This is a genomic window from Achromobacter xylosoxidans, assembly GCF_002192695.1.
Lineage (GTDB): Bacteria > Pseudomonadota > Gammaproteobacteria > Burkholderiales > Burkholderiaceae_B > Achromobacter > Achromobacter xylosoxidans_C.
Genome location: NZ_MTLG01000122.1, coordinates 1 through 54651 on the forward strand (window position 1 = coordinate 1; position 54651 = coordinate 54651).

Here is a 54651-nt window from a genome sequence, read left to right on the forward strand (position 1 = left end):
GCTCCGGACCGCAATCGTGGGCGCGAGCCGCCACGCCGCCCGCGACGACGGGCGACCTACGAAGAAGACCGAGCCCGCTCCAAGAATGCCCAGCAAACGGTCAAGATCATGTCTTAGCCGACCGATGCCGGCTAATACTCATCATGATCCCAAACGCGATCCCCATGGTGAACAAAGCCGTCCCCCCATAGCTCATGAACGGCAACGGCACCCCCACCACCGGCAGGATCCCCGTCACCATCCCCACGTTCACGAATACATAGATGAACAGCATCATCGTCAGCGCTCCGACCAGCAGCCTGCCGAATTGCGAAGACGCCCGCGACGCGATCGTCAGGCCCCGCGCCATCATCAGCCCGTACAGCACCAGGATCGCAATCCCGCCATACAGTCCGAACTCTTCGGCATACACCGCGAAGATGAAATCGGTGGTGCGCTCCGGGATGAAATCCAGGTGCGTCTGCGTGCCCTTCATGTAGCCCTTGCCGTAGACCCCGCCCGAGCCCACCGCGATCATCGACTGGATCGTATGGAAGCCCTTGCCCAGCGGATCGGAGCTGGGGTTGAGCAGCGTGCACACCCGGTGCTTCTGGTAGTCATGCAGCACCACCCAGTCCACCTCGGGCTCGCAGAGCTGGTCCTCGTAATAGATCAGCGTGCCGATGCCGATGATGCCGGCCAGCATGACCGGCACCAGCAGCTTGAACGACAGCCCCGCGAAGTAGATCACGAAGAAGCCGGCGCCGAACACCAGCAGCGCCGTGCCCAGGTCGGGCTGCAGCACGATCAGGCCGAAGGGCGCGGCCAGCATGGCGGCGGCGGCCAGGAAGTCGCGGATGCGGACCGCGCCTTCGTGACGCTGGAAGTACCAGGCCAGCATCATGGGCACGGCGATCTTCATCATCTCGGACGGCTGGATACGGGTCACGCCCAGGTTCAGCCAGCGGGTCGCGCCCTTGCTGGTTTCACCGAAGAACTCCACGCCCAACAACAACACCACGCCCACGATGTAAAAGGGCAAGGCCAGCTTCATCAGCCATTTCGGCGGAATCAGCGCCATGGTCCACATGGCGAAAAAGGCGATGATGAAATTGCGCGACTGTTCGGCGAAGCGCCAGTCGGTGCCGCCCACCGCCGAATGCATGACCGTCATGCCCAGCGCGGCGAACATCAGCAGGATGGCCAGCAACGGCCAATCGAAGGCCGTGAACACGCGCAGCAGGATGAGGCCCAGGCGTTTCATTGTTGGCGCACCACGTCGGTAGCAATCGATTCAACCGAGGCCAGGGGGTCGGCGCGCTCGGGCCGCACGATCTTGTCCTGACGGTCCTTGGCCAGCCAATAGTCGAACACCTTGCGCGCGACCGGCGCGGCGACGCTGGCGCCCCAACCCGCGTTCTCGACGATCAGCGCCACCGCGATGCGGGGATGCTCGAGCGGCGCGAAGCCCATGAACAGGGCGTGGTCGCGCAGGCGCTCGTCGATGGCGCTGGCGCGGTAATGGCCGCCGCGCAGGCTGAACACCTGCGCGGTGCCGGTCTTGCCGGCCGCCTGGTACGGCGTGTTGGCGAACGCGCGCCGCGCCGTGCCGGCCCGCACCACGTCCGCCATGGCGTTCTTGATCACGTCCACGTTGGCCTGCTTGAGGGGAATGCGGTAGTCCGGCGCGGACTCGGTCGGCTTGGCCTCGCCGGTACGCGGATCGCGCACCGCATGCACCAGGTGCGGGCGGCGGTACAGGCCGTTGTTGGCCAGCGTGGACGTGCCTTGCGCCAGTTGCAGCAGCGTGAAGGCGTTGTAGCCCTGCCCCACGGCCACGGAAATCGTCTCGCCGGCGTACCAGCGCTGGCGGTCCTTGTCCTTGTAGGCGGAGCGCTTCCAGTCGGTCGAGGGCAGCACGCCGCGTTTTTCGCCTTCCAGGTCGATGCCGGTGATCTGGCCAAAGCCGAACTGCTTGGTGAAATCGTGCAGCGCGTTCACGCCGATCTCGGGGCCCAGCGAATAGAAGTACGTGTCGGACGACACGACGATGGCCTTGTGCATGTCCGTCATGCCGTAGGCCGCGCCGCCGGCGTTGCGGAACTTCTGGCCGCCGAATTCGTAGTAACCGGGGTCGGAGATGCGGTCGGTGGCGCGGCGCTTGCCCAGTTCGAGCGCCGCCAAGGCCACGAAAGGCTTGTAGGTCGAACCGATGGGATAGGTGCCGTACAGCGGCCGGTTGATCAGCGGATGGTCCGGCGATTCGTTCAGCATGCGCCAGTTGTCCACGTCGATGCCGTCCACGAACAGGTTCGGATCGAACGAAGGCTGCGAAACAAAGGCCAGCACCTCGCCGGTGTCCGGATCGATGGCGACCAGCGCGCCGCGCTGTCCCTCGAAAGCCGCTTCGGCCACCTTCTGCAGGCCCATGTCGATCGACAGCATGATGTCGGAGCCGGGCACCGGATCGATGCGGCGCAGCGTGCGCATGGGCCGCCCGCCCGCGGTGACTTCGACTTCTTCCAGGCCGGTGCGGCCGTGCAGCTGCTCTTCCCAGGTTTTCTCGATGCCCTTCTTGCCGATGACCTCGGTGCCGCGGTAGTTGCCCAACTGGCCGGCGCGCTCCAGTTCTTCGTTGTCGCCTTCGGCGATGCGGCCGATATAGCCCACCACATGGCCCGCCGATGCGCCCTGCGGATACTCGCGGACCCAGCGCGCGCGCAGCTCCACGCCCGGGAACTGGAAGGAATGCGCGGCGAACCAGGCGGCCTCGGTTTCGTTGAGGTTGTTGCGCAGCTGCAGGCTGGCGTAGCGGCTGGACTCGGCGGCGCGGCGCTTGAAGCGGCGCTGGTCGGCCGGGCTGATGTACACGACCTCGGTCAGGCGTTCGAACAGCTGGCTCAGGTTGCCGGCATGGGCCGGCACGACCTCCAGCGTATAGGTGCGGTAGTTGCGCGCCAGCACTTCGCCGTTGCGGTCCAGGATCTCGCCGCGCCGCGGCGGGATGGGCACGACCGCAATGCGGTTGCGGTCGGCGCGTTCGGACAGGCCTTCGTAGCGGTCGACCTGCAGATACCAGAAGCGGCCGATCAGCACGCCGAAGCAGGCCAGCGCGAACAGCCCGCCCACCCAGGCGCGCAGGCGGAAACGCTGCTTCTGCTGCTGGCCGGTTTTCTTGAATTCGAACATGACGCGGCGCCGCCGTCAGGCGGAGGAAGACTCGGCGTCGTCGACACCGCGCTGCGGCAAGTGCAGGACCCAGCCCGCCAGCGGCCACAGGGCGGTGGTCAGGAGCACGCTGATGCCCCAGTCCCAGCCCGGCCACTTGCCGGCCAGCCACGCATGGATGATCTGGGTCACGAAGCGGGCAATGAAGAACACAGGCAGCATGTGCATGGCCTGGCTCCAGAGATCGAAGCGCTGCAGCCGGCGGTGCAGCACCACCGCGCCGTAGGCGACCAGCGTGTACGACAGCGCGTGCTCGCCCAGCAGGCCGGCGTCGTGCACGTCCATCAGCAGGCCGAAGAAGAAGGCGGTGAACAGGCCGATGCGGCGCGGCTCGTGCACGCACCAGAAGGCGATGATCAGCAGCAGGATGTCGGGCGCGCCCTGCCACAGGCGCCAGGGCAGCAGCGACACCAGCCAGGCCACCAGCACCGTGCCCCACACGAATACGCCGTGCGCCGGGCCGGAGAGCCGGTCGGGTTGCACATTGCTGGGCGTGCCGAGGCGGCGCGTGGCCTGCCCCGAGGATTGATTAGTCCGATCCACCGGAATCGACCTCCTGACGGTTGGACTCGGCGCGCTCCACATCGACCTGCAGGACCAGGAAGTGGCGGTAGCGTTCGGGATGGGCCAGCGGTTCGCATACGGCGCGCGCGAAGCCGGAAGCGGTATCGCGTTCGACCGAGGTCACCTTGGCCACGGGCAGGCCGGCCGGGAACAGCCCGCCGACGCCACTGGTGACGATGGTATCGCCTTCCTTGATGTCGGCGTTGGCGGCAAGGTAACGAACTTCCATCTTGCCCGGCGAATTGCCGCCGAACGCAATCAGCCGCAGGCCGTTGCGCAGCAGCTGCACGGGGATGGAGACCTGCTCGTCGGTGACCAGGGCCGCCTCGGCGGTCATGGGCGTGACGCGCACGATCTGCCCGACCACGCCGCCTTCGTCGATCACCGGCATGCCCGGGGCCAGGCCCGCCTTGCTGCCCTTGTTGAACACCAGGCGTTGCGTGAACGCGTTGGTGGGTTCGTACATGACCTCGACCACCACGGCGGATTGCGCCACGGTATCGGTCACGCCCAGCAGGCGGCGCAGCTGCGAGTTCTCGGCGGCGAGCTGGGCGCCATGCGTGGTGACCTGGGCCAGCTCGATGCGCTGGCGCTGCAAGGCTTCGTTTTCGCTACGGATGAGATTGGCCGCGTTGACCCATTCGTTCACTTGCTGGACGAGGTCGCGCGGCGCCATGACGGCGCGCTGGAAGGGGTAAAGCGCCACGGACATCGCCCGGCGCGCCGGTTCCAGCATGCGCCATTGCGAATCCATGACGATCAGGGCCAAAGCAAGGACGACCAGAACGACCAGCCGCACCTCCGCGGGTGGGCCGCGCCTGAATAGGGGAGGAGTCCCTTGTCGTTGCATGAATCTCAGCCCGGACGCCCGCGTCCGTCGCTCCGGCAGCGGCCGGAGCCGTGAAAAAGCGGGGCTCCGGGCTGGCGGGCAAAATTAGTCGTTGATGAAGATGGCGCCCAGTTTCTCAAGGTGTTCCAGCGCCTCGCCGCAACCGCGCACGACGCAGGTCAGCGGATCGTCCGCGACCACGACGGGCAGGCCGGTCTCTTCCTGCAGCAGGCGGTCCAGGTCGCGCAGCAGCGCGCCGCCGCCGGTCAGGGCGATGCCCTTGTCGGTGATGTCGGCGCCCAGTTCGGGCGGGGTCTGTTCCAGCGCGATCTTCACGGCCGAAACGATCTGGTTCAGCGGATCCGTCAGCGACTCCAGGATCTCGTTGGACGAGACCGTGAAGCTGCGCGGCACGCCTTCGGCCAGGTTGCGGCCCTTGACCTCGATCTCGCGGACTTCGGAACCCGGGAACGCCGAGCCGATTTCCTTCTTGATCAGTTCGGCGGTGGGTTCGCCGATCAGCATGCCGTAGTTGCGGCGGATATAGTTGACGATGGCTTCGTCGAACTTGTCGCCGCCAACGCGCACCGAACCCTTGTAGACCATGCCGCCCAGCGAGATGACCGCCACTTCGGTGGTGCCGCCGCCGATGTCGACGACCATGGAGCCGCTGGCATCGGACACGGCCAGGCCGGCGCCGATGGCCGCGGCCATGGGTTCTTCGATCAGGAAGACGTGGGACGCGCCCGCGCCCAGGGCCGATTCACGGATGGCGCGGCGTTCAACCTGGGTGGAGCCGCAGGGCACGCAGACGATGATGCGCGGGCTGGGCGCCAGCATGTTGCGCGGGTGCACCATGCGGATGAACTGCTTGAGCATCTGCTCGGTGACCGTGAAGTCGGCGATGACGCCGTCCTTCATGGGCCGGATGGCTTCTATATTGCCGGGAACGCGGCCAAGCATCTGCTTGGCTTCGTGGCCGACGGCTTGAATGATCTTCTTGCCGTGGGGACCGCCTTCATGACGGATTGCGACCACGGACGGTTCATCGAGCACGATGCCCTTGCCGCGGACGTAGATCAGCGTATTGGCGGTACCGAGGTCGATCGCCATATCGCTGGAAAAATAACTGCGCAGGAATCCGAACATGGGAGCTCAGCTAAATTCTGGGGGGGAATGAGGTACATGCCGCGGGGCGTAGGGCCCGTAAAACAACGGGTCCGCCTGTCATCACGGCGATTAAACCGTGAATCATAACTTATAATTTCCCCGGAAATAGCGCATAAATGCAGGCTATTCAAGCTTTGTAACGGGTTTGGCATATGCATACTGCCCTGACCCGCCCCTCGGCCTTCGCTTATCGATTTGCAATCCCCCATGGCGCTCAATGACACAGATGTGGCCCGCATTGCCCGGCTGGCCAGAATCGAACTGACCCCCGACCAGCGCACTGTCGCGCAGGCCGAACTCAACGGCATCCTCCACCTGATCGAACGGCTCCAGTCCGTCGATACCCAGGGGGTCGAACCCCTGGCTCACCCGCTGTCCGCCCACGAAGACATCGTGCTGCGCCTGCGTGAAGATGTCGTGACCGAACCCAGTTCGGAGGCCCGCCGCCAGGAGCTGCTGGCCAACGCCCCCGACGCCCAGGAAGGCCTGTTCCTGGTTCCCAAGGTCCTGGATTAAGTCATGACGAAACCCGCTCTGCACACCCAATTCAAGGGGATCGCCGCCCTGCGCGCGGCCCTTGCGCAACGCCAGGTCAGCGCCGTCGAGCTCGCCCAAAGCGGCCTGGCGGCCGCCGAAGCGGCCAGCGGCCTGAATTGCTTTTTACATATTGACGCCGAATTGACGCTGGCCCAGGCCCGCGCCGCCGACGCCGCCCTGGCTGCCGGCTCGGCCGGCCCGCTGGCCGGCATCCCGATCGCCCACAAGGACGCCTTCGTCACCCGCGGCTGGCGCACCACCGCCGGCAGCAAGATGCTCGAGGGCTACGTCAGCCCGTTCGACGCCACCGTCGTCGAGCGCCTGGGCGAGGCCGGCGCCGTGTCGCTGGGCAAGCTGAACTGCGACGAATTCGCCATGGGTTCCGGCAACGAGAACTCCGCCTACGGCGCCGTGAAGAACCCCTGGGACCACGCCGCCGTGCCCGGCGGCTCCTCGGGCGGTTCGGCCGCCGCCGTGGCCGCCCGCCTGGTGGCCGCCGCCACCGGTACCGACACCGGCGGCTCGGTGCGCCAGCCCGCCGCCCTGTGCGGCGTCAGCGGCATCAAGCCCACCTACGGCACCGTGTCCCGCTATGGCATGGTGGCCTTCGGCTCCAGCCTGGACCAGGCCGGCCCGCTGGCCGAAAGCGCCCGCGACCTGCTCGAACTGCTGGACGTCATCAGCGGCTTCGACCCGCGCGATGCCACCAGCCTGGAAAAATGCGACGCCGCCGCCAACGCGCCCGGCCGCGTCCGGCGCGACTTCGAGGCGGCCCAGGGCCGTTTTGACGCCGCCGGCAGCCAGCCGTTGAAGGGCCTGCGCATCGGCGTGCCCGCCGAGTACTTCGGCGCCGGCCTGGCCCCCGACGTGGCCGCCGCGGTCGAAGCCGCGCTGGTCCAGTTCGAGGCGCTGGGCGCCGTGCGCGTGCCGGTGTCGCTGCCGCGCACCGAGCTGGCCATCCCCGCCTACTACGTCATCGCCCCCGCCGAAGCGTCCAGCAACCTGGCGCGCTACGACGGCGTGCGCTACGGCCACCGCGCCGCGCAGTACGGCGACCTGAACGAAATGATCAGCCGCTCGCGCGCCGAAGGCTTCGGCGACGAGGTCAAGCGCCGCATCCTGATCGGCACCTACGTGCTGTCCCACGGCTATTACGACGCCTACTACCTGCAGGCGCAGCGCCTGCGCCGGATGATCGCGCAGGACTTCCAGCGCGCCTACGCCGACCAGTGCGACGTGATCATGGGCCCGGTGACGCCCACGGTGGCCAAGAACATCGGCGACAACCGCGACGATCCCACGGCCGACTGGCTGGCCGACGTCTACACCCTGGGCGTGAGCCTGGCCGGCCTGCCTGCGATGTCGATTCCGTGCGGCTTTGGAGGCTCGGGCGGAACTCGCCCGGTGGGTCTCCAGATCATCGGCAACTACTTCGACGAAGGCCGCCTGCTGGCCATCGCCGACCGCTACCAACAAGTGACGGACTGGCACACGCGTGCCCCGGTCCAGCAAGGCTGAGAACATGAACTGGGAAATCGTCATCGGCCTGGAAACGCACACCCAGCTTTCCACGGACTCCAAGATTTTTTCGGGTAGCAGCACCGAATTCGGCGCCGCGCCCAACACCCACGCCAACGTGGTCGACCTGGCGCTGCCGGGCAGCCTGCCGGTCATGAACCGCGGCGCCGCCGAACGCGCCATCCGCTTCGGCCTGGCCGTGGGCGCGACCATTGCGCCGCGCTCGGTGTTCGCGCGCAAGAACTACTTCTACCCCGACCTGCCCAAGGGCTACCAGATCAGCCAGTATGAGCTGCCGGTGGTGGTGGGCGGCTCGCTGTCGTTCTTCGTGGGCGAGGAAGAGAAAACCGTCAACCTGACGCGCGCCCACCTGGAAGAAGACGCGGGCAAGTCCCTGCACGACGACTTCAACCTGGCCGATGGCGCCCCCGCCAGCGGCATCGACCTGAACCGCGCCGGCACGCCGCTGCTGGAAATCGTGACGGAACCGGAAATGCGCTCGGCCGCCGAGGCCGTGGCTTACGCCCGCGCCTTGCACAGCCTGGTCGTGTGGCTGGGCATCTGCGACGGCAACATGCAGGAAGGCTCGTTCCGCTGCGACGCGAACGTGTCCGTGCGCCCCGTGGGCCAGAAGGAATTCGGCACCCGCACCGAGATCAAGAACGTCAACTCGTTCCGCTTCCTGGAGCGCGCCATCGTCTATGAGGCGCGGCGCCAGATCGAGCTGATCGAGGACGGCGGCACGGTGGTCCAGGAAACCCGCCTGTACGACGCCGACCGCGACGAAACGCGCAGCATGCGCAGCAAGGAAGACGCGCACGACTACCGCTACTTCCCCGACCCCGACCTGCCCACGCTGGTGATCTCCAGCGCCTGGGTCGACGAGGTCCGCGCCGCCATGCCCGAACTGCCGGCCGCCCAGCGCGCCCGCTTCGAATCCGAGTATGGCCTGCCCGCCTACGACGCCGCCCAGCTGACCGTCAGCCGCGACCTCGCCGCCTACTTCCAGGCGGTGGCCGACGCGCTGCCGGCCGGGCAGGCCAAGCTGGCAGCCAACTGGGTCATGGGCGAAGTCTCCGCCGCCCTGAACAAGGACGAAAAGAGCATCACCGACTCTCCGGTCCAGGCGCCGGCGCTGGCCGCCCTGATCGGCCGCATCATCGACGGCACCATCTCCAACAAGATCGCCCGCGAAGTCTTCGGCGCCATGTGGGCCGGCGAGAACGGCGGCCAGGCCGACGCCATCATCGAGGCGCGCGGCCTCAAGCAGATCAGCGACACCGGCGCCATCGGCGCCATGATCGACGAGGTGCTGGCGGCCAACCCGGCCATCGTGGAAGAGTACCGGGCCGGCAAGCAGAAGGCGTTCAACTCGCTGGTGGGCCAGATCATGAAGGCCGCCCGCGGCAAGGCGAATCCGCAGCAGGTGAATGATCTGTTGAAGCAGAAGCTGGATAGCTGATCCCCTGTCGGGCGCGCCGCAACGGCTGCGTTCTGACAGTATCAGACCAAACGAAGGGCCGCGGCATATTGCCGCGGCCCTTCGTTTATCCAAGAATGATCTGGTCGACTTTTGCCCGGAGACTTGGACATGAACTACCTGGAAATCAGCACCAGCGAACTGCTGCACAGCTTTTCCGACCACCTGCAGGCGGTCCGCGAAGGCCAGCATTTCATCATTTCACTGGACGGCGTGTTCTGCGCCCGATTGACCCCGGTCCTGCCCAGCACGTCGCTGGATGCCCATGATGCGCTTGAGGCAATGAAAAGCTTCAAGCCAGCGCCGGCCGTCCCCCACGAAGTCATCCGTTCCTGGATCGAAGAGGGCCGGGAATGAATCCGATCCGCTTGATACCGGACGCCTCGCTTGCCCTGGCGTGGCTGGTCGACCGCGCGGACGCCCACGAAGCACTGATGGCCCGGCATCTGCTGGAAACGGCCCACGAATCTGAAAACACGGTGCCCCCCATCTGGCACACGGAAGTCGCCAACGGCATGTTGCGCGCCGAGCGCGGCCAACGGGCATCCACGGGTCAGCTGCTCTCGTTCAGACAGCTACTCGAACGCTTGCCCATACTTCCGGATCCGGCTGCCCCATCCGCCAGCGTCGCCCGCAGTTATCTGCTGGCTCGAACCCACGGCTTGACTGTCTACGACGCCAGTTATCTCGAATTGGCCCAAAGAATCAACGGCTATCTGGCCACTTTTGACCGCAAGCTGGCGGATGCCGCCCGGGCGAGCGGCGTCGCCGTCTTCGGCCAACCCCACGGCGTCGCCGAACCGGCGGCAAGCTACGGATAAAAAAAGGCAGCACCTGGCCGCCCCTTTCTGCTCGCCAAGGACGAGGCTTACTTCACCCCGTACTTCGTCCGATAGGCCAGCACCGCCTCGCGATGCTCGGCGAACGACGCGTCGTCCTGCAGCAGGGCCAGAATGTCCGCCAGCGACGCAATCGACACCACCGGCATGCCGTAAGTCTTGGCCACGTCCTGCACGGCAGAATGCGCCGACAGCGCATCGTCCGGACCCGCGCGTTCCATGCGGTCCATGGCGATAAGCACGGCGGCCGGCTCGGCGCCGGCGGCGCGGATGATCTCGACCGATTCGCGCACCGAGGTGCCCGCGGTGATCACGTCGTCAATGATGACGACCTTGCCCTTGAGCGGCGCGCCGACCAGGGTGCCGCCCTCGCCATGGTCCTTGGCTTCCTTGCGGTTGTACGCGAAAGGCACGTCGCCGCCCTTCATGTCCGGGTGGCCGGCCAGCGCGACGGCAGTCGCCGTGGACAGGGGGATGCCCTTGTAGGCCGGACCGAACAGCATGTCGAATTTCACGCCCGAATCCAGCAGCGCCTGGGCGTAGAACTGCGCCAGCTTGCCGACCGAGCGTCCGCTATTGAACAGGCCCGCATTGAAGAAATAGGGACTGATACGACCCGATTTGACCTTGAAGCTGCCGAAGCGCAGCACGCCCTCGTTCAGGGCGAAGCGGACGAAATCCAGGGCGGTGGCGGAAGATTGGGCGGCGGGCATGCGTAAAGGTCCGGTAGATGGCAAACGCCAGCATTTTATCCGCTGTCGGGGCTATTCCCGGGCGGCGGCGCCGAGTCGGTTAAATTGCTGCCATTGCCCCGGCCCTTGCGGCCGCTCAACAGGAGTTTCGCTTTGCTGCGCATCACGTCGATCAATCTCAACGGTATCCGGTCCGCCTTCCGCAAGGGCCTGCAACCCTGGATGGAAAAGCACTCCGCCGACGTGCTTTGCCTTCAGGAAATCAAGATATCCGACGAGGACCTGACCGACGACCTGCGCCACCCGCCCGGCTATACCGGCCACTTCCACCATGCCGTGAAGAAGGGATATAGCGGCGTGGGCATCTATCTGCGCGACGCGGCCGAGCGCGTGAACGCCGGCCTGGAATGCGAGGAATTCGATCCAGAAGGCCGCATCATCCGCGCCGACTGGAAGAACCTGTCGGTCATCAGCGCCTACCTGCCCTCGGGCTCCAGCGGCGACGAGCGCCAGCAGGCCAAGTACCGCTTCCTGGACCGCTTCGGCCCCTGGATCGACGCCCTGATGCACGAACACAAGACCACCGGCCGCGAGTTCATCATCTGCGGCGACTGGAACATCGCCCACAAGGAAATCGACCTGAAGAACTGGAAGGGCAACCTGAAGAATTCCGGCTTCCTGCCCGAAGAGCGCGCCTGGCTGACCGACGTGTTCGACAAGCGCGGCTTCGTCGACGTGTTCCGCACCATAGACGACCGCCCGGACCAGTACACCTGGTGGAGCAACCGCGGCCAAGCCTGGGCCAAGAACGTGGGGTGGCGCATCGACTACCAGATCGCCACGCCGGGCATCGCCGCCCGCGCCCGCAATGTGGCCATCTACAAGGACGAGCGCTTCTCGGACCACGCTCCCCTGACGATCGACTACGACGCCACGCTCTGAGCCGAATCCGCCGGACCGCCCGCCGCCTCCTGTAGCGACGCGGCGGCTTCCCGGCGCAACCAGTCCAGAAAGGCTTGCGCCCGCGGATCTTCCGAACAGGGCCGCGGCGACAGCAACACATAGGCCGAGCCGTCGCGGGCAAAGCCGCAAGGCGCCTCCAACCGGCGGTCGCGCAAGGCGTCGCACGCCATCAAGGCGGAACCTATCGCCACCCCCAGGCCTGCTGCGGCGGCCTGCAAGCTCAGATAGAAATGCTCGTAGGCCGGCCCGGACCGGCGCGGGGGCTTCACCCCTGCCGCCCGCGCCCAATGCCGCCATGCTTGCGGGCGCGTCGCACTGCTGAGCGCAGGCGCGCCGCCCCATTCACCCGCAGCCGGATCCGCGCCGACCAAGCCCGGCCGGCACACCGGCCCGGTCCATTCCTCGCACACCCGCTCGGCATGCAGGGCCCCGTCCCAATCGAAGTCGTTGCGACGCAGCGCCACGTCCACGCCCTGGGCGGCGAAATCCACCGGTCCGCCCGCCGCATACAGATGCACCTGCACGCCGGGGTGGCCGCGCTGGAAGTCCGGCAGCCGCGGGATCAGCCACATCATGGCGATGGTGGGCTCGCAGGACAGCACCAGCGGCGCGTCCGCGACCGGCTGGCGCAGCTTGGCCAAGCCCGTTGCCAGCTGCTCGAACAGGGCGCGCGTCACCTCGAACAGCTGCCTGCCCGCATCGGTCAGGAAAACAGCCCGGTTGCGGCGTTCGAACAGCGCCAGGCCCAACGCGTCTTCGAGCAGCCGGATCTGCCGGCTGACGGCGCCATGCGTCACGTGCAGCTCTTCGGCCGCCTTGCCGAAGGCCTGATGACGGGCGGCGGCATCGAATACCCGCAGCGTGTTGAGCGGTGGCAGCTTCATGGCAAAAGGTGATTTTTTCTCACGAATATCTGGCATTAGAAATCGTTTTTCCGGCGCGCGCCAGCACCCCACAATGCCGGCTCCGTTTAGCAACCCGCTGCCGCCATGACCGAACTGATCGCCGTCGCCCTCATCACCATACTTGCCGTCATCAGCCCAGGGCCTGACTTCGCCATGGTCACGCGCAACAGCTATCTGTTCGGCCGGCGCACCGGCCTGATCTGCGCGCTGGGCATCGCGCTGGGGGTGCAGGTGCACGTGTTCTATACGATGTTCGGCGTCAGCCTGCTGGCGCATTACGCGCAGCCCGTGTTGCAGGGCATCAAGCTGGCGGGCGCCTGCTATCTGGTCTACATGGGCTGGAAAACCTTCTTCAACCGCGCCCAGGTCAGCCGCGACCTGTCGGCCCGCCCGCCGATCTCGGGCTGGCAGGCGCTATACAGCGGCTTTCTAACCAATGCCCTCAATCCCAAGACCACGCTGTTCGTGGTCAGCACCTATACCCAGGTCGTGTCGCCCGGCACGCCCCTGTCGTGGCAATTCGGCTATGGCCTGTTCATGTCGCTGGCGCACTGGATCTGGTTCGGCGTGGTGGCGTGGTCGGTGTCCTCGCCGTTCCTGAGAAGGCTGCTGCTGGACCATCAGCTTGCGGCCGACCGCGTGGTGGGAGCCGTCCTGATGGCCTTGGGCGCGGCGCTGGCCGCCGCGCAGCTGTAAAGCTGCCGCCGGAGATGATTTCGCTCAAACAAATAATGGGGACACATAAAGACGAATATCCCCTTCATGCCTACCGGAGTAGGCCCGAAACCGGCCTTCCTTCCCTCGCTGGACGCCGCAAAGGCCCAATGTTTCCCAATGGAAATAAATGGGGACATATTTATTTTCCCAGTGAATTCAAGCATTTCCACTAAAAGTCCAGTCGCAAAGGCATTCCTCCCTCGATCGCCCTTATTAGTATGTCCCCATTAAAATAAAAGAAAAAGTGCTTTGATATCAAGGTGATGGCACTATTTTTCGGCTTTGCGCAGGGCAACATTTTGCCCCTACAATCCCCGCACCATACCGGTGCAGCCATGCACCAAAAAGAATTTTCGCGCCCCAATCCGGCGCAGTCCGCACCTATTCGAAGCACCCCCAAGGAGATCATGTTGAAAGTGCAGAGTCTGGACGACTTCCTGCGTGGCGTCGCCGCGCGCGACCCGCAGCAGCCTGAGTTCATGCAAGCCGTCCAGGAGGTGATGCTGAGTCTCTGGCCTTTCATCGAGAAGCACCCCCACTACGCCGAGCATGCGGTGCTCGAGCGCCTGGTGGAGCCGGAACGCGTGATCCAGTTCCGCGTGTGCTGGACCGATGACCGCGGCCAGGCCCAGGTCAACCGCGCTTTCCGCATCCAGCACAGCTCGGCCATCGGCCCCTTCAAGGGCGGCATGCGCTTCCATCCCTCGGTGAACCTGTCCATCCTGAAGTTCCTGGCCTTCGAACAGACCCTGAAGAACTCGCTCACCACGCTGCCCATGGGCGGCGGCAAGGGCGGCTCGGACTTCGATCCCAAGGGCAAGTCCGACGCCGAAGTCATGCGCTTCTGCCAGGCCCTGATGATCGAGCTGTACCGCCACCTGGGCCCGGACACCGACGTGCCGGCCGGCGACATCGGCGTGGGCGCGCGCGAAGTCGGCTTCATGGCCGGCATGATGAAGAAGCTGTCCAACTCGACCGCCAGCGTGTTCACCGGCAAGGGCCTGACCTTCGGCGGCAGCCTGATCCGCCCCGAAGCCACCGGCTACGGCACCGTGTACTTCGCTGAAGAAATGCTCAAGCGCGTCGGCAAGTCCTTCGACGGCCTGCGCGTGTCCGTGTCGGGCTCGGGCAACGTCGCTCAATACGCGATTGAAAAAGCCATGGCGCTGGGCGCCAAGGTCGTGACCGTTTCCGACTCCAACGGCACCGTGGTGGACGAAGCGGGCTTCACGCACGAGAAGCTGGTGGCGCTGATGCATATCAAGAACGACCTGCGCGGCCGCCTGGACACCTATGCCCGCCAATTCGGCCTGACCTATGAATCCGGCAAGCGTCCGTGGCATGTGCCGGTGGACGTGGCCCTGCCCTGCGCCACCCAGAACGAGCTGGAACTGGCCGATGCGCAAACGCTGATCAAGAACGGCGTACTGTGCGTCGCCGAAGGCGCCAACATGCCCGCCACGCTGGAAGCCGCCAAGGCCTTCATCGCGGCGCGCGTCCTGTACGCCCCGGGCAAGGCCAGCAACGCCGGCGGCGTGGCCGTCTCCGGCCTGGAAATGGCCCAGAACTCGGCCCGCCTGGCCTGGACGCGCGAGGAAGTCGACGCGCGCCTGCACGCCATCATGCGCGACATCCATGAAAACTGCGTGCGCCACGGCCATAGCGAGCGCGAGTACGTGAACTACCTGGACGGGGCCAACATCGCCGGCTTCGTGAAGGTGGCTGACGCGATGCGTCAGCAAGGGCTGTACTAGCCCCCCCCCCCCCGAAAGCGCTGCGCGCTTTCCCCCCCAGGGGGGCGCCGCTGCGGACCGGCAGAGCCCGGCTCCGCGCGGCCCCGATTGGGGCAGACCGGCCTAATGCGAGCGGGTCTGCCTCTTCTTGTCTGATTGGACGGACCTGCCGCGATGGCGGGGATCTACCTGAGCCGGCCCCTGGGCCGGCTTAGTCTTTCATGCGACGACAACCCGCGCCGTCAGGCGCGGGCAGCGCGTAGCGCTTAATGCTTCATCGCGCCGTGGTTCATGCTGCCGTGGTCCATGCCGGGGTTGTGCGAGGCCGGCTTGACCTTGAATTGCACGGCGACTTCGCCGGCTTTTTCGAACTTCAGCGTGGCCGGGACCGTGCCGCCTTCGGCGAACGGGGTCTTCAGCTTGATGAACATGACGTGGTAGCCGCCCGGGCTGAGCTTGACCTCGGTGTCGGCCGGCAGCGCGATGCCGCCTTCCACCTGGCGCATCTTCGAGACGCCGTTTTCGGTCTGGACCGTATGCAGCTCGACGCGTTCCGCCGCGTCGGACGACACCGACAGCAGGCGGTCGGCGGCCTTGGCGTCGTTGTCGATGTCCATATACCCCGCGCCATTGGACTGGCCGGGCGCGGATGCGCGCACCCAGAGGTCGTCGACCTCGATCTGGCCAACCTTGTAGTCCTTCGCCCAGGCCGAGCCGGCCGTGCACAGGCCCAGGACGGCGACGACAGCGAACTTGCGGATGTTCATGGGTTGTTCTCCTAGGGGGTTAACGCCGCCTGACCAGGCTGCGGGCAGCTGACAGGACCGAATCCGTCAGGGCTTCCATCGCTTCGGAGTTTACCCGCCAATGCTGCCAATACAGCGGCACATCCTCCCAGGCACGGCCCCGAAGCAGCATCAACTGACCTGCATCAAGGTGTTCCTGCACCAGCGGCAAGGGATTCATGGTCCAGCCCAGCCCGCCCAGCGTGGCCTGCACAAATGCGCGGGTGGACGGCACCCACCACACCGGCGGCTGCCAGGGCGCGGGATCGGCGATCTTGTGCGCGAAGCGCGCCTGCAGCGCGTCCTTGCGGTTGAACACCAGCACTGGCGCCTGCGCCAGCGTCTGGGCGTTGACGCCCTGCGAGAAGTAGCGCTTGTGGAATTCCGGCGTGCAGGTGGCCACGTAGCGCATGCTGCCCAGCGCATGGATGCGGCAGCCCTGGACCGGCTCGGCCAGGGCAGTCACCGCGCCCAGCACCGAGCCGTTGCGCAGCAGCGCGGCGGTGTGGTCCTGATCCTCGGACTGCATGTCCAGTGTGGCCCGGGTGCGGGCCGAAAACTGCACCGCCGCGTCGACGAACCAGGTCTCCAGGCTGTCGTGATTGACCGCAACCGGGATGCTGGCATACGGCACATCGTCATCCGCCACGCCCAGGCGGTCGAGCGCATCATGCTCCAGCAGCGCTGTCTGCTCGGCCAGCCGCACCAGCACCTGGCCATCCGCCGTGGCCACCGCCGGCACGGTGCGCTGGACCAGCAGACGGCCCATGCGGTCCTCCAGCGCCTTGATCCGCTGCGACACCGCGGATGGCGTGACGCTCAGCGACAGCGCCGCCCGCTCGAAACTACCTTCCCGCACCACCGCGGCCAGGGCCCGCAGGTTGCCGTGATCGATTTTCATGAGATTAGTTTTACTTAAGATAGTGAAGGAAAATTAGCTTTATTTCATCACCACCGCAAGCGAAAATGCCTCTGTCACCGGAGCGCCGAGCGCGCCCGGCGTTGTCATCCAAGCGCCGCCACAGGCGCAGCAGCACAGGTGCAGGTCATGTTCTCCACGTTGTCATCCCCCCTCTTCTTCACTGCCTGGGCCAGCGGCACGGCCACCGGGCTGGGCCTGTTCGCGGTCGTCGGCGCGCAAAGCGCGTTCATCCTGCGCCAGGGGCTGATGCGCGCGCACCTCTTGAGCGTGGTCGCCATCTGCGCGCTGATCGACGCCATCTTCATCTTCGCCAGCGTTTCCGGCCTGCAGGCCCTCACCGCCTGGTTTCCCTGGCTGACGACCGCCGTGCTGTGGTTCGGCGTGGCCTTCCTGTCCTGGTACGCGCTGCAGTCGGCGCGCCGCGCCTGGACCGCCAGCGGCGGCCTGGCCGCCGCCCGCGAGGTGGTGCCGTCGCGTCGAGCCGCCATGCTGGGCGCGCTGGGCTTTTCGTTGCTGAATCCGCACTTCTGGCTGGACATGGTGGTGGTCGGCTCGCTGGCGCACGGCTTCGAAGAAGCACGCATGGCGTTCGCCGCCGGCGCCTTCACCGCCAGCCTGCTGTGGCTGGCCGTGCTTGGCATCGGCTCGCGCCTGTTCGCCCCGTTCTTCGCCAGCGCGTCGGCCTGGCGCGTGCTGGACGGCCTCATCGCGGTGGTCATGGCCGCGCTGGCGGTCAGCCTGGCGCTGAAGGGCGTATAAGGGCACTTAGGCTACGCATCCAGCAGTTCCCCCGATCGGCCGCCCGGACCTCCCGGCGGCCGGTTTTCTTGCGATCCCAGCCGCGTCCGGAGTCCCATCATGTACAGCTCCACCTTCATCTTCGCCACCAAGCAATTCGACGATGATTTCCACCGCCTGGACCAGGCCATCGCCGCCGCCGCCCGCGCCATTCCTGGCTATCTGGGCGAAGAGAGCTGGGCAGACGCCGCGCGCGGCCTGACCTCCAACGTCTACTACTGGGAATCGCTCGATGCCCTGGAGCAACTGATCCGGCACCCGGCCCACCAGCAGGCCAAGGCCGCGCAATCGCGCTGGCTGGACGGCTATCGCGTGGAGATCTCCCAGGTGCTCAGGCGCTACGGCGAGGGGCTGGCGCCGCCGTCCTTATAATCAGCCGGTTGCCATTCTTTCGTCGGGCGCAACACCGGCCCGCCAGACGATCATGCGCAGTCCCTCACCCTCCAAAGATGTGCGCCTGCCGCCTCTGGCCGCCATCCAGGCCTTCGAAGCAGCCGCCCGCCTCGGTTCCTTCGAGCGCGCCAGCGAAGAACTCTTCGTCACCGCCAGTGCCATCGGCAAACGCATTGCCGCGCTGGAAGCCCTGCTGGACGTCACCCTCTTCATCCGCAGCAGCCGCGGCGCCACGCTGAGTTCGGCCGGGCGCGAATACCTGGACCAGGTCCGCACCGCGCTGGACCTGCTGTCGGACGCCTCCCTGCACAAGCGCGGCGAACCCAAGCTCGAGCCGCTGCGCGTCGTCTCCACCCCCACGTTCGCCCGCCAGGTGCTGATCCCGGCCCTGCCCGGCTTCACCGCCGCGCATCCCGAGGTGGAGCTGGAAATCATGCTGTCCATCCCCTACCTGGACATCATGCCGCCGAATGCGGACGTCTGGGTGCGCTTCGGCAGCGGCAAATACCCCGGCTTGAACGCGCGCCAGCTGACCGCGGATCCGGTGTTCGCGGTCTGCGCACCGGGCTACCGCGACCAGCACGGCCCCTTCGAGCGGCCCGCAGACCTGGCCCGGGCGCAGCTGCTGCGCTGTCCCATGGAGCCGTGGCGCCCCTGGCTCGCCGCCGCGGGGCTGGACTGGCCCGAGCCCGCGCGCGGCGTCTGGCTGGTGGACCTGGGCATCATGCTGGCCGCCGCGCGCGCCGGCCAGGGCCTTGCGCTCACGCGGCGCGCGCTGGCCGCCGAATGGCTGGACGAGGGCAAGCTGGTGCGCGTCCTGGACATCGAGATTCCCGGCGAAGCCCAGTATTACCTGTGCACCGAAACCTCGCGTCCGCCGAGCAAGGCGGTCCAAGCGTTTTCCCTATGGCTGGAAGACGTGTGCAAACAGGTCTCCCAATGGCCACGCGGCCTGCAAGCCGGTCAGGAATAAATTTCCAGGCCGGGGCGGAATGAAATTCCGCGCAACCCGCCGCCGCGCTGGCTAGGATGCGGCCAATGCAACATCCCGCCCATGCCCGCCAAGGCACGCAGCCTCCCTTCCCCTTCCCTACCCCAGGCTGCGCCGCAGCGCATGACAGGAATCCTCGTACGTCCGTACTAGGTATTTACGCGGAAAAACCCCGCCGGGTCAGTTTCGCGTAAGTGATTAGGCAGACAGTCACGACACGCCACACAGGAGAGCGCCGCAGCAACTGATTTCCGCCGCCTGGCGCCGGCACACGGTTTTCCACGCAGTCCTACCAATTACAACGGAGACATCCATGGATTTTCGTTTGAAGCTGCTCGCAGGAACCCTTGCATTTGCCGCAACGGCCGCGGCCCACGCCGCCGACCCCATCAAGATCGGCGTAGCCGGCCCCTACACCGGTGGCTCGTCCTCCATGGGCGTCAGCATGCGCGATGGCGTGCGCCTGGCCATTGAAGAAATCAACAAGAACGGCGGCGTCATGGGACGCCAATTGATCGCCGTCGAACGCGACGACGAAGCCAAGAACGAGCGCGGCGTGCAGATCGCGCAAGAGCTGATCAACAAGGAACAGGTGGCGGCCACCGTCGGCTACATCAATACCGGCGTGGCGTTGGCCTCGCAGCGCTTCTACCAGGACGCCAAGATCCCCGTGTTCAACAACGTCGCCACGGGCAGCGTGATCACGCACCAGTTCAAGGCGCCGGAATACCCGAACAACTACGTGTTCCGCAACGCGGCGCATGACAGCATCCAGGCCCCGATGATCGTGGAAGAAGCGGTGACCCGCCGCGGCTTCAAGAAGGTCGCGATCCTGGCCGACTCCACCAACTACGGCCAGCTCGGCCGCGAGGATCTGGAAAAGGCCCTGGACGCCAAGGGCATCAAGCCCGTGGCCGTGGAGAAGTTCAACATCAAGGACGTCGACATGACGGCCCAGCTGCTGAAGGCCAAGGCCGCCGGCGCCGAAGCCGTGCTGACCTACGGCATCGGCCCCGAACTGGCCCAGGTCGCCAACGGCATGACCAAGCTGGGCTGGAAGGTGCCGATCATCGGCAGCTGGACGCTGTCCATGGCCAACTACATCGACAACTCCGGCACCAACGGCGAAGGCGCGCGCATGCCGCAGACCTTCATCCAGGACCCGGACACGCCCAAGCGCAAGGCCTTCATCGACGCCTACCTGGCCAAGTTCAAGCCCAAGAACAACCGCATCGACTCGCCGGTGTCGGCCGCCCAGGGCTATGACTCGATCTATCTGCTGGCCGCGGCCTTCAAGCAGGCCAACTCCACCGACGGCCCGAAGGTCCGCGAGGCCCTCGAAAACCTGCAGACGCCCGTCGAGGGCGTGGTCATGACCTACAACAAGCCCTTCAGCGCAGACAACCACGACGCGATCACCGTCAAGGAAGTGGTCATCGGCGAGGTCAAGGGCGGCCGCGTGGTCAAGGCCAACTAAGGTCCCGCAGCGCATCCCGGCGGCGGCTGCCCGGCCGCCGCCAGTCGCGCCCTGCCTCCCAGGGCGCGGGCTTGCCGCCGCCTGAAAACCGCGTTCTGCCCAAGGGGGTTGGGACGGAACCACAGCGCTACACGACACACACCATGATTCTTCTACAGCTCATCTATAGCGGTATCGCGCTGGGCATGATCTATGCCGTCATCGCGTTCGGATACCAGCTCACGTTCGCCACGTCGGGCACCCTGAACTTCGGCCAGGGCGAAGCCCTGATGCTGGGCGCGCTGGTCGGCCTGACGCTGGTCGGCCTGGGCGTGAACTACTGGGTGATGATACCCATCGTCTGCATCTTCGGATTCGCGCAAGGCGCGCTGGTCGAGCGCGTGGGCGTCAGGCCCGCCATCAAGACCCGCTCGGAGTTCGGCTGGATCATGGCCACCATCGCGCTGGGCATCATCTTCAAGAACGTCGCCGAAAACATCTGGGGCCGCGACGACCTGCGCTTCCCCTCGCCGCTGCCGGAAGCACCCATCCAGGTGCTGGGCGCCAACGTGCTGCCCATGGAGCTGCTGGTGGTGTTCGGCGCCCTGGCGATGATGCTGCTGGTGGAAATCTTCAACCGCAAGTCCATCTACGGCAAGGCCTTCGTCGCGACTTCCAACGACCGCGACGCCGCCGGCCTGATGGGCATCAACACGGGCATGGTGATCACGTTTTCCTACGCGCTGTCCTCGCTGACGGCGGCGTTCGCCGGCGTGCTGGTCGCGCCCCTGACCCTGACCGGCGCCACCATGGGCGCGGTGCTGGGCCTCAAGGCCTTCGCCGTCGCCATCATCGGCGGCCTGTCCAGCGGCATGGGCGTGGTGGTGGGCGGGCTGATCCTGGGGATCGCCGAAACGACCACCGGTTTCTATCTTTCGACGGGGTACAAAGACGTGCCGGGATTGGTGTTGCTGCTGCTCGTACTGACCTTCAAGCCCGCCGGCCTGTTCGGCAAGACCGCGATCAAGAAGGTGTAAGCGATGAAACCCTTGCACCTTTTGCTATCCATCGTGGCCGTGGCCTGCCTGGCCGCCGTGCCGCTGGGCGTGACCAACACGTACTACCTGCACCTCATCGAAACCATCATGATCTATTCGATCCTGCTGTTCGGGCTCGATATCGTGGTGGGCTATACCGGCCAGGTGTCGCTGGGCCATGCCGGCCTGTTCGGCATCGGCTCGTATGTCGCGGGCGTGCTGTTCTTCCACCTGCAGATGCCCATCTGGGTGATCCTGCCCGCCGCCATCCTGATCGCGGCGGCCTTCGGCGCGGTGCTGGCGCTGCCGGCGCTGCGGGTCACGGGGCCATACCTGGCCATGGTGACGCTGGCGTTTGGCACCATCATCCAGATCCTGATCAACGAGATGACCTTCATGACCGAAGGCCCTCTGGGCATCAAGATCTCCAAGCCGGCCATCGCCGGGCACGTGCTGACCAAGAGCGAGTACTTCTGGCTGGTCGCCGCGTTGCTGGTGCTGTCGCTGATCGTGGTGCACCGCATCCTCAAGTCGCACCTGGGCCGCTCGTTCGAGGCCCTGCGCGACAGCCCCATCGCGTCCGACTGCATGGGCGTGTCGGTCTACCGGCACAAGGTGTTCGCCTTCGTCATCAGCGCCGGCTTCGCCGGCCTGGCCGGCGCGCTGTACTCGTATTCCGAACAGTACATCTCGCCCAATACCTACAACTTCGAACTGACCATCCTGTTCCTGCTGGCCATCATCATGGGCGGGCGCAAGAGCCGCACGGGCGCGCTGCTGGGCGCTTCCATCATCGTGCTGCTGCCCAAGATGCTGGACGACATCTCGACCTTCAGGCTGATCGCGCTGGGCGTGGCGGTCCTGGTGACCGTGGGCAGCGCCATCGCGATCTCCAAGGGCCGCACCGAACCGCGCCGCGTCGTGGTGCCGGTCGTCGGCACCATCCTGCTGGCGGTGTTCTCGTACTGGCTGGAAGCGGTCACCGACTGGCGCCTGACGATCTTCGGCGCCATGATCCTGTTCGTCGTGTACTACCTGCCCGACGGCATCGTGGGCTTCGTGCGCAACCTGTTCTTCTCCAACCGCCGCGCCGCGCTGTCGGTCAAGTCGGATCTGGTGAAGGCGCAGGAAGCGGTACCCGATGCGGCCAAGGGCAAGGGCGACACGCTGCTGGCGGCCAAGGGCGTGCTGATGCAGTTCGGCGGCCTGAAGGCGCTGAACCAGGTCGACCTGACCGTCAAGCGCGGCACCATCCATGGCCTGATCGGCCCCAACGGCTCCGGCAAGAGCACCATGATGAACGTGCTTACCGGCATCTACGTGCCGACCGCCGGCGCGGTGGAGTTCTCGGGCAAGTCGCTGGTCGGCATGACCCCGGCCGACATCGCCGAGACCGGCATCGCCCGCACCTTCCAGAACGTGCAGCTGTTCGGCGAAATGACGGCGCTGGAGAACGTGCTGGTCGGCCTGCACCACACCTTCACCACGGGCCTGGCCGGCATCGCGCTGCGCACGTCCAAATGGAAAGGCGAGGAACAGGGCGCCCGCGCCCGCGCCATGGCGCTGCTGGAATTCGTGGGCCTGGAATCCCTGGCCAGCGAGGAAGCGCGCAACCTGCCCTACGGCAAGCAGCGCCTCCTGGAAATCGCCCGCGCCCTGGCGCTGGATCCGCAACTGCTGCTGCTGGACGAGCCTGCGGCCGGCCTGACCGCGCCCGACATCGTCGAGCTGCTGGCCATCATCCGCAAGGTGCGCGACCACGGCATCACGCTGATCCTCATCGAACACCACATGGATGTGGTGATGGGAGTGTGCGACACCGTGTCGGTGCTGGACTTCGGCCAGAAGATCGCCGAGGGCCTGCCCAACGAAGTGCAAAGCAACGCCAAGGTCATCGAGGCGTATCTGGGCGGCGCGCCCGCCTGACGCCAAGGGGACAACAAGATGCTATCGATCAAGAATCTGGAAGCGGGCTACGGCAAGGTGAAGGTGCTGCACGGCATCAGCATGGAAGTGCCGAAGGCCAAGGTGGTGACGCTGATCGGCTCCAACGGCGCCGGCAAGACCACCACGATGCGGGCGCTGTCCGGCATGATCCGCCCCACCGCGGGCGAGGTCACGCTGAGCGGCAAGCGCATCGACGGCCTGGAGTCCCACCGCATCGCGCGGCTGGGCCTGGCGCATTCGCCCGAGGGCCGGCGGGTGTTTCCGACGCTGTCGGTCACCGACAATCTGCTATTGGGCGCTTTCCCGCGCCTGACCGGCAGCCGCCCGAAGGGTGACGTGCAGTCCGACCTGGGCCGAGCCATGGATCTGTTTCCGCGCCTGAAGGAACGGCGCGATCAGCTGGCCGGGACCTTGTCGGGCGGCGAACAGCAGATGCTGGCCATGGCGCGAGCGGTGATGCTGAATCCGGAACTGGTGCTGCTGGACGAGCCTTCAATGGGATTGGCGCCGATCCTGGTGGAAGAGGTGTTCCGGATCATCGCGCGGCTCAAGGATGAAGGGGTGACGATGCTGCTGGTGGAGCAGTTTGCTGCTGCTGCATTGAATGTGGCGGATTATGGGTATGTGTTGGAGAACGGGCGGATTTCCGTGCATGGGAGCGCGGATAAGTTGAAGCATGATCCGGCTGTTGTTGCGGCTTATTTGGGTGGGTCGCATTAGGGATGTGCTGCGCGGCAGGCTGCACTGTCTGAATCTTCACGGGCACTGGGGCGAGTGGCGTGCTTGGCGTTTTTTTCCGCATCGGGGTGTGGTGGCGTGTCTTGCGGGGCCCGCCCCAGGCCGGCCGCGCGGGCGGCCTCTTGGGGCTTACGCGGTGTCTTGCGTCGCGTGATGGCGCTGCGCGCAGTGGCTGCGGCATCACGTCTGTTCACCATCTACGTTTCAACTCCGGCGCCGGATGGGCGGCGCGCGCGAGACGCACTGCATGCGCACGCCACTGCACATCGCGCGCGCCGCCCATCACCGCCCCTTCCTCTGGACGGGGATGCATCAGAACGCAGCTATCTGCATTCGCGCCAGCGACTACTATCGAAATTAAAAGAATTGCGTATGTACTTTACGGCCGCCCGCGCGGCCGTAAAGTACGGGCGGCCTACGAACAAGACCGCCCGCCAATAGAACATCAACAAACCATCAACGATCAAACAATCGTCAACGTCACATCAATATTGCCCCGCGTAGCATTCGAATAAGGGCAAACGATATGCGCCGCAGCGACCAGCTTCTCGGCCTCGGCCCGCTCCATCCCCGGCAATGAAATCTTCAATTCGACTTCGATCCCGAACCCCGTAGGAATAGGACCGATGCCAACAGCGCCGTCGATCGTCGCGTTCGACGGCATGGCGATCTTGTCGCGGCCGGCGACGAATTTCATGGCGCCCATGAAGCATGCCGAGTAGCCCACGGCGAACAGCTGTTCCGGATTGGTGCCGGCCGCGCCCGCGCCGCCCAGTTCCTTCGGCGTGGTCAGCTGGACGTTCAGGTTGCCGTCGTCCGTGGCGCCCGTGCCTTCACGGCCGCCGGTGACGTGCGCATGGGCGCGGTACAGCACTTTTTCGATAGACATGATGCGTTTCCTTGTAGGGAAGTGGAGGTTGGACTGCCAGGCCTGGCGGGAACATCCCGCCGCGACCCTTACTATTTAAATAGTGCAATATTAAATAGCGCACTATTTATTTAACCTAACAGTAGCGGGCCTTGCCCGCCGCTTCAACTTCAAAGACTTGCGCTCAGCTTCTCCCGCAGCGCGTGCAGCGTTTTCATCATACCTTGCGCCTCTTCCAGCGAACACTGCGCGGCGCCCGCGATCGAATGCGGCACGGCTTCGGCCTGCGCGCGCAGTTCGCGGCCCTGGCGGGTCAGGCCGACGATCACCTGGCGCTCGTCTTCCACGGCGCGCTTGCGCGTCACCAGGCCCGCCGCTTCCAACCGCTTTAGCAGCGGCGTCAGCGTGGCGGAATCCAGGAACAGGCGCTCGCCGATATCCGTCACCGTAATCTCGTCGCCCTCCCACAGCACCAGCATCACCAGGTACTGCGGATAGGTCAGGTCCAGCCCGCGCAGCAGCTTGCGATACACCTTGTTCATCGCCAGCGAAGTCGAGTACAGGGCGAAACACAGCTGGCTGTCCAGCAGCAGCGGATTGAATGCGGCCTTGGCTTTGGATCTGGATTTCATTGTGCGATATTAAATAGCGCACTATTCATCGTCAAGCACTTTTTTCTTCAGGCCGCCGGCGCTCAGGCCGGTTCGCCCTCGGCCGTGGCGCGGTCCGCTCCGTAATGTTTCAGGCCGTCCAGGTCCAGCACCCGGACCGCGCCGTACTCGACATTGAGCAGGCCGGCCTCTTCCAGCTTGCGCAGCGCCTGATTGGCGCGCTGCCGCGACACCCGGGCCAGATAGCCTACCTCTTCCTGCGTAATCGCCAGGCGCATGCCCATGCCGGGATACAGCAAAGGGTTGAAGAGCTCGGCCAGGCAGCGGGCCACGCGCGCATCCGGATCCAGCAGGCGGTCATACTCCGCCTTGCCGATGAACTGCGCCACGCGCTCGTTCAATTGGTGGAGCAGATAGCGGTTGAACGGAATGCTGTTGTCCAGCAGCCAGTCGAACGTGGCGGCCGGCAGGCGCGCCACCACCGAATCCCGCAGCGCAACGATGTCGTACTTGCGGATTTCGCGCTTGAGCAGCGAGCCCTCGCCGATCCAGCCGCCGGCCGGCACACCCGTCAGCGACGCCACCTTGCCTTCGGCGTTGCCCACCGACACCTTGACCAGCCCCGCCAGCACCCCTATCCAAGCCTGTGCGAGTTCACCTTTGCGCTCTATGATCGAGCCGGCAACCACCTGCTGCACGGTCAGGTCCCGCTCGACGCGTTCTTGCTGATCGCGGCTGAGCACGCGGAACCAGGCGGCGGCGAGTTGCAGGGAGTCGGCTAGCTGCATCGGGAATACCCTAAAAGTTCCTTGAATGTCGCGATGGTGACAGTTGGTAGCAACCCAACCTTATACCTTAACTCCTGCCGTAAATCTAAAACCAACTGGTCAAGCGCTTCATCGCCACCGCCGCTCTTGCGGACTCCTGGCCCGATGCGTCCAAACCGGAGGAGACATCGTGGCACATACATCGCCCGCATCTGCACGGATGCCGGCTGCGCTGGATACCTTTCCAGGGCTGCTGTTCACGCATGCCAGCGTTCGCGGGTCGCGGCCCGCCATACGCGAAAAAGATCTGGGGATCTGGCAAACCCTTACGTGGTCCGAAGTGGCGGAACATGTCCGGCACGTCGCGCATGGCTTGGCCGCGCTCGGCATCAAGCCCGGCATGCACGTGGCCGTCATCGGCGAGAACCGCCCGCGCCTGTACATGGCCATGATGGCCGCGCAGTCGCTGGGTGCGATACCGGTGCCGCTCTATCAGGACGCCGTGGCGCAGGAAATGGTCTACGTGCTGCAGGACGCCGAGATCAGCGTGGCCATCGTCGAAGACCAGGAACAGGTCGACAAGATGCTCGAAGTCCTCGAGCAATGCCCTGCGCTCAAGCACGTGGTGTATGACGATCCGCGCGGACTGCGCCACTACACCGACCCCATGCTGCGCTCGTATGAGCAGCTCGAAGAACTGGGCCGCGACTATGCCAAGCAGCATCCGGGCTTCTTCGAGCAAGCCGTCGCCGCCGTGCAGCCGCAAGACCCGGCCGCCATGTTCTATACCTCTGGCACCACCGGCAAGCCCAAGGGCGTGGTGCTTACGCACCATGCGCTGATCGACCGCGCGCGCGCCGTTTCCGAGATGGAAAAGCTGACCGACCAGGAAGACGTGCTGGCCTATCTGCCGCCCGCCTGGATCGGCCAGAACATGTTCTCGTACACGCAGCTGCTGGTCACGGGCTTTACGGTGAACCATCCCGAATCGCCCGATACCGTGTCGATCGACATGCGCGACATCGGCCCCACCTATTACTTCGCGCCGCCGCGCGTGCTGGAAGGCCTGCTGACGCATGTGATGATCCGCATGGAAGACGCGGGGCTGATCAAGCGCAAGCTGTTCGCGGCCTGCATGAAGCTCGCGCGCCGCGTGGGCACCAGGATCCTGGACGGCGAGCAGGTCAGCGCCTGGGACCGCATGCGCTACGCGCTGGGCAACATGATGATCTACGGCCCGCTGCGCAACGCGCTGGGCATGAGCCGGGTGCGCGTGGCCTACACCGCGGGCGAGGCCATCGGCCCCGACTTGTTCGTGTTCTACCGCTCCATCGGCATCAACCTCAAGCAACTCTATGGCTCCACCGAGACCTCGGTCTTTGTCTGCGTGCAGCCCGACGGCAAGGTGCGCGACGACACCGTGGGTCCGCCTGTCGACGGCGTCGAGATCCGCGTGGCCGACAACGGCGAGATCCTGGTCAAGAGCCCCGGCCTGTTCAAGGAGTACTACCGCAACCCGGAAGCGACGGCGGAAGCGCGCAGCGCCGACGGCTGGTTCCACACGGGCGACGCGGGCTATCTCGACACCGATGGCCAACTGAAGATCATCGACCGCGCCAAGGACGTGGGCAAGCTGGCCAACGGCAGCCTGTTCGCGCCCAAGTACATCGAGAACAAGCTCAAGTTCTTCCAGCACATCAAGGAAGCGGTCGCCTTCGGCGCCAACCGCGAGGACGTGTGCGCCTTCATCAACATCGACCTGGAAGCCGTGGGCAACTGGGCCGAGCGCCGCGGCATGCCCTATGCCGGCTACACCGACCTGGCTTCCAAGGACGAGGTCTACCAGCTGATCGCCGAATGCGTGGAACAGGTCAACGCCGACCTGGCCACCGATCCCAAGCTGTCGGCCTCGCAGATCAGCCGCTTCCTCATCCTGCACAAGGAACTGGATCCGGACGACGACGAACTGACCCGCACGCGCAAGGTGCGCCGCGCCTTCATCGCGCAGAAGTACGGCGTGCTGATCGACGCGCTCTTTGGCGGCAAGCAGTCGCAGTTCATCGAGACCGAAGTCAAATTCGAAGACGGACGCACCGGCAAGATCTCGGCGGACCTGAAGATCCGCCCGGTCAAGACGTTTCCCGCCATCACCGCCAAGGCCGCGTAGAGATCATGAGCAACAACGACCGCGACCAGCGTATCGGCGACGTCATGCTGGACATGCAGAACATCTCGCTGTCCTTCGGCGGCGTGAAGGCGCTGACGGACATCTCCTTCAACGTGCGCGAACACGAAATCCGCGCCATCATCGGCCCCAACGGCGCCGGCAAGAGCTCGATGCTCAACGTCATCAACGGCGTCTACACGCCGCAGCAAGGCGGCATCGAGTTCGGCGGCGAGCGCTTCTCGCGCATGAATCCGCGCCGCGCCGCTGAAATGGGCATCGCCCGCACGTTCCAGAACCTGGCGCTGTTCAAGGGCATGAGCGTGCTGGACAACATCATGACCGGCCGCAACCTGCGCATGAAGTGCGGGCTGCTGGCCCAGGCCTTCCGCCTGGGGCCGGCCGAGCGCGAAGAGATCAAGCATCGCGAGTTCGTCGAGAACATCGTCGACTTCCTGGAAATCCAGGCCTACCGCAAGACTCCCGTGGGCCGCCTGCCCTACGGCCTGCAAAAGCGCGTGGACCTGGGCCGCGCCCTGGCGATGGAGCCGCGCCTGCTGTTGCTGGACGAGCCCATGGCCGGCATGAACATCGAAGAGAAGCAGGACATGAGCCGCTTCATCCTGGATGTGAACGACGAGTTCGGCACCACCATCGTGCTGATCGAGCACGACATGGGCGTGGTCATGGACATCTCGGACCGCGTCGTGGTGCTGGACTACGGCAAGAAGATCGGCGACGGCAAGCCGGACGAGGTCCGCGCCAACGAAGACGTCATCCGCGCCTACCTCGGCGTGTCGCACTAAGGCGGACAGACATGGGATTTTTTCTAGAGACCTTATTCGGTGGCCTGATGAGCGGCATGCTGTATGCGCTGATCGGCCTGGGCTTCGTGCTGATCTTCAAGGCATCCGGCGTCTTCAACTTCGCGCAGGGCGCGATGGTGCTGGTCGCCGCGCTGTCCATGGCCCGCTTCTCGGAGTGGCTGCCGCGCTGGTTCGGCTTTGACAACATGATCCTGGCCAACGTGCTGGCCTTCATCGTCAGCGCCATCGTGATGTTCCTGCTGGCGGTCGCCATCGAACGCTTCGTGCTGCGCCACCTGGTCAACCAGGAAGCCACCACCCTGCTGATGGCCACGCTGGGCATCAGCTACTTCCTCGACGGCCTGGGCCAGATCACCTTCGGCAGCTCGGTGTACTCCATCAACGTGGGCATGCCCAAGGATCCGCTGATGATCCTGGACTCGGTCTTCGAGGGCGGGCTGCTGATCAACCTGGAGGACCTGACCGCGGCGGTGATTGCCGCCCTGCTGGTGGCCGCGCTGGCGCTGTTCTTCCAGTACACCTCGACCGGCCGCGCCCTGCGCGCGGTGGCCGATGACCACCAGGCCGCGCAGTCCATCGGCATTCCGCTGAACCGCATCTGGGTGATCGTCTGGAGCGTGGCGGGGCTGGTGGCGCTGGTGGCCGGGATCATCTGGGGCTCGAAGTTCGGCGTGCAGTTCACGCTGTCCACCGCGGCGCTGCGGGCGCTGCCGGTGGTGATCCTGGGCGGGCTGACTTCGGTGCCGGGCGCCATCCTGGGCGGCCTGATCATCGGCGTGGGCGAAAAGCTGTCCGAGGTCTATCTGGGGTCGCTGGTAGGCGGCGGTATCGAAATCTGGTTCGCCTATGTGCTGGCGCTGGTGTTCCTGCTGTTCCGTCCGCAAGGGCTGTTCGGCGAGAAGATCATCGACCGTGTCTGAGCCCACAGGCCCTCTAGGATAAAAACATGTTCTATCGCGAAAACGGCCAATTCAAGACCAGCTATCGCGCTGACCAGCAGATCTTCCCGATCCGCCAGGACCGCATCTTCATCTGGCTGCTGCTGGCGGTGGCGTTCGTCGCCATCCCGGCCATGGCCAGCGACTACCTGCTGCGCGCCATCCTGATTCCGTTCCTGATCCTGGCGCTGGCCGCCGTGGGCCTGAACATCCTGGTTGGCTATTGCGGCCAGATCTCGCTGGGCACCGGCGCCTTCATGGCGGTGGGCGCCTACGCGGCCTGGAACTTCGGCGTGCGCTTTCCCGGCATGCCGCTGATCATCCAGATCCTGCTGGGCGGCTTCTTCGCCACCATCGTGGGCGTGATCTTCGGCATACCCAGCCTGCGCATCCGCGGCCTGTACCTGGCGGTGGCGACGCTGGCCGCGCAGTTCTTCGTGGACTGGGCGTTCCTGCGCATCCCCTTCTTCACCAACTACTCGTCGTCCGGCAACGTCTCGGTGCCGCCGCTGACCGCCTTCGGCCTGCCGGTGCAGAGCGCGCTGGAGAAGTACCTGTTCGTGTTGATCCTGGTCGTCATCTTCAGCTTGCTGGCCAAGAACCTGGTGCGCGGCGCCATCGGCCGCCAGTGGATGGCGATCCGCGACATGGACGTGGCGGCCTCCGTCATCGGCATCCGCCCCATGTACGCCAAGCTCACCGCCTTCGCGGTCAGCTCGTTCATCGTCGGCGTGGCCGGGGCCTTGTGGGGCTACATCCACCTGGGCTCCTGGGAGCCGCTGGCGTTCGACCTGACACGTTCGTTCCAGTTGCTGTTCATGGTCATCATCGGCGGGCTGGGCTCCATCATCGGCAGCTTCTTCGGCGCGGCATTCATCGTGCTGGTGCCGGTGGCGCTGTCCAATATTCCGCACGCGCTGGGCATTCCGCTGTCGGTGGACACGGCGGCGCATATCGAACACATGGTGTTCGGCGCGCTGATCGTGTTCTTCCTGATCGCCGAACCGCACGGGCTGGCCAGGCTGTGGAGCATCGGCAAGGAAAAACTACGCATCTGGCCGTTCCCTCATTGATTTCGCATTGATTTCCGCGGTCCGCGGCGGCACAAGCGCGGCGGACCCGCCCTGAATACCCGGCTCAAGACCGGGCCAATCCCGGTGTCCCAGGGTTTACTGACCCAAGCACCACGCAGGAGGTAAATGGAGATGAAGCGTCTTAACCTGAAGTTGGCGGCAGCTTTGATGGCCGCAGCCGGCGCCGCGGGCGCCGTGGCCACGCCGGCAATGGCGGCGGAAGAGCAGTTCGTTCCGTTGCTGGTGTATCGCACCGGGTCCTTCGCACCCTTGGGCATTCCCTGGGCCGACGGCAAGCTGGACTACCTGAAGCTGGTCAACGAACGCGATGGCGGCGTCAACGGCGTCAAGATCACGTACGAAGAGTGCGAAACCGCCTACGCCACCGACCGCGGCGTGGAATGCTACGAACGCCTGAAGGGCAAGGGCACCGGCGCATCGGGCTTCGACACCCAATCCACCGGCATCACCTTCGCCGTCAGCGACAAGGCCATGGTCGACAAGGTGCCGGTCGAAACGATGGGCTATGGCCTGTCGCAGTCGGTCGACGGCAGCGTGTTCGAATGGAACTTCCCGCTGCTGGGTACCTACTGGACCGCGGCCGACGTGATGATCCAGGACATCGCCAAGAAAGAAGGCGGCATGGACAAGCTCAAGGGCAAGAAGATCGCCCTGGTCTACCACGACTCGCCATATGGGAAGGAGCCGATCCCCCTGCTGCAGAAGCGCGCGGCCAAGGAAGGCTTCGAGCTGGTGCTCTATCCCGTGACCGCCCCCGGCGTGGAACAGAAGTCCACCTGGCTGCAGATCCGCCAGGCGCGCCCCAACTATGTGCTGCTGTGGAGCGCCGGCATCATGACGCCGACCGCCATCCGCGAAGCCCAGGCCAGCGGCTATCCGCGGGACAAGATGTACGCCATCTGGTGGGCCGGCTCTGAAGGCGACGTGAAGGACCTGGGCGATGTCGCCAAGGGCTACAACGCCATCACCATCCACAACAGCGGCGCCGAGCACGACAAGGTCTACGACGACCTGAAGAAGTTCGTCTACGACAAGGGCCAGGGTTCGGACAAGACCGGCAAGACCACGCTGGGCACCATCGCCCATACCCGCGGCATGATGATCTCGATGCTGCAGGTGGAAGCGATCCGCACCGCACAGGAAAAGTTCGGCAAGGGCAAGGCGCTGACGCCCGAGCAGGTGCGCTGGGGCTTCGAGAACCTGAACCTGACGCAGGAAAAGCTGGACAAGCTGGGCTTCGGCCAGATCATGCGTCCGGTCAAGACCTCGTGCAGCAACCACAAGGGCGACGACTGGGCCCGCATCGTGCAGTGGGACGGCGCGAAGTTCAAGGTGGTCTCCGACTGGTATCAGTCGGACAAGGCCATCCTGGACCCGATGGTGAAGGAAGGCGCAGCGAAATACGCCAAGGAAAAGAACATCACGCCCCGCACTTGCGAGAACTGATGTGAACCGGCCGCCGGTCCCGCATAAGGGGCCGGCGGCCACCAAGCCGCAGGAACAGCCATGACCGCTGCAACGACTTCCGCAGTACCCGCAGACACCCCCAAGGTGCTGCTCGACGTGAACGGCATCGAGGTGATCTACAACCACGTGATCCTGGTGCTCAAGGGCGTTTCCCTGCAAGTGCCGGAAGGCAAGATCGTGGCCTTGCTGGGCGCCAACGGCGCAGGCAAGACCACCACCTTGCGCGCCATCTCGAACCTGCTCAAGGGCGAACGCGGCGACGTCACCAAGGGCCATATCCAGTACCGCGACCAGCGCATCGAAAAGCTGTCGCCGGCGGAATTGGTCAAGCGCGGCGTGGTGCAAGTGATGGAAGGCCGGCATTGCTTTGCTCACCTGACCATCGAGGAAAACCTGCTGACTGGCGCTTACACGCGCAGCATGAGCCGCGCCGATACCGCGGCGGCGCTGGACCGCGTCTACCAGTATTTCCCGCGCCTGAAGCAGCGCCGCGCGAGCCAATCCGGCTACACCTCGGGCGGCGAACAGCAGATGACCGCCATCGGCCGCGCGCTGATGGCCAACCCGAACATGATTTTGCTGGACGAGCCTTCCATGGGGCTGGCGCCGCAGATCGTCGAGGAAATCTTCGAGATCGTGCGCGACCTGAACCAGCGCGAACGCGTCAGCTTCCTGTTGGCCGAGCAGAACACCAACATTGCGCTGCGCTATGCGGACTACGGCTACATCCTTGAAAACGGCCGCGTGATGATGGACGGCGCGGCGGCCGATCTGGCCCAGAACGAGGACGTGAAGGAGTTCTACCTGGGAATATCCAGCGGCGAACGCAAGAGTTTCCGCGACAACAAGTTCTACCGCCGGCGCAAGCGCTGGCTGGCGTGATCCCTGGCATACGAGAGGGTGTGATCCCATGTCCCAGTTTTTCGATGTTCTCGAAACCAGAGCGCCCGAGCAACGCGAGCGCGAGCTGATGGCCGCCCTGCCCGGCGCGATCGCGCGGGCCATTGCGCGTGCGCCCGCCATCGCCGAGCAGCTGCGCGGCATCGACCCCGCCACCATCACGTCGCGCGCGGCGCTGGCGAGCCTGCCGGTGCTGCGCAAGCACGAACTGCTGGAACGCCAGCAGCACAGCCGCGACGATGCGGCGACGCCTGCCGGACCGCAAAAGGCCTTCGGCGGCTTCTCCGCCATAGGCTGGGGCGAGGCGATGCGAGTGTTCGCGTCGCCCGGTCCCATCTATGAGCCGGAGAGCGCGCGCGGCGACTACTGGCGCTTTGCCCGCGCCCTGCACGCCGCAGGATTCCGCGCCGGCGAGCTGGCCTACAACTGCTTTTCCTATCACTTCACGCCCGCCGGCTCCATGATGGAAACCGCGGCGCATGCCGTGGGCTGCACCGTTTTTCCCGGCGGCACTGGCCAGACGGAACAGCAAGTGCGCGCGATCCAGGACCTGGCGCCCACCGGCTATACCGGCACGCCCAGCTTCCTCAAGATCATCCTGGAAAAAGCCGACGAACTGGGCGTGAAGCTGGATTCGCTGCGCCGCGCGCTGGTGTCGGGCGAAGCCTTTCCGCCATCCTTGCGCGACTGGCTGGCCGCGCGCGGCATCGACGGCTACCAGGCCTACGGCAGCGCCGACCTGGGCATGGTCGCGTTTGAAACACCGGCGCGCGAAGGCCTGGTGCTGGGCGAGGACATCATCGTCGAGATCGTGCGCCCCGGCACCGGCGAACCCGTGCCCGACGGCGAAGTCGGCGAGGTCGTGGTCACGACCTTGAACCCGGACTATCCGCTGGTGCGCTTCGGCACCGGCGACCTGTCCGCCGTCATGCCCGGCATCTCGCCTTGCGGGCGCACCAACACCCGCATCAAGGGCTGGATGGGACGCGCGGACCAGACCACCAAGGTACGCGGCATGTTCGTGCATCCGTCGCAGGTGGCCGACGTGGCGCGCCGCCATCCCGAGATCCTGCGCGCGCGGCTGGTGATCAGCGGCAGCACGGGTTCCGACCGCATGGTGCTCAAAGTGGAATCGCGGGTGCGCAGCGAAGAGCTGGGCAAGCGCATCGCGGAGTCGGTGCGCGACGTGACCAAGCTGCGCAGCGACGTGGAATGGGTGGATGCGGACGGCCTGCCGAACGACGGCAAGGTCATCGACGATATCCGCACCTACGAGTAAGCGCGACGGCTCGCGGCCTCATGCGGCCGCGAGCAGCGCCAGCACGCCCTTCACCAGCATCGCCACGGCCACCAGGCCCGCGAACAGCGCGAAGCTCTGCTGCAGGCGGCGCGGGGGAAACCGGTCGGCCACCTTGCGCCCGCCCAGCATGCCCAGCACCGCCGCCGCAGTAAACGGCGCGGCGATGCGCCAATCCAGATGTCCCCCCGCCGCCGCGGCCACGACGCCGCTGGCGGACACCAGCGCGATCACGGCCAGCGACGTGCCGACGATGGCCTGCATGCTCAGGTCGGTAGCGCGCCGCAGCGCGGGCACGATGACGAAGCCGCCCCCCACGCCCAAGAGGCCGGACAGGAATCCCGCGATCAGCCCCGCGCCCGTCAAGGCGCGCGCGCAGGGCGCGGTCCAGCGCAGCCGGCCGGTGCTGGCATCGAGCTGGCAGGGCGGCGTGCGCGGCGCAGCCTGCGCCGCCGGTTTGTTGCCTTGGTTCCACATGCGCCACGCCACCATGCCCAGCACGCAGGCGAAGATGATGGCCAACGGCGCGTTGGGCAGCCGCCGCGCCGCCCACAGGCCCAGCGGCGACACGACGATGCCGGTGACAGCCATGAAGCCCGCCGCGCGATAGCGCACCTGCCCCTTGCGCAGCCCCAGCGCCGCGCCCAGCGCGGCCGACAGCCCCACCGCCAGCAAGGCGATGGGCGCGGCCTGCGACACCTGCAGATGCAGGCCGAAGACCAGCAGGGGCACCGCCATGATGGCGCCGCCCGCGCCGGTCAGCCCGAGTATCAGGCCCACGCACGCCCCCAGCGCCGCGCTGGCGGCCAACACCGTATCGATCATGGAGGCGCTCAGTTGCCCAGCGGGCGGGCCAGCCATTCGCGGCCCTTGAGCATGCCGTTCCAGTAGATCCAGGGCAGCAGCGTGGCCTTGAGGAACCAGGCGCTCTTGCGCGGCACGGTCGGGTCCAGCGGGAAGGTGGGCAGCAGCTTGCCGCCGTAGCCGAACTCGGCCAGCACGATGCGGCCGCGTTCCACCGTCAGCGGGCAGGAGCCGTAGCCGTCGTACTTGACCGGCATGGCGTGGCCTTCGCGCAGCGCCAGCAGGTTCTCCGCCACCGTGACGATCTGCTTGCGCGCGGCCGCGGCGGTCTTGGCATTGCTGGTGCAAATGCCGTCGCCCAGCCCGAACACGTTGCCATGGCGCACGTGCAGCAGCGTGGACGGATCCACTTCGCACCAGCCGGCGGCGTCCGCCAGCGCGCTGTTCTTCAGGAAGTCGTGCGGGACCTGCGGCGGCACCGCGTGCAGCATGTCGAAGGATTTCTCCACGCGCGTCACCGCGCCGTCGGCGTTCTTGAGATCGAACCAGGCCTTGCGCGCCGCGCCGTCCACCGCCACCAGCGCCGAGTTGAAGGCCAGCGCGATACCGTAGCTTTCGACATAGCGCATCAGCGGCGGAACAAACGTCGGCACGCCGAACAGCGCCGCGCCGGCCAGGTCGAACTCCACGTCGATGCGGTCCAGCACGCCGCTGCGCTTCCAATGGTCGCAGGCCAGGTACATGGCTTTCTGCGGCGCCCCGGCGCACTTGATGGGCATGGCCGGCTGCGTGAACAGCGCCTGTCCGCCCTTCAGCCCGCGCACCAGTTCCCAGGTATAGGGCGCCAGGTCATAGCGGTAATTGGAGCTGACGCCGTTCTTGCCCAGCGTGTCGGCCAGTCCCTCGACCTTGTCCCACGCCAGGCGCAGGCCGGGGCAGACGATCAGCTGCTGATAGCTCACCGCGCGGCCGTCGGACAGCAGCACGCGGTTGGCCTCGGGTTCGAAGCCAGCCGCTGCCGCCTGCAGCCAGGTGGCGCGCCTGGGCATGACCTCGCGGGTCGGGCGCACGGTCTTGGCGATGTCGAAGGCGCCGCCGCCCACCAGGGTCCAGGCCGGCTGGTAGTAGTGCTTGTCGCTGGGTTCGATGACGCCGATCCGCAGGTCCGGACGACGGCGCAACAGGCTGGCGGTGACGCCTATGCCCGCCGATCCGCCGCCCACCACCACCACATCGAAATCGCGCTGCGCCTCTGCTGTCGGCATGCTTGTCTCCTCGCCGGTCTACCGGCTTTTGAATTTTTCCAGCACCGAAAATATCGCCATGCCTGCCGCCATGGCGGCCACGAAAATCAAGGCTTCCGGCACGCCGGCCGCCGCGGCCACCAGCGCCGGTCCCGGGCAGAAGCCGGCCAGGCCCCAACCCGCGCCGAACGCCAGGCTGCCCGCGGCCAGGCGCAAGTCCACCTGCGTGGCGGCGGGCCAGCGCAGCGGCTCGCCCGACAGGCTGACGCGGCGGCGGCGCAAGAGCGCAAAGCCCACCGCCGTGACCAGCACGGCGCCGCCCATCACAAAGGCCAGCGACGGATCCCAGGCGCCTGCCAGGTCCAGAAAGCCCAGCACCTTGGCCGGATTGGCCATGCCGGAGATGATGAGGCCCAGACCGAACACCAGGCCCGATGCGAAGGCGATCAATGCAGCCATGTCAGAGTCCCCCCAGATGGCGGGTGACGTAGACCACGGCGAAGCCCGCAGCCATGAACAAGGCAGTGGCGGTCAGAGAGCGGCGCGATCCGCGCGACACGCCGCAGACGCCGTGGCCGCTGGTGCAACCCGAGGCATAGCGCGTGCCGATGCCGACCAGCAGGCCCGCCACGATCAGGCGCGTCGTGCCGGCCTCCACCACGACGGCAGGCAAGGCGCCGCCCAGGCGGTACAGCCAGGGCGACGCGAACAAGCCGATCAGAAAGGCCAGCCGCCACATGCCGCCGCGCTCGGGCTGAAACAGGCCGCCCAGGATGCCGCTGATGCCCGCGATGCGCCCAACCCCCGCCATCAGCAGCACGGCTGCGGCCCCGATGAGCAGGCCGCCCGCGCCAGCTGGCCAGGGAGTGAAGGCGGACCAGTCCAGGTTCACTTGAGTGACTCCATGGCGCGGCCGCAGTACAAACTCGATAGCGTCTTCATCACCTGGCTGACCTCGAAACTGGCCATCTGGTAGTAGACGTACTTGCCCTCGCGCCGGGTCGCGACCAGGCCTTCATCGCGCAGCACGCCCAGTTGCTGGGACAAGGTAGGCTGGCGGATGCCGGTCAGCGATTCGAGTTCGCTCACGTTGCGTTCGTTCTGGACCAGTTGGCACAGCAGCAGCAGGCGGTCTTCGTTGGCCAGCGCCTTGAGCAGCGCGCAGGCCTGGGAGGCGGATTCGCGCAGGACAGCGACTTCGCACTCGGTCAGGGCGTCATTCATTTGATGCGTATCAATCGGCGTGGGAGAGTTTGATCATTATATTGACCAATATAATATCCAACAATATTATTGAAATGCATAGAGTGTTTCATCTTGCAGCGACTCGCTGCGACGCGAGCGTCCATGTCTCCCCAGATCCAGGCTTTTTTCGATCCCGTCACCGCCACCGTCACCTACGTCGTGCATGAGCCCGCGCCGGGCGGCGCCTGCGCCATCATCGACTCGGTGCTGGATTACGATCCCAAGTCCGGCCGCAGCAGCACCGCCAGCGCCGACCGCGTGGCGGAGTACGTGCGCCAGCACGGCCTGAAGACCGAATGGCTGCTGGAAACCCATGCCCATGCCGACCACCTGTCGGCGGCGCCCTACCTGCAGCGGCAGCTCGGCGGGGTCATCGCCATCGGCCAGAGCATCCAGACCGTGCAGGGCGTGTTCAAGAAGATCTTCAACCTGGAGCCGGAATTCCAGCTGGACGGCTCGCAGTTCGGCCATCTGTTCGCCGACGGCGAGACCTTCCGCATCGGCGCGCTGACGGCGCAGGCCATCCACGTGCCCGGCCACACGCCGGCCGACATGGCCTACCTGATCGGCGACGCGGCCTTCGTCGGCGACACGCTGTTCATGCCTGACGTGGGCACGGCGCGCTGCGACTTTCCCGGCGGCGACGCGCATCAGCTGTACCGTTCCATTCAGCGCCTGTTGAGCCTGCCCGCCGACACGCGGCTGCATATGTGCCACGACTACCCGCCCGCCGGCCGCGTGGCGTCCTGGCAGACCACGGTGGCCGAACAGCGCCGCGCCAATATCCACGTGCGCGACGGCGTCGGCGAAGAAGACTTCGTGGCCATGCGCACGCGGCGCGACGCCACGCTCTCCATGCCCACCCTGATCCTGCCCGCGATCCAGGTGAACATCCGCGCCGGCCACTTCCCGCCACCCGAGGACAACGGCGTGCGCTACCTGAAGATCCCCGTCGACGCGCTCTGAGCGCGGCGGCAGGCGCCGCGATCCGGGCTTGCGCGCCCGGGGCTTATCCCGCAAGATCGTCCGATCGCAGAATTGCCGATCAGACGGATCTCCCCATGTTTGCAGAAGCCGAAGCCGACCCCAGCCTGTCCAAGGAAGAATTCAAGCCGCTGGAAGCGAAGCTGCGCGTCGCTTTGCTGAACGCGCAGTACCAGCGCCTGCAGAAGGCCGACAAGACGCTGCTGGTGGTCATCGCCGGCATCGACGGCGCCGGCAAGGGCGCCACCGTCAACCTGCTGAACGAATGGATGGATCCGCGCCACATCAAGACGCTGGCCTATGGGCCGCGCGAAGGCGCCGCGCTGGAGCGTCCACCCTTCTGGCGCTACTGGAACGACCTGCCGCCCAAGGGCAGCACCGGCATCGTGTTCGGCTCCTGGTACGCGCCGCTGCTGCTAGAGGCGACGCGCAAGAAGCCCGACCAGAACAGCATCGAGGCGCAGGCCGCCGCGATCCGCCACTTCGAGGCCATGCTGGCCGCCGAGGGCGTGCAGATCGTCAAGCTCTGGTTCCATTTGTCGGCCAAGGCGCAGAAAGAGCGGGCCCAGCGCCTGCTCGCCAGCCCGGAGACCTCCTGGCAGGTCAGCCCGATCGACCTGAAGGTCTACAAGAAGTACGACCGCATCCGCAACGCCGGCCAAGTGGTGCTGAACCGCACGGACAGCGGCCACGCCCCGTGGGTCGTGATCCCCAGCGCGGACGAAGACATGCGCGCCGCGCGTACCGCCGAAGCCGTGTTGGCCGCCATGCGCCAGCGCGGCGTGCCGCGCATTCCGGCCGCCTTCGTGGCGCACGCCCGGACCACGCGCATCGTCGACCGCCTGGGCGAGCTGGACTACGACGCCAAGACCGACAAGGACGACTACGAATCCGAACTGGGACTGCTGCAAGGCCGGCTCGCGCGCGCCGCGCGTTCAAAGAAGTTCCAGGACCGCTCGCTGGTGCTGGTGTTCGAAGGCCAGGACGCGGCCGGCAAGGGCGGCGCGATCCGGCGCGTGACGCATGCGCTGGACGCGCGGCAGTTCGACATCACGCCCGTGTCCGCGCCCAACAGCGAGGAACTGGCCCGGCCCTATCTGTGGCGCTTCTGGCGCCACGTGCCGCGCCACGGCCGCATCGCCATCTTCGACCGCTCCTGGTACGGCCGCGTGCTGGTCGAACGCGTCGAAAAGCTGACCGCGCCCGCCTGCTGGCGCCGCGCCTACGCCGAGATCAACGACTTCGAGGGGCAACTGGCCGCGAGCGGCGCGCTGGTGCTGAAGTTCTGGCTGGCGGTGACGCCGGACGTGCAGCTGGAGCGCTTCAAGGAACGTGAGAACTCACCCTTCAAGAACTTCAAGATCACGGCCGACGACTGGCGCAACCGCGACAAATGGAAAGACTACGCGGATGCCGCCAACGAGATGCTGGCGCGCACCGACCTCGCGCACGCGCCCTGGCATCTGGTGTCCGCCAACGACAAGCGCTACGCTCGATTGCAAGTGCTGCGACACATCGTCGAAGCCATGGAAGACCAACTCTGAATCCCGCCTGGAGGCCGCAAGCCATGAGTACCGCAGAAATCCGCCCCATCGTCGCCGCCGACTTCGAAGCCTGGCTGCCGCTGTGGAAGGGCTACCAGGAGTTCTATCGCGTCAACATCGACGACGCGGTCACGCGCAACACCTGGGCGCGCTTCCTGGACCCCGCCGAACCCATGCACGCGGCGCTGGCCTACGAAAGCGGCCGGGCGGTCGGCATGGTGCACTGGATCTTCCACCGCTCCACTTGGACCGCGGGCGACTACTGTTATCTGCAGGACCTGTACGTGGACCCGGAAGTACGCGGCACCGGCGCCGGCCGCAAGCTGATCGAGCACGTGTACGCGCAGGCCGCCGCCGCCAACTGCTCGCGCGTGTACTGGCTGACGCATGAAACCAACGCCACCGCCATCCAGCTCTACGACCGCATCGCCGACCGTTCGGGCTTCATCCAGTACCGCAAGGTGATGCCTTGAGCGCGCGCGACCCCAACTGTCCGCTGTGCCAGGAAGACGGCGGCACGCTGCTGTGGCGCGGTCCGCACCTGCGCATCATCGAAGTGGACGACGCCGACTATCCGGGCTTCACCCGTGTGGTCTGGAACGGGCACCTGGCCGAGATGACCAGCCTGTCCACCCACGGCCGCGACCTGCTGATGCGGGCCGTGTACGTGGTGGAAGAAGCGCAGCAATCGGTCCTCGCGCCGGACAAGATCAACCTGGCTTCGCTGGGCAACATGGTGCCCCATCTGCACTGGCACGTGATCCCGCGCTGGCGCGGCGACCGCCACTTTCCCGATCCGATCTGGGCGGCGCCGCGCATCGCTCCCGGCGCGGAACCCGCCGAATGGAAGGAACGCCAGCAACGCCTGCAGGCGCTGCTGCCGCGCTACCGCGACCGGCTGGTCGAGGCCATGAACGCCCTGCTCTGGCACTGAGCCGCGGCTCGTATCAGGCGGCGCGCGCCGGCCCCCGCAGTTCCGCCAGCCAGCCAGCATAAGCCTGTTCAACCAGGCCGGCTGTGCGTTCGGCGGAAAACAGGCCTTGCCCCCGGATCAGCTCGCGGCCCGCTTCGCCCATGCGGCGGCGCAAAGCCGGGTCGGCCAGCAGGCTTTCCAGTGCCGCCGCCAGCGCCGCAGGATCGCCGGGCGGCACCAACAGGCCGGTCACGCCGGCCTGCATGGTTTCGGGCACGCCGCCCACGTCGGTGCCGATGACCGGCACCCCCATGGCCGCGGCCTCGATGAAGACGGTGCCCAGCGCCTCGCGCAGCGTCGGCAGCGCAAACACGTCGAAGGCGGTCAGGACATTGCCGATGTCGTCGCGTCGGCCGGTGAAATGAACGCGCTGCGCCAGGCCCAATGCCGCCACCTGCGCCTGCAGCTGCCCCGCCATGGGCTGGCCCTCGCCCACCAGCACCAGATGCGCCGTCGGAAACGTGGCGGCGATACGCTGGAACGCATCGATCAGGTCGCAATGCCCCTTGTCCGCCCGCATGACGGCCACGCAGCCGACCACCAGCGCATCCTCCGGCAGGCCGAGTTCACGCCTGACGCAGACGCCGCCATGCACCTGGGGCAGCACCACCGGCGAATGGATGGTGGCGATGGCCTCTGGCCGCGCGCCGCCGTCCAGCAGCTGGCCGCGCACGTAGCGGCTGACGGCGATGACGCGATGCGCCAGCCAGGTATAGGCGTAGAGCGAATTGATGGGCTTGGCCAGATGGCGCGTGCGCACGATGAGAGGCGTGCCGGCCAGGCGTGCCGCAAACGCGCCCAGGACCGTATCGCGGCGGCTGTGCGTATTGACCACGTCGAAGCGCCCGCGGCGCAACAGCCGGCGCACGAACGCGACGCCGCGCGTGAAGTTGAGCGGGCCATCCATGGGAATGAGGTGCACCGTGAAACCGGCCTCGCGCAAGCGCTTGCCCAGTTCCGCCTCCGGCTGGCAGACCGCTTCCAGATGATGGCCGCGCTCACGCATGGCTATCATTTCCTTGTAGATGCAGAACTCCTGGCCGCCGAACGAGGTGGCCGCTTCGGTGTGCAGGATGCGCAGGCGCGCGTCGGGGCCGGGCCGGTTCTGGAGGGATTCGATGGAATTCGGCATGATCAGGACTGGCCGCCTTGGGAGGCGTCCGCGCCGCTCCAGCAACGGCCCTGCGACAACAGGTAGGCTTCCAGGTAGGCGATGTCTTCCTGCTCCAGCGCCGCGGCGCCCACGCTGGCGCGGTCGCGCGGGCATTCGGCAGCGTGCAGCCGGCCATCGGACCAGACGCGCACGGAACCGGTGCGGGACAGATCGAAGCGCGCCCCGGCCCGCGCCCAGTCCAGCAGGCGCGTGCTGGGGATCAGTTGGCGGGTCTGATAGACGCCGTGAGGACTCCGGGCCGCAGGCGCCGTGAGCGCATCGCCCACATCCACCAGGCGGCTCGCGGCGCCAGGCTTGGCGGGCGTGTAGGTCAATACCGTAAGAGGACGTAATGGCATTTGGCTAGCAAGAGTCGCCAGGCGGCCTTGCAAGCCAGGACTGGTCGGGATTCGAGGGAGAGTTTGGTCGCCGGACAAGCAACGCCAACAATTCGACGCTGATGAGCTGTTTTTTCAAATAATTGAAAGATGTTCGACGAAGTAGAAGAATCCCGAAATACTAATTCAGGTAAAATTCAGGAATGAAACGCGCATCTTATCAAAACGTAAGCAAGGGCGGTACTGCATGAATTTCCAGGCCGTCCCTCCTCAAAAGCCGGTCTCGTTCCTGCAATCGTTCCTCCGTTCCGAAGCGCTGGGCGGCTATGTCCTGATGCTGGCCGCACTCGTCGCGCTGGTGGTGGCCAACAGCCCGGCAGCGCCCGCCTACTTCAACGTGCTGGAGACCAAGCTCGGCTTTCACGTAGGTCCGGTCCTGCTCAAGGAAACCGTGCTGCACTGGATCAACGACGGCCTGATGGCGGTGTTCTTCCTGCTGGTCGGGCTTGAGATCAAGCGTGAAGTCCTGGACGGCCAACTGCGCGGCGCCGCCCGCATCGTGCTGCCCGGCATCGCCGCCCTGGGCGGCATGGCGCTGCCTGCGCTGATCTACGTGCTGATCAACTACGGCAGCCCCGACACCTTACGCGGCTGGGCCATTCCGGCCGCGACCGACATCGCCTTCGCGCTGGGCATCCTGGCGCTATTGGGCAGCCGCGTACCGACCTCGCTGAAGATCTTCCTGACGGCGCTGGCCATCCTGGACGACCTGGGCGCCATCGTCATCATCGCCTTGTTCTATACCGCCGAACTCAATGTGTTCGCGCTGAGCATGGCGGGCGCCCTGCTCGCCTGCCTGTTCTGCCTGAACCGCGCAGGCGTGCTGCGCCTGACGCCCTACCTGCTGATCGGCGCCGTGCTGTGGTACTTCGTCCTGAAGTCCGGCGTGCATGCCACGCTGGCTGGCGTGGCGCTGGCGCTGACCATTCCGCTGCGCCCGCAGAACCAGGGCCATCCGGGCGCGCATTCGCCCCTGCATGTGCTGGAACATGCGCTGCACAAGCCGGTCGCCCTGCTGATCGTGCCGATTTTCGGCTTCGCCAACGCCGGCGTGTCCTTCGCCGGCATGGGCCTGGGCAGCCTGGCGCAGCCGGTGCCCCTGGGCGTGGCGCTGGGCCTGTTCCTGGGCAAGCAGCTGGGCGTGTTCGGTTTTGCCTGGCTGGCCATCAAGAGCGGCATCGCCACCCTGCCGCGCCACGCCAGCTACATGCAGCTGTATGGCGTGTCGCTGCTGTGCGGCATCGGCTTCACCATGAGCCTGTTCATCGGCGCCCTGGCGTTCAGCGATCCGGCCGCCATCGACGCCACCAAGATCGGGGTGCTGACGGGCTCGCTGGCGTCCGCCGTGGTCGGCTTCCTGGTGCTGCGCGCTTGCGGCACGCGCGCTGATGCCGCGGAAAATCCTTGATCGCGGGTTGAATACGGGCGGCGGGCGCTAAAGTAGCGGGATCCGCCACCCTTTCTGGAGCCGCCATGAAACCGTCCGCCATCGCCGTGCAACGCGTCTACGAGGGCTTGGGCCCGGAAGGCAGCTACCGGGCGCTGGTGGACCGCATGTGGCCGCGCGGCCTGCGCAAGGCGGACCTGCATCTGGACGAATGGGCCCGCGACATCGCACCCACCCTGGAACTGTGCAAATGGTTCAGCCACATCGAGGATCGCTGGGAAGAGTTCCGCCAACGCTACCAGGCCGAACTGGCGGAACCCGAGCAGCAGGCCCGCATGGCCGCCTTGCTGGACGCGGCGGGCGAACGCGCGCTGACCCTGCTCTATGGCGCCCGCAACACCGAACACAACCAGGCCGTCGTGCTGCGCGACGTCCTGCAGGACTATGTCCGCCATCACCGCAAGCGCAAGGCCTGATGCCGCTCACGCCTTGATACCCTAGCCTGCTTTATCGACCGGCGCGCAGCCGCGCGCCGACAGCCTGCCTTGAGGAACCCCATGTCTTTCAGCTCCGACGCCTGGGCGCGCAACGCCGCACTCTACGAAACCACGCGCGACATGCCGTTCAACCGCGAACTGGCCAGCGGCCAGCTCGACGAGAACGCATTCAAGCACTACATGATCCAGGACGCGCACTATCTGGTGGCGTTCGGACGTGCGCTCGCCATCGCCGCGGCCAAGGCCGACGACGCCGACGGCGTGGTGCAGTTCGCGGAAGCGGCCAAGGGCGCGGTGGTCGCCGAACGCACGCTGCACGCGGGCTTCCTGCAGCAGTTCGGCATCGATGACGCCACCTTCGAAGCCACGCCGCTGACCCCGGCCTGCCACCACTACACCAGCTACCTGCTCGCCACCGCCTGGAGCGCGCCTTACCCGGTGGCGCTGGCGGCCCTGCTGCCGTGCTTCTGGATCTATGCCGAAATCGGCCGCGAGATCCATGCGCGGGCGGCGCAGCCCAATCCCTACGCAGCCTGGATCGAGGCCTATGCCTGCGAGGACTTCCATGCCCTGGTGCGCAGGGTCATCACGTCGGTCGATCGCGTGGCCGAAAAGGCGTCCGCCGAAACGCTTGCGCAGATGCACGCGGCGTATACCCGCGCCGCGCAGCTGGAATGGATGTTCTGGGATTCGGCCTATCGCCAGGACGGCTGGCCGGTTTGAATGGCGCGCGGCCGGCCTGCCGGCCGGCCGCAACCCCGCACGGATCAGAACGACTTCTGATCTTTCAGGTACACGGGATCGTAGGGCCCGGCGGGCAAGCCTCGGCCCTGGACGTACACCGCCGTGGTGTTGGCCTGGCGTGCCAGCGGCATGTAGCTGGGCGCGGCCTTCTCGATGGCCGCGCTGATCAACGCGCCGATCAGACCCTGGTCGGTGCGCGAAGCGTAGGCCGCGCTCTGCTGGGTCTCCCAGATCGTTTCGCCGGTCTTGCCGCTCTTTAGCGTATAGGTCAGCGCCACCGTGACGGTGGTGCCGATCACCGCGTAACGCGCGTCCCAGCGCTCGATGGAGATGTACAGCACGCTGTCTGCGCCAAACAGGCCGGCAAGGCGGACAGGGTCATTGGCATGGACCATATCCGCATCCGACATGCCCTCTTCATTCATGACCTGTTTGACGAGGTTCACGGGGAACACGTAGTAGCCGCGTTCGGCCAACGGCCTGGTAATGGTGGTCAACAGGGAATCCGGCGCGTCCACTTCGACGCTGCGATTCACCACGGGCACGACCAGCACGGAACGCGGGTTCTCCGCGCGGAACTTGCTGTAGTCGTTCTTTTCGACAGTGCGCGGAGCGGCGCAGCCGGCCAGCGCCGCAGCGGCGCAAACCGCAAGCGCGGCCTTGATCAGTCGTAGCATCATCCTTGCACCTGTTTGGTATCGCCAGCCTGCGGCTTCGTTTCCACGGCGCCGCCGGCGGTCTTGATCATGCCATCCATGAAGCGCGCGGACTCCGGCCATGCGGCTTTTTCCTTCTGGAAGTACGCAACGGCTTCGCCGTTGCGCTGCGCCAGCATCAGCATGTAGCCATACTCGGCGTAGATTCCGGGCGCCGCCGGCAGCTTGCCGGCCTCGGCCATCTGAATGGTTTTCTCGAGTTCGGCCATGTATTCGGCGGACTGGCCCGGCTGCTTGTAGAACGAGTGCAGCGCATCGTCATACTTGCCCCAGGTGTATTTGCTGTTGTTGTTCTGAGCGCAACCCGCGCTCAACAACAATGCCGCCGCCACGAGCGGGACGGTAATGAGACGCTTCATTTCACGTTTCCTTTGCCTAGATCAAGAATCTTTCGTTGGCCGCCGGACAGATAGATCTGCTCCTGATGGACGACCGTGCCGTTGCGTTCGACCTGGACGCGGTGCACGCCTTCCTCCACGCGCACCACGGTCATGGCGCCATCCACGGTCACGTTGGGATCCAGCGGCAGCCCGTCCACCTTGATGACCGTGCCCGGCGGCTGGCCGACGAAGCCCAGCGTCGGGCGCGTCGTCCCGGAAGACACCTGGCCATGGGGCGCTGCGCAGGCGGCAAGCTGCGCGGCAAGGGCCAGCGCGATGGCAATTCGTACGGATCTCATGGTTTACCTCTTTGCCTGGGCCACGAATACGCCCTTGGCGCCGGGCGGAATCGCACCCGATACCAGTTCGCAGATCGCCCCTTCGTTGGTTTCCGTGTCGCCGAAGAAATCGACCACGCGCAGGGCGCCTACCGCGGAAGGCGGCAGGTCGATCATGAATCCCGTCTGGTCGTTCTTCACTTTCTCGCCGGCCTGGTAGACCACCAGTTGGTCCCCGGCCTTGAGCCCTTGGCGCGCGCCGCCCGCGATCAACACCTGGCGGCCGGAAGCCTTGAGGATGGCGGTGCGCCACGGACGCTCTTCCATCTTGGTGATCAGGCGCCCGATCATGTCCGAAATAGCCGCCCCGATGGCCTGGTCGTTCAAGGTGCCGTCGTAGTCGGCCTTGCTGCCCCAGCCGGCAATCTGGCCGGATTCGGTGCTGGCATTGCCGCTGCCGGTCACGGAAAAGAACACGTGTCCCGTGCGTACGTCGACCAGGCGCGCTTCAACCTTGGCTCGGGCGGTCTGCACCTTGGTAGCGCTGAGAAAACCCGCCTTGCCCTCCGTGCTGCGGCCAAATTCCGTCAGGGAACCGACGATGATGGTGTCCACGCCGATCAACCCGGCGTCCCCGGAGATCTTCTGTTCCGCCAGCACCTGATTCAGGTCCGAGCGCTCGAATACGAGGAAACGCTTGGAGTCGGTCAGGCGGCTGGCAAGCATGTCGGATGTCTGCTTGCCCAGCGGATCCTGGTTCGCGTCGGTCTGGAACGTGCGGCCATAGCGCGTTTCGTTGCTGAATCGCGCGATGGCGATCTTGCGCTTGAGTACAGGCGCTTCGGGTTGCGCCGCGGTCTCCTGGGCCTGGACCTGCTCGGTGCGGCTGGCGGGCGCTTCCGTAACGGCCAGCGGCTTGGAAACGGTGGCGCACCCGGCAAGCGCCAGCGTTGCTGCCAGGGCTATATAGATTCTCAACACATTCTCCTTAAATCTTCACATGTATTTCGTATTGAAATCACGCGTATCTATCCATAACGGACGTTACGATGTGTAATTAAGGGTGGTTGGAGAATTGCTGGCGCACGGCATGCCAAAATCCCGCCCATGCCGACCGATAACCGACTGATACCCCTGGCCCTCGCCGCCCAGACGGCGCAACTGCCCGCCGCCTGGCAGGAGGCTTTTGCCGCCAAGCCTGTGGCCGACGCGCTGGCCGCCGTGACCGCTCATGTGGAAAAGCGCCTGGACGAAGGCGCGACCGTCTATCCCGCGACGCCTTTCCGGGCCCTGCACGGTCTGGCGCCGTCGGACGTGCGCGTGGTGATCCTGGGCCAAGACCCCTATCACGGCCCGGGACAAGCCCAGGGCCTGGCCTTCTCGGTGCCGGACGACTGCAAGCGGCCGCCCAGCTTGCGCAACATCTTCAATGAGATCGCCCAGGAGTTTCCGGGCACCCGCGTGCCCGCCGGCAACGACCTGAGCCCTTGGGCGGATCAGGGCGTGCTGCTGCTGAACACCGCGCTGACCGTGGAAGACGGCCAGCCCGCCTCGCATGCCAAACGCGGCTGGGAAACGGTGACGGACGCGTTGATCGCCCTGGTCGCGCGCGACCCGTCGCCCAAGGTTTTCATGCTCTGGGGCGCCCATGCCCAGGCCAAGCGGACGTTGCTTCCAGACAACAGCGGCCACCTGGTCCTGATGTCCAACCATCCCTCGCCCCTGTCCGCCAGAAGGCCCCCGGTGCCCTTCCTGGGCTGCGGCCATTTCCTGGCCACCAATCAGTGGCTGACCAACCAAGGGAAAAACCCTATTGATTGGGAGCTAGACAAAAAAATAATTCCCATGCAAGGCGAATTCGGGTTATGATCGCCGCACTGCACAAAACGAGTTCGGCATTTACCGCCTTGATTTAGCGGAATTTTTCGCAGTCTGCCGGGTGACACAGCCCCGGCCCCATGCCGAACATCATCGATTCCTGACCTCCTTTCCTTTCGCCCTGCGTTCCACTCAGTACACGAGAACGCGCCACGCGCACGGTTGATTCGGTCGGCACGATGCTCCATCAACCGTCGCCTGGATCCGGCCGCCTAATCCCCTGGCCCGACCAAGCACTGCGTCGCATTGATTGCGGCAAGGGAAAGTAATGTCTTTCGAAAACCTGGGTCTTGCGCCCGCTCTGTTGTCGGCCGTCCAAGAAGCTGGCTTCTCCACCCCCACCCCCGTCCAAGCTTCGGCCATTCCGCAAGCGCTGGCTGGCCACGACCTGATGGTGTCCTCGCAGACGGGTAGCGGCAAGACCGCGGCCTTCATGCTGCCGGCCCTGCACCGCATCGCCCAGATGCCCGCCAACAAGGGCGTCGGCGTGCAAGTGCTGGTGCTGACCCCGACCCGCGAACTGGCCCTGCAAGTCACGGACGCCACCGCCACCTACGGCCGCAAGCTGGCCGACCTGCGCACCGCCACCGTGGTGGGCGGCATGCCTTACGGCGCGCAGCTCAAGGCGCTGTCGCGCCGCGTGGACGTGCTGGTCGCCACCCCCGGCCGCCTGATCGACCACCTGAACTCGGGTCGCGTCAAGCTGAACACCGTGCACACGCTGGTGCTGGACGAGGCCGACCGCATGCTGGACATGGGCTTCATCGAAGATATCGAGACCATCGTCAGCCGCCTGCCGGAAGGCCGCCAGACGCTGCTGTTCTCGGCCACGCTGGACGGCACCGTCGCCAAGCTGGCCTCGCGCATGATGCGCGAACCGCAGCGCATCGAGATCGCCGGCGCCAAGGAAAAGCACACCAACATCACGCAAAGCCTGCTGTACGCGGACGACGCCAGCCACAAGATGCAGCTGCTGGACCACGTGCTGCGCGACGCCTCGCTGGATCAGGCCATCGTCTTCACGTCGACCAAGCGCGGCGCCGACGATCTGGCCGACCGCCTGGCCGACCAGGGCTTCGCCGCCGCCGCCCTGCACGGCGACATGAACCAGCGCCAACGCACCCGCACGCTGTCGCAACTGCAGCGCGGCCAGCTGCGCATCCTGGTCGCCACCGACGTGGCCGCCCGCGGCATCGACGTGCAAGGCATCAGCCACGCCGTCAACTTCGACCTGCCGATGCAAGCCGAAGACTACGTGCACCGTATCGGCCGTACCGGCCGCGCCGGCCGCAGCGGCCTGGCCTTCACGCTGGCCACGCATTCCGAGCGCCACAAGGTCCGCCGCATCGAGCACTACATCGGCCAATCGATCACCCCTGAAGTGATCGCCGGCCTGGAACCCAAGCGCACCCCGCGTCCCTCGACCGGCGGCGCCGGCCCGCGCGGCGGCAAGCCCTCGTTCGGCAAGCGTCCCGGCGGCGGCTACCAGGGCAACCGCGAAGGCCGTTCCTTCGGCGGTCCGCGTGGCGAATTCAAGCCGCGTGAAGGCGGTTATCAAGGCAACCGCGACGGCGCTCCGCGCGAAGGCGGCTACCAAGGCAATCGTCCGTTCGGCGACCGTCCGGCCCGTTCCTTCAGCGATCGCCCCAGCTTCGGCGACCGTCCGCAGCGTGAAGGCGGCTACCAGGGCAACCGCCCGTTCGGTGACCGTCCCCAGCGCGAAGGCGGCTTCCGCGGCGGCGACCGCGACTCGCGTCCCAGCTTCGGCGACCGTCCCAGCTATGGCGACCGCCCCCAGCGCGATGCCCGCCCGTTCAGCGAGCGCGGCCCGCGTGAAGGCGGTTTCCGTGGCGGCGACCGCGACTCGCGCCCCAGCTACAACGACCGCGCCAGCTTCGGCGACCGCCCCAGCTTTGGCGATCGTCCCAGCTTCGGCGACCGCCCGCAGCGTGAAGGCGGCTTCCGCGGCGGCGACCGCCCCGAAGGCGGTTTCCGTGGCAAGCCCTCGTTCGACAAGCGCCCCGGCGGCCCCGCCAAGCGCTTCGCCAAGCCGGCGGACCGCCGCGGCTAATCCGCCCGCTTGAGCCCCACACAAACCCCGCGCCTGTCGCGGGGTTTGTTTTTTGGGAAAATGTCCGCTTGTCCACGCCCCACCCGACCATGCAACGATCCGCCCCCGCCAACCTGCCCGCCCTTACTCCCGCCGCCCAGGAACACAGCGACGCCGCCGCCGCGCATCTGCGCGCCACGATCGCCGCCCATGGCGGCTGGCTGTCGTTCGACCATTGGATGGCGCAGGCGCTATACGCGCCCGGGCTGGGCTATTACGCGGCCGGCAACGTCAAGCTGGCCGAGGCCGACGGCGACGTCCGCGCGCCGGCCGGCGACTTCGTCACCGCGCCCCAGCTGACGCCGCTGTTTGCCCGCACGCTGGCCCGCCAGGCCGCCCAGGTGCTGCGCCAGACGCAGACCGACGCCGTGCTCGAATTCGGCGCCGGCACCGGCGCCCTGGCCGAAGGCGTGCTGCGCGAATTGGATGCGATGGGGCTGGATCAGACCCGTTACCTGATCCTGGAAGTGTCGGCCGACCTGCGTGCCCGCCAGGCCGAACGGCTGGCGGCATTTGGCGATCGCGTGCAATGGCTGGACGCGCTGCCCCAGCGCTTTGCCGGCTGCGTGCTGGCCAACGAAGTGCTGGACGCGATGCCGGTGTCGATCTTCCGCTGGAGCGAGGCAGGCGAGGTCCTGGAACGCGGCGTGGCGGTGGATGCCGCGCAAGGATTCGTCTGGGAAGACCGTCCCGCGCCGCCCGCGCTGGCGGCCGCCGTCGCCGCCCGCATGCCGGCCCTGCCGGGCTACGTGTCCGAGATCAACCTGCAAGGCGAAGCCTGGATCGCCGCCATGGGCGGCTGGCTGGAGCGCGGCGCGGCGCTGTTGCTGGACTATGGCTTTCCGCGCAGCGAGTACTACCATCCGCAGCGCGCCGGCGGCACGCTCATGTGCCACTTGCGCCATCACGCCCACGGCGATCCCTTCACCGCGCCGGGCCTGCAGGACATCACCGCCCACGTCGATTTCACCGCCATGGCGGACGCGGCGCTCGAGGCCGGCCTGCAAGTCCTGGGCTACACCTCGCAGGCCCGCTTCCTGATGAACGCGGGGTTGATGGAGCTGTTGGCGCAGCTGGATCCGAGCGACGTGCAGCAATACGCGCAGGCGGTGGCGCCCGTGCAGAAGCTCTTGTCCGAATCGGAGATGGGTGAACTGTTCAAGGTGCTGGCGGTGGGACGCGGCATCACCGAGCCGCTGGCAGGGTTCTCGCGCGGCGACCGGCTGGGCAAGCTGTAAAAACGCGTGGCGGCCTCATAGGGATGGCCGCCTCGTTTCAGATCGATAGCGGCATCACTGCGCGCGCAAGCGCTCCAGGCGCGCGGCCCGCACCTGTTCCTTGATGCGCGCCGGCTCTCCGGCGCAAGCTTTGGCGATCGCCCCGGCGTCCACGCCGCGCACAACCGCCACGCGCGACTGCCAGGCCGCGCGGTCCACGGAGCGCAGCACGGCCGCCGCGTCCAGCAGATCCAGAAAACGTTCCGGCTTGCGCAGCGCATCGGCGCGCTCCATCAGCGCCAGTTGCGCGTCGGCGGGGTCACCGCCCTGTTCCGCCGCATCCAGCCCCGCCAGCACTTCCGGCAGCAGCCGCGCGTAATCGTTGCATTCGGTCGGCACGCGCAGGCGGCGGCCCATGGCGTCGCGTTCAGGGCTAAGCCGGCACAGCAAGGCATAGCGGCCCGGCAACGACAAGTCCTGCGCGGCCGCGCGGTCCACATCCGCCAAGACCTGCTCCATTCCTTGCAGTTCGGGCATCACGCGCGCCAGCGCGCCGCATTGCTGCAGGATGCCCAGCATGCGCGACGGCGCCGCCGCCATCAGGCCGCGCGACAGTTCCTTCCAGACCCGTTCGGCCACCAGCGCGTCGGCCTCGCCGGCCTCGACCATGCGGCGGCACAGCGCCAGGGTTTCGGGCGCCACCGAAAAATCGGCGAAGCGCGCCGCGAAGCGGGCCAGCCGCAGGATGCGCACCGGATCTTCTTCGAAGGCGTCGCCGACGTGGCGAAAGATGCGGTCGCGCACGTCAGCCGCGCCGCCCAGGGGATCGACCAGTTCGCCGTCCTGCTTCTGCGCGATGGCGTTGACGGTCAGGTCGCGGCGGCGCAGGTCTTCTTCGAGCGTGACGTCCGCGCCGGTGTAGAACGTGAAGCCCTTGTAGCCCCGCCCCGACTTGCGCTCGGTGCGCGCCAGCGCGTATTCCTCTTTGCTGCGCGGATGCAGAAAGACGGGAAAGTCGCCGCCCACGGGCACGAAGCCGCGGCGCGCCATGTCCTCGGGCGTGGCGCCCACCACGACCCAGTCGTGGTCGCCGGGCGGCAGGCCGAGCAGCGCATCGCGCACCGCCCCGCCCACGATATAGACCTGCAGGCCATCCGTGGCCGGATCCCGCGTCATGGAATCGAGGTGCTTTCCGCGCCCAGCGGCACGATGTTGCCCAGGCGTTCCTTCAGGGACTGGGGCTGGCCGGTGAACATGGCGGCGTAATACACCGAGTTGGACATCACGTTCTTGACGTAAGTGCGCGTCTCGTTGAACGGGATGGTCTCGGCGAAGATGGCGCCTTCCACGGGATGCGTGAAGGTCGAGCGCCAGTTGTGCGGACGGCGCGGGCCGGCGTTATAGCCCGCGCTGGCCAGCATCTGCGAACCGTTCAGGTCGCGCAGCACCATGTTCAGATAGTTGGTGCCGAGTTCGGTGTTGGTGTCGAAGTCGTTGACGCTGTCGGGCGTGAAGTTGCTCATGCCGATCTTGCCCGCGACCCACTTGGCCGTGGCCGGCATCAGCTGCATCAGGCCGGAGGCGCCCACATGCGAACGCGCGTCCATGATGAAGCGCGATTCCTGGCGGATCAGGCCGTAGACCCAGGCCGGGTCCAGTGCGATGGCGTTGGCCTTGGCGGTGACGCGGCCTTCGAAGGGCGCGATGAAGCGCTGGCTGAAGTCGAACTCTTTTTCCGTGCGGTCGGAGGTGTTGACCACGCGGTCGTAGATGTTCTCGGCGCGCGCCAGTTCGGCGGCGGCCATCAGCTGGCGGTCGCTCATGCCGCGCAGCGTGAAGTTCCATTCCGGCACGGCTTCGGCGCGCCAGCCCAGGCGGAAGAGCTGGATCGCGCGGCGCAGGCCGGGATTGGCGCGGGCCTCGGTGATTTCCTGGTCGCTGATGG

Annotated in this window: 57 protein-coding genes (1 of these 57 only partly in view); 32 read left to right on the top strand and 25 right to left on the bottom strand. The window is 66.2% G+C overall.

The features are described from left to right. Nucleotides 1-106: 106 nt before the first annotated feature. From rodA to BRO63_RS30405, 5 genes are all read right to left on the bottom strand, one after another. Nucleotides 107-1243 carry a rod shape-determining protein RodA gene (gene rodA / locus BRO63_RS30385; RefSeq protein WP_088143302.1) on the bottom strand — a complete coding sequence of 379 codons (1137 nt, stop codon included), beginning with the start codon at nt 1241-1243 and terminating at the stop codon, nt 107-109. Further along, nucleotides 1240-3168 (bottom strand): penicillin-binding protein 2, encoded by a 1929-nt coding sequence (gene mrdA / locus BRO63_RS30390; protein ID WP_088143303.1) that lies wholly within the window; start codon nt 3166-3168, stop codon nt 1240-1242. Before mrdA ends, rodA begins: the two co-directional genes overlap by 4 nt. Before the next feature lie 15 nt (nt 3169-3183). Beyond that, the gene (gene mreD / locus BRO63_RS30395) at nt 3184-3750 is read right to left on the bottom strand and encodes a rod shape-determining protein MreD (RefSeq protein WP_088143304.1); all 567 of its coding nucleotides are present in this window, start codon (nt 3748-3750) and stop codon (nt 3184-3186) included. After that, nucleotides 3737-4621 (bottom strand): rod shape-determining protein MreC, encoded by an 885-nt coding sequence (mreC, locus tag BRO63_RS30400; protein ID WP_042796087.1) that lies wholly within the window; start codon nt 4619-4621, stop codon nt 3737-3739. The genes mreD and mreC overlap by 14 nt, the downstream gene beginning before the upstream one ends. An 84-nt stretch (nt 4622-4705) precedes the next feature. Beyond that, entirely contained in the window at nt 4706-5749 is a 1044-nt protein-coding gene (locus tag BRO63_RS30405) for a rod shape-determining protein (RefSeq protein WP_006216320.1), read from the bottom strand. A 228-nt stretch (nt 5750-5977) separates the two neighbouring features. Between BRO63_RS30405 and gatC the strand changes: the two genes are divergently transcribed. The 5 genes from gatC to BRO63_RS30430 all read left to right on the top strand — a co-directional run bounded on the left by gatC (nt 5978) and on the right by BRO63_RS30430 (nt 10126). Continuing rightward, nucleotides 5978-6286 (top strand): Asp-tRNA(Asn)/Glu-tRNA(Gln) amidotransferase subunit GatC, encoded by a 309-nt coding sequence (gatC, locus tag BRO63_RS30410; RefSeq protein ID WP_063959569.1) that lies wholly within the window; start codon nt 5978-5980, stop codon nt 6284-6286. Between the two features lie 3 nt (nt 6287-6289). Next, entirely contained in the window at nt 6290-7825 is a 1536-nt protein-coding gene (gatA, locus tag BRO63_RS30415) for an Asp-tRNA(Asn)/Glu-tRNA(Gln) amidotransferase subunit GatA (protein ID WP_088143305.1), read from the top strand. Between the two features lie 4 nt (nt 7826-7829). Beyond that, nucleotides 7830-9287, top strand: coding sequence for an Asp-tRNA(Asn)/Glu-tRNA(Gln) amidotransferase subunit GatB (gene gatB, locus BRO63_RS30420; RefSeq protein WP_088143306.1), 1458 nt, complete (start codon nt 7830-7832; stop codon nt 9285-9287). Nucleotides 9288-9416: 129 nt separating this feature from the next. Continuing rightward, entirely contained in the window at nt 9417-9662 is a 246-nt protein-coding gene (locus BRO63_RS30425; protein ID WP_088143307.1) for a type II toxin-antitoxin system Phd/YefM family antitoxin, read from the top strand. Further along, nucleotides 9659-10126, top strand: a complete 468-nt coding sequence (locus BRO63_RS30430; protein ID WP_088143308.1) for a type II toxin-antitoxin system VapC family toxin — start codon at nt 9659-9661, stop codon at nt 10124-10126. Before BRO63_RS30425 ends, BRO63_RS30430 begins: the two co-directional genes overlap by 4 nt. 47 nt (nt 10127-10173) lie before the next feature. Here BRO63_RS30430 and pyrE read toward each other — a convergent pair whose 3' ends face one another. Further along, nucleotides 10174-10857: an orotate phosphoribosyltransferase gene (gene pyrE / locus BRO63_RS30435; RefSeq protein WP_088143309.1), complete on the bottom strand. Its 684-nt coding sequence runs from the start codon at nt 10855-10857 to the stop codon at nt 10174-10176. A 132-nt stretch (nt 10858-10989) separates the two neighbouring features. Between pyrE and BRO63_RS30440 the strand changes: the two genes are divergently transcribed. Then, nucleotides 10990-11778, top strand: coding sequence for an exodeoxyribonuclease III (locus tag BRO63_RS30440; protein ID WP_088143310.1), 789 nt, complete (start codon nt 10990-10992; stop codon nt 11776-11778). Here BRO63_RS30440 and BRO63_RS30445 read toward each other — a convergent pair. After that, nucleotides 11760-12683, bottom strand: a complete 924-nt coding sequence (locus BRO63_RS30445) for a LysR substrate-binding domain-containing protein (protein WP_088143311.1) — start codon at nt 12681-12683, stop codon at nt 11760-11762. The genes BRO63_RS30440 and BRO63_RS30445 overlap by 19 nt on opposite strands. A gap of 105 nt (nt 12684-12788) precedes the next feature. On the opposite strand from BRO63_RS30445, the gene BRO63_RS30450 reads away from it, so the two are divergent. Both BRO63_RS30450 and gdhA read left to right on the top strand, forming a co-directional pair. Next, a complete protein-coding gene (locus BRO63_RS30450; RefSeq protein WP_088143312.1) occupies nt 12789-13400 on the top strand; it encodes a LysE family translocator in 612 nt (203 codons plus the stop codon). A 428-nt stretch (nt 13401-13828) separates the two neighbouring features. Next, nucleotides 13829-15175, top strand: coding sequence for an NADP-specific glutamate dehydrogenase (gene gdhA, locus BRO63_RS30455; RefSeq protein WP_088143313.1), 1347 nt, complete (start codon nt 13829-13831; stop codon nt 15173-15175). A gap of 245 nt (nt 15176-15420) precedes the next feature. Here gdhA and BRO63_RS30460 read toward each other — a convergent pair whose 3' ends face one another. Together BRO63_RS30460 and BRO63_RS30465 are read right to left on the bottom strand one after the other, a co-directional pair. Beyond that, nucleotides 15421-15921: a copper chaperone PCu(A)C gene (locus BRO63_RS30460; protein ID WP_088143314.1), complete on the bottom strand. Its 501-nt coding sequence runs from the start codon at nt 15919-15921 to the stop codon at nt 15421-15423. Nucleotides 15922-15940: 19 nt separating this feature from the next. After that, nucleotides 15941-16840, bottom strand: coding sequence for a LysR family transcriptional regulator ArgP (locus tag BRO63_RS30465; protein WP_059379996.1), 900 nt, complete (start codon nt 16838-16840; stop codon nt 15941-15943). Nucleotides 16841-16987: 147 nt separating this feature from the next. On the opposite strand from BRO63_RS30465, the gene BRO63_RS30470 reads away from it, so the two are divergent. From BRO63_RS30470 to BRO63_RS30500, 7 genes are all read left to right on the top strand, one after another. Then, nucleotides 16988-17620, top strand: coding sequence for a LysE/ArgO family amino acid transporter (locus BRO63_RS30470; protein ID WP_088143478.1), 633 nt, complete (start codon nt 16988-16990; stop codon nt 17618-17620). A 99-nt stretch (nt 17621-17719) separates the two neighbouring features. Continuing rightward, a complete protein-coding gene (locus tag BRO63_RS30475; protein WP_088143315.1) occupies nt 17720-18031 on the top strand; it encodes an antibiotic biosynthesis monooxygenase family protein in 312 nt (103 codons plus the stop codon). A 52-nt stretch (nt 18032-18083) separates the two neighbouring features. Beyond that, nucleotides 18084-19025, top strand: a complete 942-nt coding sequence (locus BRO63_RS30480) for a LysR substrate-binding domain-containing protein (protein WP_179215260.1) — start codon at nt 18084-18086, stop codon at nt 19023-19025. A gap of 331 nt (nt 19026-19356) precedes the next feature. Further along, a complete protein-coding gene (locus tag BRO63_RS30485) occupies nt 19357-20520 on the top strand; it encodes an ABC transporter substrate-binding protein (protein ID WP_088143317.1) in 1164 nt (387 codons plus the stop codon). Nucleotides 20521-20663: 143 nt separating this feature from the next. Next, nucleotides 20664-21536 carry a branched-chain amino acid ABC transporter permease gene (locus BRO63_RS30490; protein WP_013396765.1) on the top strand — a complete coding sequence of 291 codons (873 nt, stop codon included), beginning with the start codon at nt 20664-20666 and terminating at the stop codon, nt 21534-21536. A gap of 3 nt (nt 21537-21539) precedes the next feature. After that, nucleotides 21540-23462: a branched-chain amino acid ABC transporter ATP-binding protein/permease gene (locus BRO63_RS30495; RefSeq protein WP_088143318.1), complete on the top strand. Its 1923-nt coding sequence runs from the start codon at nt 21540-21542 to the stop codon at nt 23460-23462. Between the two features lie 18 nt (nt 23463-23480). Continuing rightward, nucleotides 23481-24203, top strand: coding sequence for an ABC transporter ATP-binding protein (locus BRO63_RS30500; protein WP_013396767.1), 723 nt, complete (start codon nt 23481-23483; stop codon nt 24201-24203). A 481-nt stretch (nt 24204-24684) separates the two neighbouring features. On the opposite strand, the gene BRO63_RS30505 is transcribed toward BRO63_RS30500, so the two are convergent. The 3 genes from BRO63_RS30505 to BRO63_RS30515 form a co-directional block, all read right to left on the bottom strand. Continuing rightward, complete coding sequence (locus BRO63_RS30505; protein ID WP_088143319.1) at nt 24685-25110, bottom strand: organic hydroperoxide resistance protein; 426 nt, start codon at nt 25108-25110, stop codon at nt 24685-24687. Nucleotides 25111-25259: 149 nt separating this feature from the next. Next, a complete protein-coding gene (locus BRO63_RS30510) occupies nt 25260-25721 on the bottom strand; it encodes a MarR family winged helix-turn-helix transcriptional regulator (RefSeq protein ID WP_054456924.1) in 462 nt (153 codons plus the stop codon). Nucleotides 25722-25783: 62 nt separating this feature from the next. Next, nucleotides 25784-26488 carry a Crp/Fnr family transcriptional regulator gene (locus tag BRO63_RS30515; protein WP_088143320.1) on the bottom strand — a complete coding sequence of 235 codons (705 nt, stop codon included), beginning with the start codon at nt 26486-26488 and terminating at the stop codon, nt 25784-25786. A 169-nt stretch (nt 26489-26657) separates the two neighbouring features. Between BRO63_RS30515 and BRO63_RS30520 the strand changes: the two genes are divergently transcribed. The 7 genes from BRO63_RS30520 (at nt 26658) to BRO63_RS30550 (ending at nt 35136) form a co-directional block, all read left to right on the top strand. Next, a complete protein-coding gene (locus BRO63_RS30520; protein WP_088143321.1) occupies nt 26658-28634 on the top strand; it encodes an AMP-dependent synthetase/ligase in 1977 nt (658 codons plus the stop codon). A gap of 5 nt (nt 28635-28639) precedes the next feature. Next, nucleotides 28640-29437 carry an ABC transporter ATP-binding protein gene (locus BRO63_RS30525; protein WP_088143322.1) on the top strand — a complete coding sequence of 266 codons (798 nt, stop codon included), beginning with the start codon at nt 28640-28642 and terminating at the stop codon, nt 29435-29437. 11 nt (nt 29438-29448) lie between these two features. Next, complete coding sequence (locus BRO63_RS30530; protein ID WP_013396773.1) at nt 29449-30378, top strand: branched-chain amino acid ABC transporter permease; 930 nt, start codon at nt 29449-29451, stop codon at nt 30376-30378. Between the two features lie 26 nt (nt 30379-30404). Next, complete coding sequence (locus tag BRO63_RS30535) at nt 30405-31469, top strand: branched-chain amino acid ABC transporter permease (RefSeq protein ID WP_042796064.1); 1065 nt, start codon at nt 30405-30407, stop codon at nt 31467-31469. 126 nt (nt 31470-31595) lie between these two features. Beyond that, on the top strand, nt 31596-32936 hold the full coding sequence (locus BRO63_RS30540) for an ABC transporter substrate-binding protein (protein WP_088143323.1): 1341 nt from the start codon (nt 31596-31598) through the stop codon (nt 32934-32936). A gap of 60 nt (nt 32937-32996) precedes the next feature. Next, nucleotides 32997-33839, top strand: coding sequence for an ABC transporter ATP-binding protein (locus BRO63_RS30545; RefSeq protein WP_088143324.1), 843 nt, complete (start codon nt 32997-32999; stop codon nt 33837-33839). Nucleotides 33840-33867: 28 nt separating this feature from the next. Further along, on the top strand, nt 33868-35136 hold the full coding sequence (locus tag BRO63_RS30550; protein WP_088143325.1) for a phenylacetate--CoA ligase family protein: 1269 nt from the start codon (nt 33868-33870) through the stop codon (nt 35134-35136). Nucleotides 35137-35154: 18 nt separating this feature from the next. Here BRO63_RS30550 and BRO63_RS30555 read toward each other — a convergent pair whose 3' ends face one another. From BRO63_RS30555 to BRO63_RS30575, 5 genes are read right to left on the bottom strand one after another with little or no spacing between them, the layout of a single operon-like run. Then, complete coding sequence (locus tag BRO63_RS30555) at nt 35155-35979, bottom strand: sulfite exporter TauE/SafE family protein (protein ID WP_088143479.1); 825 nt, start codon at nt 35977-35979, stop codon at nt 35155-35157. An 8-nt stretch (nt 35980-35987) separates the two neighbouring features. Beyond that, nucleotides 35988-37223, bottom strand: coding sequence for an NAD(P)/FAD-dependent oxidoreductase (locus BRO63_RS30560; protein ID WP_088143326.1), 1236 nt, complete (start codon nt 37221-37223; stop codon nt 35988-35990). 18 nt (nt 37224-37241) lie between these two features. Continuing rightward, complete coding sequence (locus BRO63_RS30565; protein WP_088143327.1) at nt 37242-37661, bottom strand: DUF6691 family protein; 420 nt, start codon at nt 37659-37661, stop codon at nt 37242-37244. A gap of 1 nt (nt 37662) precedes the next feature. Beyond that, nucleotides 37663-38094 (bottom strand): YeeE/YedE family protein, encoded by a 432-nt coding sequence (locus BRO63_RS30570; protein WP_088143328.1) that lies wholly within the window; start codon nt 38092-38094, stop codon nt 37663-37665. Further along, nucleotides 38091-38426: an ArsR/SmtB family transcription factor gene (locus tag BRO63_RS30575; protein WP_088143329.1), complete on the bottom strand. Its 336-nt coding sequence runs from the start codon at nt 38424-38426 to the stop codon at nt 38091-38093. Before BRO63_RS30575 ends, BRO63_RS30570 begins: the two co-directional genes overlap by 4 nt. Nucleotides 38427-38549: 123 nt before the next feature. Here BRO63_RS30575 and BRO63_RS30580 point away from each other — a divergent pair, with 123 nt between their 5' ends. The 4 genes from BRO63_RS30580 (at nt 38550) to BRO63_RS30595 (ending at nt 41909) form a co-directional block, all read left to right on the top strand. Further along, a complete protein-coding gene (locus tag BRO63_RS30580; protein WP_088143330.1) occupies nt 38550-39413 on the top strand; it encodes an MBL fold metallo-hydrolase in 864 nt (287 codons plus the stop codon). 95 nt (nt 39414-39508) lie between these two features. Beyond that, nucleotides 39509-40975 carry a polyphosphate:AMP phosphotransferase gene (gene pap / locus BRO63_RS30585; RefSeq protein WP_088143331.1) on the top strand — a complete coding sequence of 489 codons (1467 nt, stop codon included), beginning with the start codon at nt 39509-39511 and terminating at the stop codon, nt 40973-40975. A 23-nt stretch (nt 40976-40998) separates the two neighbouring features. Continuing rightward, nucleotides 40999-41448 (top strand): GNAT family N-acetyltransferase, encoded by a 450-nt coding sequence (locus BRO63_RS30590; protein WP_088143332.1) that lies wholly within the window; start codon nt 40999-41001, stop codon nt 41446-41448. After that, nucleotides 41445-41909 (top strand): HIT family protein, encoded by a 465-nt coding sequence (locus tag BRO63_RS30595; RefSeq protein ID WP_088143333.1) that lies wholly within the window; start codon nt 41445-41447, stop codon nt 41907-41909. Before BRO63_RS30590 ends, BRO63_RS30595 begins: the two co-directional genes overlap by 4 nt. Nucleotides 41910-41922: 13 nt before the next feature. Here the strand turns inward: BRO63_RS30595 and BRO63_RS30600 are convergent, their stop codons facing one another. Next, nucleotides 41923-43080: a glycosyltransferase gene (locus BRO63_RS30600; protein ID WP_088143334.1), complete on the bottom strand. Its 1158-nt coding sequence runs from the start codon at nt 43078-43080 to the stop codon at nt 41923-41925. Nucleotides 43081-43082: 2 nt separating this feature from the next. Then, nucleotides 43083-43460, bottom strand: coding sequence for a hydrogenase (locus tag BRO63_RS30605; RefSeq protein ID WP_088143335.1), 378 nt, complete (start codon nt 43458-43460; stop codon nt 43083-43085). 226 nt (nt 43461-43686) lie between these two features. On the opposite strand from BRO63_RS30605, the gene nhaA reads away from it, so the two are divergent. The 3 genes from nhaA (at nt 43687) to tenA (ending at nt 46106) form a co-directional block, all read left to right on the top strand. Further along, entirely contained in the window at nt 43687-44907 is a 1221-nt protein-coding gene (gene nhaA, locus BRO63_RS30610) for a Na+/H+ antiporter NhaA (protein ID WP_088143336.1), read from the top strand. Nucleotides 44908-44972: 65 nt separating this feature from the next. Continuing rightward, nucleotides 44973-45362 (top strand): DUF488 domain-containing protein, encoded by a 390-nt coding sequence (locus tag BRO63_RS30615; protein WP_088143337.1) that lies wholly within the window; start codon nt 44973-44975, stop codon nt 45360-45362. 81 nt (nt 45363-45443) lie between these two features. After that, on the top strand, nt 45444-46106 hold the full coding sequence (gene tenA / locus BRO63_RS30620) for a thiaminase II (protein ID WP_088143338.1): 663 nt from the start codon (nt 45444-45446) through the stop codon (nt 46104-46106). 44 nt (nt 46107-46150) lie between these two features. On the opposite strand, the gene BRO63_RS30625 is transcribed toward tenA, so the two are convergent. Genes BRO63_RS30625 through BRO63_RS30640 form a run of 4 tightly spaced genes read right to left on the bottom strand, consistent with a single transcriptional unit; the run spans nt 46151 to nt 48479 of the window. Continuing rightward, nucleotides 46151-46807: a DUF799 domain-containing protein gene (locus tag BRO63_RS30625; protein WP_256942978.1), complete on the bottom strand. Its 657-nt coding sequence runs from the start codon at nt 46805-46807 to the stop codon at nt 46151-46153. Beyond that, on the bottom strand, nt 46804-47202 hold the full coding sequence (locus BRO63_RS30630) for a DUF4810 domain-containing protein (RefSeq protein ID WP_088143339.1): 399 nt from the start codon (nt 47200-47202) through the stop codon (nt 46804-46806). Before BRO63_RS30630 ends, BRO63_RS30625 begins: the two co-directional genes overlap by 4 nt. After that, nucleotides 47199-47522: a hypothetical protein gene (locus BRO63_RS30635; RefSeq protein WP_088143340.1), complete on the bottom strand. Its 324-nt coding sequence runs from the start codon at nt 47520-47522 to the stop codon at nt 47199-47201. Before BRO63_RS30635 ends, BRO63_RS30630 begins: the two co-directional genes overlap by 4 nt. A 3-nt stretch (nt 47523-47525) precedes the next feature. After that, nucleotides 47526-48479: a CsgG/HfaB family protein gene (locus BRO63_RS30640; protein ID WP_088143341.1), complete on the bottom strand. Its 954-nt coding sequence runs from the start codon at nt 48477-48479 to the stop codon at nt 47526-47528. Nucleotides 48480-48608: 129 nt separating this feature from the next. Between BRO63_RS30640 and BRO63_RS30645 the strand changes: the two genes are divergently transcribed. From BRO63_RS30645 to BRO63_RS30655, 3 genes are all read left to right on the top strand, one after another. Beyond that, a complete protein-coding gene (locus tag BRO63_RS30645; protein WP_088143342.1) occupies nt 48609-49370 on the top strand; it encodes a uracil-DNA glycosylase in 762 nt (253 codons plus the stop codon). 277 nt (nt 49371-49647) lie between these two features. Then, nucleotides 49648-51450 carry a DEAD/DEAH box helicase gene (locus BRO63_RS30650; protein ID WP_088143343.1) on the top strand — a complete coding sequence of 601 codons (1803 nt, stop codon included), beginning with the start codon at nt 49648-49650 and terminating at the stop codon, nt 51448-51450. An 89-nt stretch (nt 51451-51539) separates the two neighbouring features. Continuing rightward, complete coding sequence (locus BRO63_RS30655) at nt 51540-52727, top strand: class I SAM-dependent methyltransferase (protein ID WP_088143344.1); 1188 nt, start codon at nt 51540-51542, stop codon at nt 52725-52727. Between the two features lie 54 nt (nt 52728-52781). Here the strand turns inward: BRO63_RS30655 and BRO63_RS30660 are convergent, their stop codons facing one another. Both BRO63_RS30660 and BRO63_RS30665 read right to left on the bottom strand, forming a co-directional pair. Continuing rightward, on the bottom strand, nt 52782-53882 hold the full coding sequence (locus BRO63_RS30660; RefSeq protein WP_088143345.1) for a CCA tRNA nucleotidyltransferase: 1101 nt from the start codon (nt 53880-53882) through the stop codon (nt 52782-52784). Continuing rightward, nucleotides 53879-54651: the final stretch of a lytic transglycosylase domain-containing protein gene (locus BRO63_RS30665; RefSeq protein ID WP_088143346.1), read on the bottom strand. The gene runs 1378 nt beyond the window's last position; only the last 773 of its 2151 coding nucleotides appear in the window; the start codon falls outside the window, past its right edge; it ends in the stop codon at nt 53879-53881. The genes BRO63_RS30660 and BRO63_RS30665 overlap by 4 nt, the downstream gene beginning before the upstream one ends.

Bases quoted from the DNA above. Each gene is read 5' to 3' on its own strand.
- rodA (WP_088143302.1), bottom strand. From the start codon at position 1,243: ATGAAACGCCTGGGCCTCATCCTGCTGCGCGTGTTCACGGCCTTCGAT.
- mrdA (WP_088143303.1), bottom strand. From the start codon at position 3,168: ATGTTCGAATTCAAGAAAACCGGCCAGCAGCAGAAGCAGCGTTTCCGC.
- mreC (WP_042796087.1), bottom strand. From the start codon at position 4,621: ATGCAACGACAAGGGACTCCTCCCCTATTCAGGCGCGGCCCACCCGCG.
- BRO63_RS30405 (WP_006216320.1), bottom strand. From the start codon at position 5,749: ATGTTCGGATTCCTGCGCAGTTATTTTTCCAGCGATATGGCGATCGAC.
- gatC (WP_063959569.1), top strand. From the start codon at position 5,978: ATGGCGCTCAATGACACAGATGTGGCCCGCATTGCCCGGCTGGCCAGA.
- gatA (WP_088143305.1), top strand. From the start codon at position 6,290: ATGACGAAACCCGCTCTGCACACCCAATTCAAGGGGATCGCCGCCCTG.
- gatB (WP_088143306.1), top strand. From the start codon at position 7,830: ATGAACTGGGAAATCGTCATCGGCCTGGAAACGCACACCCAGCTTTCC.
- BRO63_RS30425 (WP_088143307.1), top strand. From the start codon at position 9,417: ATGAACTACCTGGAAATCAGCACCAGCGAACTGCTGCACAGCTTTTCC.
- BRO63_RS30430 (WP_088143308.1), top strand. From the start codon at position 9,659: ATGAATCCGATCCGCTTGATACCGGACGCCTCGCTTGCCCTGGCGTGG.
- pyrE (WP_088143309.1), bottom strand. From the start codon at position 10,857: ATGCCCGCCGCCCAATCTTCCGCCACCGCCCTGGATTTCGTCCGCTTC.
- BRO63_RS30445 (WP_088143311.1), bottom strand. From the start codon at position 12,683: ATGAAGCTGCCACCGCTCAACACGCTGCGGGTATTCGATGCCGCCGCC.
- BRO63_RS30450 (WP_088143312.1), top strand. From the start codon at position 12,789: ATGACCGAACTGATCGCCGTCGCCCTCATCACCATACTTGCCGTCATC.
- gdhA (WP_088143313.1), top strand. From the start codon at position 13,829: ATGTTGAAAGTGCAGAGTCTGGACGACTTCCTGCGTGGCGTCGCCGCG.
- BRO63_RS30460 (WP_088143314.1), bottom strand. From the start codon at position 15,921: ATGAACATCCGCAAGTTCGCTGTCGTCGCCGTCCTGGGCCTGTGCACG.
- BRO63_RS30465 (WP_059379996.1), bottom strand. From the start codon at position 16,840: ATGAAAATCGATCACGGCAACCTGCGGGCCCTGGCCGCGGTGGTGCGG.
- BRO63_RS30470 (WP_088143478.1), top strand. From the start codon at position 16,988: ATGTTCTCCACGTTGTCATCCCCCCTCTTCTTCACTGCCTGGGCCAGC.
- BRO63_RS30475 (WP_088143315.1), top strand. From the start codon at position 17,720: ATGTACAGCTCCACCTTCATCTTCGCCACCAAGCAATTCGACGATGAT.
- BRO63_RS30480 (WP_179215260.1), top strand. From the start codon at position 18,084: ATGCGCAGTCCCTCACCCTCCAAAGATGTGCGCCTGCCGCCTCTGGCC.
- BRO63_RS30485 (WP_088143317.1), top strand. From the start codon at position 19,357: ATGGATTTTCGTTTGAAGCTGCTCGCAGGAACCCTTGCATTTGCCGCA.
- BRO63_RS30490 (WP_013396765.1), top strand. From the start codon at position 20,664: ATGATTCTTCTACAGCTCATCTATAGCGGTATCGCGCTGGGCATGATC.
- BRO63_RS30495 (WP_088143318.1), top strand. From the start codon at position 21,540: ATGAAACCCTTGCACCTTTTGCTATCCATCGTGGCCGTGGCCTGCCTG.
- BRO63_RS30500 (WP_013396767.1), top strand. From the start codon at position 23,481: ATGCTATCGATCAAGAATCTGGAAGCGGGCTACGGCAAGGTGAAGGTG.
- BRO63_RS30505 (WP_088143319.1), bottom strand. From the start codon at position 25,110: ATGTCTATCGAAAAAGTGCTGTACCGCGCCCATGCGCACGTCACCGGC.
- BRO63_RS30510 (WP_054456924.1), bottom strand. From the start codon at position 25,721: ATGAAATCCAGATCCAAAGCCAAGGCCGCATTCAATCCGCTGCTGCTG.
- BRO63_RS30515 (WP_088143320.1), bottom strand. From the start codon at position 26,488: ATGCAGCTAGCCGACTCCCTGCAACTCGCCGCCGCCTGGTTCCGCGTG.
- BRO63_RS30525 (WP_088143322.1), top strand. From the start codon at position 28,640: ATGAGCAACAACGACCGCGACCAGCGTATCGGCGACGTCATGCTGGAC.
- BRO63_RS30530 (WP_013396773.1), top strand. From the start codon at position 29,449: ATGGGATTTTTTCTAGAGACCTTATTCGGTGGCCTGATGAGCGGCATG.
- BRO63_RS30535 (WP_042796064.1), top strand. From the start codon at position 30,405: ATGTTCTATCGCGAAAACGGCCAATTCAAGACCAGCTATCGCGCTGAC.
- BRO63_RS30540 (WP_088143323.1), top strand. From the start codon at position 31,596: ATGGAGATGAAGCGTCTTAACCTGAAGTTGGCGGCAGCTTTGATGGCC.
- BRO63_RS30545 (WP_088143324.1), top strand. From the start codon at position 32,997: ATGACCGCTGCAACGACTTCCGCAGTACCCGCAGACACCCCCAAGGTG.
- BRO63_RS30550 (WP_088143325.1), top strand. From the start codon at position 33,868: ATGTCCCAGTTTTTCGATGTTCTCGAAACCAGAGCGCCCGAGCAACGC.
- BRO63_RS30555 (WP_088143479.1), bottom strand. From the start codon at position 35,979: ATGATCGATACGGTGTTGGCCGCCAGCGCGGCGCTGGGGGCGTGCGTG.
- BRO63_RS30560 (WP_088143326.1), bottom strand. From the start codon at position 37,223: ATGCCGACAGCAGAGGCGCAGCGCGATTTCGATGTGGTGGTGGTGGGC.
- BRO63_RS30565 (WP_088143327.1), bottom strand. From the start codon at position 37,661: ATGGCTGCATTGATCGCCTTCGCATCGGGCCTGGTGTTCGGTCTGGGC.
- BRO63_RS30575 (WP_088143329.1), bottom strand. From the start codon at position 38,426: ATGAATGACGCCCTGACCGAGTGCGAAGTCGCTGTCCTGCGCGAATCC.
- BRO63_RS30580 (WP_088143330.1), top strand. From the start codon at position 38,550: ATGTCTCCCCAGATCCAGGCTTTTTTCGATCCCGTCACCGCCACCGTC.
- pap (WP_088143331.1), top strand. From the start codon at position 39,509: ATGTTTGCAGAAGCCGAAGCCGACCCCAGCCTGTCCAAGGAAGAATTC.
- BRO63_RS30590 (WP_088143332.1), top strand. From the start codon at position 40,999: ATGAGTACCGCAGAAATCCGCCCCATCGTCGCCGCCGACTTCGAAGCC.
- BRO63_RS30600 (WP_088143334.1), bottom strand. From the start codon at position 43,080: ATGCCGAATTCCATCGAATCCCTCCAGAACCGGCCCGGCCCCGACGCG.
- BRO63_RS30605 (WP_088143335.1), bottom strand. From the start codon at position 43,460: ATGCCATTACGTCCTCTTACGGTATTGACCTACACGCCCGCCAAGCCT.
- nhaA (WP_088143336.1), top strand. From the start codon at position 43,687: ATGAATTTCCAGGCCGTCCCTCCTCAAAAGCCGGTCTCGTTCCTGCAA.
- BRO63_RS30615 (WP_088143337.1), top strand. From the start codon at position 44,973: ATGAAACCGTCCGCCATCGCCGTGCAACGCGTCTACGAGGGCTTGGGC.
- tenA (WP_088143338.1), top strand. From the start codon at position 45,444: ATGTCTTTCAGCTCCGACGCCTGGGCGCGCAACGCCGCACTCTACGAA.
- BRO63_RS30625 (WP_256942978.1), bottom strand. From the start codon at position 46,807: ATGATGCTACGACTGATCAAGGCCGCGCTTGCGGTTTGCGCCGCTGCG.
- BRO63_RS30630 (WP_088143339.1), bottom strand. From the start codon at position 47,202: ATGAAGCGTCTCATTACCGTCCCGCTCGTGGCGGCGGCATTGTTGTTG.
- BRO63_RS30635 (WP_088143340.1), bottom strand. From the start codon at position 47,522: ATGAGATCCGTACGAATTGCCATCGCGCTGGCCCTTGCCGCGCAGCTT.
- BRO63_RS30645 (WP_088143342.1), top strand. From the start codon at position 48,609: ATGCCGACCGATAACCGACTGATACCCCTGGCCCTCGCCGCCCAGACG.
- BRO63_RS30650 (WP_088143343.1), top strand. From the start codon at position 49,648: ATGTCTTTCGAAAACCTGGGTCTTGCGCCCGCTCTGTTGTCGGCCGTC.
- BRO63_RS30655 (WP_088143344.1), top strand. From the start codon at position 51,540: ATGCAACGATCCGCCCCCGCCAACCTGCCCGCCCTTACTCCCGCCGCC.
- BRO63_RS30660 (WP_088143345.1), bottom strand. From the start codon at position 53,882: ATGACGCGGGATCCGGCCACGGATGGCCTGCAGGTCTATATCGTGGGC.